Annotated in this window: 39 protein-coding genes, 4 tRNA genes and 2 pseudogenes; 32 read left to right on the top strand and 13 right to left on the bottom strand. The window is 67.2% G+C overall.

All coding sequences use genetic code 11. The annotated features are described in order from the left end of the window. Positions 1 to 114 (bottom strand): annotated as a pseudogene (locus AB0L60_RS40590) (1,4-dihydroxy-2-naphthoyl-CoA synthase); the annotation flags it as partial. A 351-nt stretch (positions 115 to 465) separates the two neighbouring features. On the opposite strand from AB0L60_RS40590, the gene AB0L60_RS40585 reads away from it, so the two are divergent. Next, positions 466 to 912 carry a hypothetical protein gene (locus AB0L60_RS40585; protein ID WP_364625618.1) on the top strand — a complete coding sequence of 149 codons (447 nt, stop codon included), beginning with the start codon at positions 466 to 468 and terminating at the stop codon, positions 910 to 912. Positions 913 to 1,044: 132 nt separating this feature from the next. Here the strand turns inward: AB0L60_RS40585 and AB0L60_RS40580 are convergent, their stop codons facing one another. Next, positions 1,045 to 1,872, bottom strand: coding sequence for a siderophore-interacting protein (locus tag AB0L60_RS40580; protein ID WP_364625616.1), 828 nt, complete (start codon positions 1,870 to 1,872; stop codon positions 1,045 to 1,047). A gap of 88 nt (positions 1,873 to 1,960) precedes the next feature. On the opposite strand from AB0L60_RS40580, the gene menD reads away from it, so the two are divergent. Next, positions 1,961 to 3,595 (top strand): 2-succinyl-5-enolpyruvyl-6-hydroxy-3-cyclohexene-1-carboxylic-acid synthase, encoded by a 1,635-nt coding sequence (gene menD, locus AB0L60_RS40575; protein ID WP_364625613.1) that lies wholly within the window; start codon positions 1,961 to 1,963, stop codon positions 3,593 to 3,595. A gap of 21 nt (positions 3,596 to 3,616) precedes the next feature. On the opposite strand, the gene AB0L60_RS40570 is transcribed toward menD, so the two are convergent. Together AB0L60_RS40570 and AB0L60_RS40565 are read right to left on the bottom strand one after the other, a co-directional pair. After that, the gene (locus AB0L60_RS40570; RefSeq protein WP_364625610.1) at positions 3,617 to 3,844 is read right to left on the bottom strand and encodes a hypothetical protein; all 228 of its coding nucleotides are present in this window, start codon (positions 3,842 to 3,844) and stop codon (positions 3,617 to 3,619) included. Between the two features lie 115 nt (positions 3,845 to 3,959). Beyond that, on the bottom strand, positions 3,960 to 4,193 hold the full coding sequence (locus tag AB0L60_RS40565; RefSeq protein WP_364625607.1) for a hypothetical protein: 234 nt from the start codon (positions 4,191 to 4,193) through the stop codon (positions 3,960 to 3,962). Positions 4,194 to 4,250: 57 nt separating this feature from the next. Between AB0L60_RS40565 and AB0L60_RS40560 the strand changes: the two are divergent. After that, positions 4,251 to 4,739, top strand: a pseudogene (locus AB0L60_RS40560) (hypothetical protein); the annotation flags it as partial. Here the strand turns inward: AB0L60_RS40560 and AB0L60_RS40555 are convergent. Continuing rightward, positions 4,652 to 5,479, bottom strand: a complete 828-nt coding sequence (locus AB0L60_RS40555; protein WP_364625604.1) for a TetR/AcrR family transcriptional regulator — start codon at positions 5,477 to 5,479, stop codon at positions 4,652 to 4,654. The pseudogene AB0L60_RS40560 and the gene AB0L60_RS40555 sit on opposite strands and share 88 nt — an antisense overlap. A gap of 85 nt (positions 5,480 to 5,564) precedes the next feature. On the opposite strand from AB0L60_RS40555, the gene AB0L60_RS40550 reads away from it, so the two are divergent. Then, complete coding sequence (locus AB0L60_RS40550; protein ID WP_364625601.1) at positions 5,565 to 6,599, top strand: aldo/keto reductase; 1,035 nt, start codon at positions 5,565 to 5,567, stop codon at positions 6,597 to 6,599. A 4-nt stretch (positions 6,600 to 6,603) separates the two neighbouring features. Here AB0L60_RS40550 and AB0L60_RS40545 read toward each other — a convergent pair whose 3' ends face one another. The 4 genes from AB0L60_RS40545 to AB0L60_RS40530 all read right to left on the bottom strand — a co-directional run bounded on the left by AB0L60_RS40545 (position 6,604) and on the right by AB0L60_RS40530 (position 13,597). Beyond that, positions 6,604 to 7,665 carry an alpha/beta hydrolase family protein gene (locus AB0L60_RS40545; protein WP_364625598.1) on the bottom strand — a complete coding sequence of 354 codons (1,062 nt, stop codon included), beginning with the start codon at positions 7,663 to 7,665 and terminating at the stop codon, positions 6,604 to 6,606. A gap of 145 nt (positions 7,666 to 7,810) precedes the next feature. Further along, a complete protein-coding gene (locus AB0L60_RS40540) occupies positions 7,811 to 12,274 on the bottom strand; it encodes a molybdopterin-dependent oxidoreductase (protein ID WP_364625595.1) in 4,464 nt (1,487 codons plus the stop codon). Between the two features lie 156 nt (positions 12,275 to 12,430). Beyond that, positions 12,431 to 13,144: a demethylmenaquinone methyltransferase gene (locus AB0L60_RS40535; RefSeq protein WP_354850793.1), complete on the bottom strand. Its 714-nt coding sequence runs from the start codon at positions 13,142 to 13,144 to the stop codon at positions 12,431 to 12,433. 9 nt (positions 13,145 to 13,153) lie between these two features. Further along, on the bottom strand, positions 13,154 to 13,597 hold the full coding sequence (locus AB0L60_RS40530) for a DUF3592 domain-containing protein (RefSeq protein WP_364625591.1): 444 nt from the start codon (positions 13,595 to 13,597) through the stop codon (positions 13,154 to 13,156). A 147-nt stretch (positions 13,598 to 13,744) separates the two neighbouring features. Here AB0L60_RS40530 and AB0L60_RS40525 point away from each other — a divergent pair, with 147 nt between their 5' ends. After that, positions 13,745 to 14,248, top strand: a complete 504-nt coding sequence (locus AB0L60_RS40525) for a DUF2505 domain-containing protein (protein WP_364625588.1) — start codon at positions 13,745 to 13,747, stop codon at positions 14,246 to 14,248. Positions 14,249 to 14,300: 52 nt separating this feature from the next. Here the strand turns inward: AB0L60_RS40525 and AB0L60_RS40520 are convergent, their stop codons facing one another. Continuing rightward, positions 14,301 to 14,744: a VOC family protein gene (locus tag AB0L60_RS40520; protein ID WP_364625630.1), complete on the bottom strand. Its 444-nt coding sequence runs from the start codon at positions 14,742 to 14,744 to the stop codon at positions 14,301 to 14,303. Positions 14,745 to 14,967: 223 nt separating this feature from the next. On the opposite strand from AB0L60_RS40520, the gene AB0L60_RS40515 reads away from it, so the two are divergent. Then, positions 14,968 to 16,611: a hypothetical protein gene (locus AB0L60_RS40515; protein ID WP_364625585.1), complete on the top strand. Its 1,644-nt coding sequence runs from the start codon at positions 14,968 to 14,970 to the stop codon at positions 16,609 to 16,611. Between the two features lie 24 nt (positions 16,612 to 16,635). On the opposite strand, the gene AB0L60_RS40510 is transcribed toward AB0L60_RS40515, so the two are convergent. Both AB0L60_RS40510 and AB0L60_RS40505 read right to left on the bottom strand, forming a co-directional pair. Beyond that, positions 16,636 to 17,055, bottom strand: a complete 420-nt coding sequence (locus AB0L60_RS40510) for an AraC family transcriptional regulator (protein WP_364625582.1) — start codon at positions 17,053 to 17,055, stop codon at positions 16,636 to 16,638. Further along, positions 17,052 to 18,278, bottom strand: a complete 1,227-nt coding sequence (locus tag AB0L60_RS40505; protein WP_364625627.1) for a geranylgeranyl reductase family protein — start codon at positions 18,276 to 18,278, stop codon at positions 17,052 to 17,054. Before AB0L60_RS40505 ends, AB0L60_RS40510 begins: the two co-directional genes overlap by 4 nt. Before the next feature lie 352 nt (positions 18,279 to 18,630). On the opposite strand from AB0L60_RS40505, the gene AB0L60_RS40500 reads away from it, so the two are divergent. After that, positions 18,631 to 19,653 (top strand): polyprenyl synthetase family protein, encoded by a 1,023-nt coding sequence (locus tag AB0L60_RS40500; protein ID WP_354850777.1) that lies wholly within the window; start codon positions 18,631 to 18,633, stop codon positions 19,651 to 19,653. Positions 19,654 to 19,761: 108 nt separating this feature from the next. Next, positions 19,762 to 20,643: a zinc metalloprotease HtpX gene (gene htpX / locus AB0L60_RS40495; protein ID WP_364625579.1), complete on the top strand. Its 882-nt coding sequence runs from the start codon at positions 19,762 to 19,764 to the stop codon at positions 20,641 to 20,643. On the opposite strand, the gene AB0L60_RS40490 is transcribed toward htpX, so the two are convergent. Beyond that, positions 20,640 to 21,131: a YajQ family cyclic di-GMP-binding protein gene (locus AB0L60_RS40490; RefSeq protein ID WP_354850771.1), complete on the bottom strand. Its 492-nt coding sequence runs from the start codon at positions 21,129 to 21,131 to the stop codon at positions 20,640 to 20,642. The two genes, htpX and AB0L60_RS40490, sit on opposite strands and share 4 nt — an antisense overlap. Positions 21,132 to 21,269: 138 nt before the next feature. Here AB0L60_RS40490 and AB0L60_RS40485 point away from each other — a divergent pair. The 24 genes from AB0L60_RS40485 to AB0L60_RS40370 form a co-directional block, all read left to right on the top strand. Continuing rightward, positions 21,270 to 21,354 (top strand) — tRNA-Tyr (locus AB0L60_RS40485). A gap of 296 nt (positions 21,355 to 21,650) precedes the next feature. Next, a tRNA-Thr gene (locus tag AB0L60_RS40480) sits at positions 21,651 to 21,723 on the top strand. A gap of 80 nt (positions 21,724 to 21,803) precedes the next feature. Beyond that, positions 21,804 to 21,876: transfer RNA gene (locus AB0L60_RS40475), tRNA-Met, on the top strand. A gap of 42 nt (positions 21,877 to 21,918) precedes the next feature. Further along, on the top strand, positions 21,919 to 22,089 hold the full coding sequence (rpmG, locus tag AB0L60_RS40470) for a 50S ribosomal protein L33 (RefSeq protein WP_029925945.1): 171 nt from the start codon (positions 21,919 to 21,921) through the stop codon (positions 22,087 to 22,089). Positions 22,090 to 22,288: 199 nt separating this feature from the next. Further along, entirely contained in the window at positions 22,289 to 23,380 is a 1,092-nt protein-coding gene (locus AB0L60_RS40465; protein ID WP_364625624.1) for a fused (3R)-hydroxyacyl-ACP dehydratase subunits HadA/HadB, read from the top strand. A gap of 181 nt (positions 23,381 to 23,561) precedes the next feature. Next, a tRNA-Trp gene (locus AB0L60_RS40460) sits at positions 23,562 to 23,634 on the top strand. Between the two features lie 29 nt (positions 23,635 to 23,663). Then, positions 23,664 to 24,053: a preprotein translocase subunit SecE gene (secE, locus tag AB0L60_RS40455; protein WP_364625575.1), complete on the top strand. Its 390-nt coding sequence runs from the start codon at positions 23,664 to 23,666 to the stop codon at positions 24,051 to 24,053. A gap of 134 nt (positions 24,054 to 24,187) precedes the next feature. Next, on the top strand, positions 24,188 to 25,021 hold the full coding sequence (nusG, locus tag AB0L60_RS40450) for a transcription termination/antitermination protein NusG (RefSeq protein WP_354850765.1): 834 nt from the start codon (positions 24,188 to 24,190) through the stop codon (positions 25,019 to 25,021). Positions 25,022 to 25,181: 160 nt separating this feature from the next. Next, positions 25,182 to 25,616, top strand: coding sequence for a 50S ribosomal protein L11 (gene rplK / locus AB0L60_RS40445; RefSeq protein ID WP_326305986.1), 435 nt, complete (start codon positions 25,182 to 25,184; stop codon positions 25,614 to 25,616). A 71-nt stretch (positions 25,617 to 25,687) separates the two neighbouring features. Beyond that, positions 25,688 to 26,398, top strand: a complete 711-nt coding sequence (gene rplA / locus AB0L60_RS40440) for a 50S ribosomal protein L1 (protein ID WP_040862030.1) — start codon at positions 25,688 to 25,690, stop codon at positions 26,396 to 26,398. Positions 26,399 to 26,815: 417 nt separating this feature from the next. After that, positions 26,816 to 27,370: a 50S ribosomal protein L10 gene (gene rplJ / locus AB0L60_RS40435; RefSeq protein ID WP_354850760.1), complete on the top strand. Its 555-nt coding sequence runs from the start codon at positions 26,816 to 26,818 to the stop codon at positions 27,368 to 27,370. A gap of 64 nt (positions 27,371 to 27,434) precedes the next feature. Then, positions 27,435 to 27,815, top strand: a complete 381-nt coding sequence (rplL, locus tag AB0L60_RS40430) for a 50S ribosomal protein L7/L12 (RefSeq protein WP_354850757.1) — start codon at positions 27,435 to 27,437, stop codon at positions 27,813 to 27,815. A 272-nt stretch (positions 27,816 to 28,087) separates the two neighbouring features. After that, positions 28,088 to 29,149 carry an ATP-binding cassette domain-containing protein gene (locus AB0L60_RS40425; RefSeq protein WP_364625567.1) on the top strand — a complete coding sequence of 354 codons (1,062 nt, stop codon included), beginning with the start codon at positions 28,088 to 28,090 and terminating at the stop codon, positions 29,147 to 29,149. A gap of 10 nt (positions 29,150 to 29,159) precedes the next feature. After that, positions 29,160 to 29,954: an ABC transporter permease gene (locus AB0L60_RS40420; protein WP_354850753.1), complete on the top strand. Its 795-nt coding sequence runs from the start codon at positions 29,160 to 29,162 to the stop codon at positions 29,952 to 29,954. 3 nt (positions 29,955 to 29,957) lie between these two features. Further along, positions 29,958 to 30,824, top strand: coding sequence for an ABC transporter permease (locus tag AB0L60_RS40415; protein WP_364625563.1), 867 nt, complete (start codon positions 29,958 to 29,960; stop codon positions 30,822 to 30,824). Next, entirely contained in the window at positions 30,821 to 32,173 is a 1,353-nt protein-coding gene (locus AB0L60_RS40410) for an MCE family protein (protein ID WP_364625560.1), read from the top strand. Before AB0L60_RS40415 ends, AB0L60_RS40410 begins: the two co-directional genes overlap by 4 nt. A gap of 8 nt (positions 32,174 to 32,181) precedes the next feature. Then, positions 32,182 to 33,258 (top strand): MlaD family protein, encoded by a 1,077-nt coding sequence (locus AB0L60_RS40405; RefSeq protein WP_364625621.1) that lies wholly within the window; start codon positions 32,182 to 32,184, stop codon positions 33,256 to 33,258. Further along, positions 33,258 to 34,265, top strand: coding sequence for an MCE family protein (locus AB0L60_RS40400; protein ID WP_364625557.1), 1,008 nt, complete (start codon positions 33,258 to 33,260; stop codon positions 34,263 to 34,265). Before AB0L60_RS40405 ends, AB0L60_RS40400 begins: the two co-directional genes overlap by 1 nt. A 3-nt stretch (positions 34,266 to 34,268) precedes the next feature. Beyond that, positions 34,269 to 35,546: an MCE family protein gene (locus AB0L60_RS40395; protein ID WP_364625554.1), complete on the top strand. Its 1,278-nt coding sequence runs from the start codon at positions 34,269 to 34,271 to the stop codon at positions 35,544 to 35,546. Further along, a complete protein-coding gene (locus AB0L60_RS40390; RefSeq protein ID WP_364625551.1) occupies positions 35,543 to 36,784 on the top strand; it encodes an MCE family protein in 1,242 nt (413 codons plus the stop codon). Before AB0L60_RS40395 ends, AB0L60_RS40390 begins: the two co-directional genes overlap by 4 nt. Then, positions 36,781 to 38,025, top strand: coding sequence for an MlaD family protein (locus AB0L60_RS40385; protein ID WP_364625548.1), 1,245 nt, complete (start codon positions 36,781 to 36,783; stop codon positions 38,023 to 38,025). The genes AB0L60_RS40390 and AB0L60_RS40385 overlap by 4 nt, the downstream gene beginning before the upstream one ends. Before the next feature lie 81 nt (positions 38,026 to 38,106). Continuing rightward, complete coding sequence (locus AB0L60_RS40380; protein WP_364625545.1) at positions 38,107 to 38,964, top strand: hypothetical protein; 858 nt, start codon at positions 38,107 to 38,109, stop codon at positions 38,962 to 38,964. 12 nt (positions 38,965 to 38,976) lie between these two features. Beyond that, positions 38,977 to 39,729 (top strand): hypothetical protein, encoded by a 753-nt coding sequence (locus AB0L60_RS40375; protein WP_364625542.1) that lies wholly within the window; start codon positions 38,977 to 38,979, stop codon positions 39,727 to 39,729. Positions 39,730 to 40,262: 533 nt separating this feature from the next. Then, positions 40,263 to 42,254: DNA-directed RNA polymerase subunit beta (locus AB0L60_RS40370; protein WP_364625539.1), on the top strand; the 1,992-nt coding region annotated here is incomplete at its 3' end.

The raw sequence follows: 42,254 nt of genomic DNA, 5'->3' as shown, positions 1-42,254 counted from the left end.
GGGGCGATCGAAGGCGATCCGCACCGTGCCCTGCTCGACGTGCCGGTGATACGTGATGTCGGTGAGGTTCTCGAATCCCGGGACGGGCCGCCACAGCGTCGCATTGAAGGTCACGGGAGTGAACATACTGTTCCGGTTCCCGGCGTGGTGCAGACCCACCGCAGTTCGGCGCCGTGTTCTGCGCGTCACCCCGGAATACCGGCGGCGGAATTCGGCCATCCGACAAGCGCGCTGATTGTTAGCGGGCGGGGTTGTCCGGGGCTCGATCGGACGCTTGCCATTGGTGCGGAGAGAACTCCGACCGATCGGTAACCGAAAGTGAAACGCTGCCAATCGATTGCGGAGGGCTTACAGTGCTGTTGCTGCTGAGGCAGTAGCAGCGCATTGGCATCGTGTGTGCGGGGACACCGATGCGTATAGTTGCGTGCGCTCGTTCATCGAAAAACTATCCGGAGGAACCTGAAAGTGGTTGCAGCACTGTCTGAATCCCTGCTCGATGACGCCAAGCGTCCGGCCTTCATCGCCGACGCGGAGAAGGTTCTGGACGAGGAGGTGTCGGACAAGGGCGGCGCGTCGGGCCTGGTCGTCAAGGGCGGCTACGCCGCGATCAAGAAGGTCAGCCCCTCGATCGTGAGTGACGCGCTGGAGTCCTTCGCGCCCAAGTTCGTCGAGCAGCTGGAGCCGTTCTGGGCGGAGTACAAGAACGGTGGCGCCGGGTCGTTCGCCGATCTGCTGGTCGCCAAGCAGGACGAGGTGGCCGACGCGCTGCTGTCGGTGACCGACGCTCGGGCCGAGGCGTCGTCGCGCCCGGCGCTGACCAAGGTCTACAACTCCATGCGTTCGTCGGCGAAGAAGCATGTCGCCGAGGCCCTTCCGCGCCTGGGTGACCTGGTGCAGAAGCACGCTGGTTAATTAGGCCGACCGGTTCGCGGCCCGGCGAGGGGCCGCGAACAGTCACGGTCCGCGGTGCTGCCGCCCGTGGACAGCGAATGCCCGCCGAGGTGGTTCGGGGGCACTCGCCTTTTTCCGGCTCCGTGTGCCGGTTCAGCCCTGGGACTTGCCCATTCGCCAGTAGCCGGTGAAAGTGATGTCCGTCTTGGGGATTTCGCGCTCCTGCGCCAAATGCCGCCGCACGCCCGCGGCCAGCTTCTGCTCACCCGCGACGAAGGCGTAGACGCCCGCGCCGGGCAGCTCCGCCCCGCGCACGGCCTCCGCCGCCAGTGCGCCGATCTCGCCGTGCGGATCCGTGCGGACCAGCCAGTTCACCTGCACGCCTTCGGGTTCGCCCAGTTCCTGCCGGTCCTCGGCGGACGGAAGCTCGAGATACGCCGCGCCCCTGGCGTCCCGCGGCAGCGATCGCAGCACGCCCGCGATGCCGGGCAGCGCGCTCTCGTCACCCACCAGCAGTGTCCAATCACTGTGGCCGGGAGCCTGATAGGTGATGCCCTCGTCCAGTAGTCCGACCTGGCAGCCCGGTGTGGCGCTGTTGGCCCACGCGGAGGCGGGGCTGTCGTCACCGTGTGAGACGAAATCGATGTCGATCTCGGCCGTGCTGCCGAACTCCCCGAAACCGGCCGCTCGGTAATCCCGCACCGTGTAGTTGCGCGCCAGCGGACGGTGTTCCTTGCCCATCATCAGGTACTGCGCGAACCAGCCGAGGTTGCTGGCGGAGGTGGGCAGCCGCAGGTTGCCGTCGCGTCCGGGCATGAACAGCCGGAACCACTGGTCGTAGCCCATGGCGGTGAATCCGGCCAGGCCCGGTCCGCCGAGGGTGACGCGGACGAAATGGGGGCTGATCCGTTTGCCGGCCAGGACCTCCGCGGTGAGGATCTCGCGGTGCTCGGGCTTGACATGCTTGCTGCGCTTCGCCATTGGCTTAGGTTAGCAAACCCTAACTTAATAACGCAGGTGTGAGCGGGCCGACGGAGCGGGACGGGCGGCTGTCTGAGAGGCTGGAGGTGTGAATCCTTCGACAGCCCAGGCGCACGTCGTCGTCGACGAGCTCGCGCGCGGCGGAGTGCGGGATGTCGTCCTGTGCCCCGGGTCGCGAAATGCGCCGCTGGCTTTCGCGTTGCAGGCGGCCGACCAGGCCGGGCGGATCCGGCTGCACATGCGCATCGACGAGCGTTCCGCGGGCTTCCTGGCCGTCGGCCTGGCCGCCGCCAGCGGTCGCCCGGTGCCAGTCGTCATGACCTCCGGCACCGCGGTGGCCAATCTGGGCCCGGCCGTCCTCGAAGCGAACTACGCCCGCATCCCGCTGATCGTGCTGAGTGCCAACCGCCCGTACGAGATGCTCGGCACCGGGGCGAACCAGACCGTCGAGCAGTTCGGTCTGTTCGGCAGCCAGGTGCGCGCCGCCATCAGCCTGGGGCTGGCCGAGTCCGAGCCCGGCGACGATCTGTATTCGAAGCAGAACAGCGTGTGGCGCTCCGCGGTCTGCCGCGTGCTGGCCGCCGCCCGCGGCTCCCGCTCCGGCAATGCCGGGCCGGTGCACTTCGACATTCCGCTGCGTGAACCGCTGGTGCCCGACCTGGCCGCCGGTGACTCGCTACCTCCGGGCCGGCCACACGAAGAGCCATGGACCGCAACGCAATACGCGACCCTCGACGTCCCGCTGGACATCGACCTGACGCCGGACACCCTGGTCATCTCCGGTCACGGCGCGGGCCATCGCCCCGAACTCGCGGCCCTGCCCACGGTCGCCGAACCCACCGCGCCCATGCACGGCCCGGCGCTGCATCCGCTGGCGCTGCCGCTGCTGCAGCCCCGGCAGGCGATCATCACCGGCCGGCCCACCCTGCACCGGCAGGTGTCGCGGGTGCTGTCGGACCCGGAGATCACGGTGTACGCGCTGACCACCGGCCCGCGCTGGCCCGATGTGTCCGGCAATGTGGTGGGCACCGGCACCCGCGCTGTCATCCACGGCGCGCCGCGGCCGGAGTGGCTGGAGCTGTGCCGGGATCTGAACGAGAAGGCCGTCACCGTGGTGCGCGCGGAGCTGGCCGGACACCCGAAGCCGACCGGTTTGCATGTCGCGGCCGTGGTGATGGACGCCCTGCGCGACGGCGACCAGCTGCTGCTCGGCGCCTCGAACCCGGTGCGTGACGCCGCGCTGGTCTCCGCGCCGCGGCCCGGCGTGCGGGTGCTGTCCAACCGCGGCGTGGCCGGCATCGACGGCACCGTCTCGGCGGCGGTCGGCGCGGCCCTCACCCACCCGGGCCGCACCGTCGCGCTCATGGGCGACCTGACCTTCCTGCACGACGCGTCCGGCCTGCTCATCGGCCCGGGCGAGCCGCGGCCGGAGGACCTCACCATCGTGGTCGCCAATGACGACGGCGGCGGCATCTTCGAACTGCTCGAACAGGGCGATCCGCAGTACGCGGGCGTGTTCGAGCGGGTCTTCGGCACCCCCCACGGCATGAACCTGGCCGCGCTGTGCGCCGCCTACCGCATTCCACACCGCCAGGTCGCCCCCGCACAGCTGGCTATCGAACTGACCCGCAACGCACACGGCGTTCGGGTCCTGGAGGTCGCGACCGAGCGGTCGGGCCTGCGGGAGCTGCACGCTACCGTGCGGGCGGGCGTGTCGAATTAGCTTGGGCGCGAAGGGCGCCGGTCAGTACTCGCTGCCGGCGTCCGATTCGTAGTCGTCGTCCATGGGAACGGGGATCGCCTGCTCGACCAGATCCCCCTCGGAGGCGGTCCAGCCACTATCTCCGGCGGGCAGTGATGTGATCTCGGAGTCCGATTCGAGCACCTCGGGGTTCTCCTCGTCCAGCGGATTGGCGGGGGTGCTCTGCTCTACATAGTCGGCCTCGGGCACTGCGTCGATGCGATCGATCATCGCTTGCTCCTCTCTGCCGGGGTGGGCGGGCCGTGCAGTCGGGCACTTCGAGAATGCTCCCGTTTCACCAGCTCGGCAACCCGTCCTCATCTCGTTCGGGCAACCGGTCCGCCCTTCACTCGCCGGGCAGCGCCGCGTCGTCGGCGGGGTACTCGACCAGGGCCAGTACCCGGCCCGCCATGAACCGGGCGGTGCGGACCGGCCCGCCGGTCCGAGTCACCTCGCTGACCTCCACGATTCCCCGCGCAATGCGGGTCTCGATGCGGCGGCCCGCTCTGGTCGCCATGATTTCGTAGTTCCGAGATCCGTCGCCGGTGTCGACGACGATCTCCACGCGATCACCTTTCATCTATCAATTCTCCTCCCTACCAGCGGCTTTCGCCGCTGATACCGCCTAACGAACCGGTTGCGGCGCAGCGCTGCAAGCACATTCCGAAGCCGCCGCGCGCGCGGTGGAGGCGGTCGTCGCCGCTGTCTCCGAGGCCGACTTCGACCGCCGCACGCCGTCCGAGATCACCGTGCGCGACATGCTCGTTCATGTGCTGGGCTTCACCGAGGGCTTCCGGCAGGGCGCGACCAAGGAGATGATCGGCCGCCGGCGCCGGGGACCGGATCGCTCCCCGAGGATTGGCACGACCGCATTCCGGCGCAATTGAAGGCTCTCGTGGCCGCCTGGCGCGAACCGGTGGCCCGGGTAGGCGACACCGAGGTCGGCGATGTGCTCGCGCCTGCCCCGCAGATGGCGTTCTTCGCTCTGGACGAGTTGGTGATCCATGGCTGGGACCTGGCCCGGGCGGTCGGACAGCCTTATGCCCCGGCGGAGTCGGATCTGGCGGTGCTGCTCGGCTTCCTCCGTGATACTCCGCGGGCAGTGGTGCCCAGGCTCTTCGGGCCGGTTGTCGATACCCCGGCCGAGGCGCCGCTCGTCGATCGCGTGGTCGGATTGACCGGCCGCGATCCGGCCTGGACGGCGGACTGACCGCGCGGGGCGAATACGCCCTGCTCCGCGGCCAGTGCGGCGGCCTCGGCGGCGGCGTCGACGGCCCTCTCGTCGACCGGATCCCCGCTGACCAGCAGACGGTAGTAGAGCGGGGCCGAGACGGCGGAAAGCACTGCGCGCGGGTCGGTTCCGGGTGGGACCTCGCCGCGCGCGACGGCCGCCTCGACGCAGGGGGACCATTCGGTCAGCCGGGTGTCGTAGAAGGCGCGCAGGGCCGCGGCGGCAGTGTCGTCGCTGGTGGCGGCGGCGATGACGGCCCGGAAGAGGCGGCCCTGCCGGGCATCGGTGAGCGTCTTCCCGACCAGCCGCGCATTGGCGAGCAGGTCCCCGCGCAGGCTGCCGGTATCGCTGTGGGGGAGTGAGGTTTCGGCCATGTCGGCCAGCAGGTCGGCGACCAGTCCCGCCGGGGTGCGCCAGCGGCGGTAGACGGTGGTCTTGCCGACCTCGGCGAGTGCGGCCACCTCGGCCAGATCAAGGGTGGCGAAGCCGCGTTCGGCGAGCAGGTCGCCGGCGGCGCGCAGCACGGACTCGCGGACGCGGGCGGTGCGCCCGCCCGGGCGGACCGAGCCGGGGGTCGGGTCGGCCTGGTCCGCTGTGTACGTCTCGCTGCCCTCTGCGCGTATGTCGCGGCTCATAACGGTTCTCCAGTTCCATTTGCGGCCAGGCGAGTGTAGCGTCAGGCAAGTTAATGAAACTGTAGTTCCGTTAGGAGTGGTGGTCATGGAATATCGTCGGCTCGGTGCCTCGGGTCTGCTGGTTCCGGCATTGAGCTTCGGCGCGGGCACCTTCGGCGGTCGCGGCGAACTCTTCTCCGCCTGGGGCGATACCGACGCCCGGCAGGCCCGCCGCCTGGTGGACATCAGCCTGGACGCGGGCGTCACCCTGTTCGACACCGCCGATGTCTACTCGGACGGCGCCTCGGAAGAGGTGCTGGGCGAGGCGATCCGGGGTCGCCGCGAGCAGCTGCTGCTCTCCACCAAGGCCTCGCTGCCCATCGGTCCCGGCCCGTTCGACGCCGGATCCGGTCGCGCCCGGCTGATCTCGGCGGTCGAGGGCTCACTGCGGCGGCTCGGTACCGACCACCTCGACCTGTTCCAGCTGCACGCCTTCGACGCGGGCACGCCGGTCGAGGAGGTGCTGGCGGCGCTCGACGAGCTGGTGCGCTCCGGCAAGATCCGCTATGTCGGCGCCTCCAATTTCGCGGGCTGGCAACTCATGAAATCCCTTGCCGCGGCGGACCGGTACGGCTTCCCGCGCTATGTCGCGCACCAGGTCTACTACTCCCTGGTCGGCCGCGATTACGAGTGGGAACTGATGCCGCTCGGCCTGGATCAGGGGGTGGGCGCGGTGGTCTGGAGCCCGCTCGGCTGGGGCCGCCTCACCGGCAGAATCCGTCGCGGACAACCGCTTCCGGCCGGCAGCCGCCTGCACACCACCGCTGAGGCGGGCCCGCCGGTGCGCGACGAACTGCTCTACGACGTCGTGGACGTCCTCGATGAGATCGCCGCCGAAACCGGCCGCACGGTCCCGCAGATCGCCCTGAACTGGCTGCTGCGCCGGCCGAGCGTGGCCACGGTCATCGTGGGCGCGCGCAATGAGGAACAGCTGCGCCAGAATCTCGGCGCGGTCGGCTGGAGTCTCGAGGCTGACCAGCTCGCCCGGCTGGACAAGGCGAGCGCGGTGACCCCGCCCTATCCCTATTACCCGTACTACCGGCTGCCGGACTTCGCCCGGCTCAATCCGCCGGCGGTGTAAGGGTTCACGGGTTCGGGAAGAGTCCCTGCGCGAGCACCGGCCAGGAGGTCTTCAGGTCGTCCTGCCAGTATCCCCAGATGTGGGTGCCGCTGCTGCGGAACTCGAATGTCGCCGGAATGTTCAGGGATTCCAGGCGTTTCTGCAGAATCGCCGAGGACAGTTCGCAATTCGCCTCGATGAGGGAGCCCAGCGCCACGGTCTTGGGAGTGTCCGCGGGCGCTTCCATCCGGCCGCGCGCGCCGGGCATGTCGAAGGCGCCCGGGATGCCGTTGCCGGTGGAGATGAAAAGGTTGGTGCCGCGCAGTTTCTCGGCATTGAGGGTGGGGTCGTTGGCCACCCACAGTGGACCGCCCTCGGGGCCCCACATGTTCTCGACCTTGCCACCGCCGTAGAGCTCGGTGACCATCTTGATGGCCTCCCGGGCCATCGGCGTGATGGTCTGGAAGAAACCGCTGTACACGGCCGCGCTACGGAACAGCCCGGGATTGAAGATGACCGAATTCAGTACGGGCAGACCGGCCATCGAGATACCGGCGATGGCATTGTTGCCACTGCTGGTCAGTGCGGCCGTCATCAACGGCGGCAATTCCTTGCCCAGATAGGTGGACCATTTGTTGACCCCCAGCGCGCGGTCGGGCTGGAGCCAGTCGGTGTACCAGCTGAATCTGCCGCCGATGATCTGCACGACATTGATGTTCTTGTCGCTCAGGAAATCCAGTGCGTCGGTGCGCAATTGCCAAGTCGCGGCGTCCTCGCCGCCGCCGGCGCCATTGAGGAGGTAGAGGGTGGGGCGCGGCTCGGAGGTGTCCGCCGGGCGCAGCACGTCGACCGGGAAGGTCTGGTTCATGGCGGCGGAGTAGACGGTGAAGGTGACGTGGCGGTCGTCGGTGACGCCCACGCTCTGGATGAAGGAGCCGTCGTCGGTCTTCATGTCCGGGACCGAGACGCCGGGTGCGGTGGGATCGTCCGCGGCGGCGGGCACGGCGCTCGACAGGCCCAGTGCGGCGACGGTCGCGAGCACCGCCACCGTCAATCGCGCGGTGACTCGACTGATCCGACGGTTCAAGGCACCTGCCCTCAGCGTTCCTGGCAGCCGCCCCGGTGACGGCCCGCCCATCCGCATGAGCCTGGACAGGCGAGTTACAAATACCACAGTTTCACATTTGCGGAGACCGGAATGGGCGGACCGATGCCGCGGGCGGGCGACCGGATCAGTACACGTCGCGCAGGTAGCGCTTCTCGGCCACCAGTTGTTTCTTGAACGCCAGCGCGCCGTCCTCGCTCAGTTTGCCGTGAATGCGGGCAATCTTCAGCAGGGTGTCGTCCACATCCTTGGCCATGCGCGCGGCGTCACCGCACACATAGAAATGACCGCCCTCGCGCAACCACGCCCACAATTCCGCGCCGTGCTCGATCATCCGGTGCTGCACATAGATCCGCTCGCGCTGATCCCGGGAGAACGCCAGATCCAGCCGGGTCAGGAATCCCGAACGGAACATGTCCTCGAGTTCGGCGCGGTAATAGAAATTGTCCTCGGCGTGCTGATCGCCGAAGAACAGCCAATTGCGGCCCCGGCAGCCGAGGGCGCGGCGCTCCTGGAGGAAACCGCGGAACGGCGCGATGCCCGTACCCGGACCGACCATGATCATCGGCGCGTTCGGATCCAGCGGCGGCCGGAAATGCGGCGCCCGCTGCAGGAAGATCGGCACCTCCGCGTGGGCGCGGTCGGCCAGGAACGTGGAGCTCACCCCGCCGCGCCGGGCCGCCGAACCAGTGGCCGCCGGATCGCCGTAGCGCACCACGCCGACCGTCAGCTGCACCTCGCGCGGACTCACCAGCGGACTCGACGAGATCGAATACTGGCGCGGTTGCAGCTTTTTCAGCGTGCTCAGCCACTCCACCAGATCGGCCCGCACCGGGAAGTCGCGCAGCACGTCCACCGCCTGCCGATCCCACAGATACCTGTCCAGCTCATTGCGATTGTCCCGGCGCAGCAGCTTGGCCAGCCGCGGGCTGGCATTGTGCTCGGCCACGAACGACAGCAGATCGGCGCTCACCCGGGTGATGTCGTAGTGCGTCCGCAGCGCCTCCGCCAGCGCCAGCTCGCCGTCCTCGACGTCGATGAGCCGCCACCCCTCCAGTGCGGTCACCGCCAGCCACTCCGCCACCAGCGCTTCACAATTCGCGGGCCGCACTCCGAGCGAATCCCCGACCTCGTAGGTGGCCTCCGGATCACTGAGATCGAACCCGAACTGCCGCACCTCTTTCCCGGAGCCATCCCGTGAAAGCAACTCATTGCGAACCAGTGTCGCCAGCACAGGCGAATTCCGCGTGAAGGGCACGGCTGTGGTCGTGCGTGTCCGCCGCCCCGGCGCGAGGACGGTACCGCGTCGGCCATCACCGCCCAGGGGAATGGAATTCGGCCCGAAGCCCGGGAAGCCCCACCCCGGCGGCACATCGCTGGGCCCGGCGGCCGGGCCGTCCGAACCCTGGGCGCCCGCTGCGGGCCCGCCGAATCCGGTGCCGCCGCGCGACCGGTCGACCTTGCTGGCTCGGCCCGGTGCGGCACCGGCTCCGCCGGCGGATCGATCATCCGGTCCCGAACCATCCGGTCCGGCAGCGTTGTCGGCGGACGTGGCGAGACCATCGGCCACGGCGGCGAACCAGGCCGCGGACAGGTCCTCGTGATCGGGTTCGCTGTCGACGCGCGGCAGCAGGCGCGTGGCTCCGCGCTTCTCGAACAGTTCGTCCAGCTTGCGGCCGTGGCCACAGAAGTCGTCGTACGAGGAATCGCCCAGCGCGAAGACCGCGTACCGCATGCCGGTCAGCCGGATCGCGCTGTCGTTCAGGCGTTCCCAGAAGTCCGCGCCATTGTCCGGCGGGCCGCCGTCGCCGAAGGTGCTGCTGATGACCAGCACATCACCTGTCAGGTCGGACACGTCGGCGGAATCCATGTCCAGCAGGCGCGGCGCGAATCCCGAATCGGCCAGATAGGTCGCCAGGGCGGCGGCGAGTTCCTCCGCCGTCCCGGTCTGCGACGCCCACAGCACGGTCACGGTGCGTGTCGCCGCGGGCGTGGCCGCACCCGCGGTGTCCGACGGGCCGTGCGACGCGCTGCTGTCCACGGCACTGTCGAGCGCCGGTGAGTGGTGCTGCGCCCCACGCGAATACATCCCGCCCAGCAGTCCGTCGATCCACACCCGGCCGCGCTCCGAGATCGGCGCGGTCGCGGGCAGCACCGGGACGCCACTGACCGGCAGGCTCTGCAGCGCCGCCAGATATCCACCGAGATAGATGCGTTCGGTCTCGGTCAGCGTCGGTGCGACGCCGGTCTCCAACCCGAGCATGAGCGCCAGGGGATGCGGTCCGCCCGCGGCGCCGGGGGCGGCAGCAGCCGACCGGTCGGGTTCCCCGGAGCCCGCGATGAACGGCGCGCCGAAACCCGTCGGCACCGAACCGGTGGGGCCGGAGCCATTACCCGCCCCGGCCGAATAGAGGGCCGCCACCTTCCGCAGCCGGACCGCGCAGGCCTTGAACTCCGGTTGCAGGGAGATCGGGTCGACCGCGTCGTTGGTGACGGCATTGATGGTCAGGTATTCGCCCTGCTCGTCGTTCCAGTGGAACGGGGCGAAGCAGGTGCCGGGGAGGACGCGGTCGCTCACCTGGACGGGCAGCACGGCGCGGCCGCGGCGGGAGGTGATTTCGAGCTCGTCGCCCGCGCGCACCTCGAGGCGGGCGGCGTCCTCGGGGTGGATTTCCAGGAAGGGCTTGCCATTGAGCATGGTCAGTTTCGCCACCTTCCCGGTCTTGGTCATGGTGTGCCACTGGTGTTGCAGGCGGCCGGTATTGAGCACGAAGGGGTGATCCTCGTCCGGCATCTCGTCGGGCAGCAGGTGCGGGCGTGCCCAGAACACGGCCTTGCGGCTGGGTGTGGCGAACGCCAGTCGCGGGGTGTGCCCGTGCTCGTCGGTGTGCCGGGTCTGGCTGACCCCGTCGTTGAGATAGCGAATCGGGTTGCGGCGCTGGGCCGGATCGGCGCACGGCCACTGCGCGGGCCCGGCCCGCAGCGCGTCGTAGTCGATGCCGCGCAGGTCGTAGCCGGTGGCCGGATTGGCGAACCGCCGGATCTCGTCGAAGATCTCGGCGCTGGAGGCGTACTCGAACCCGGGGAAGCCGAGTGCCGTCGCGACCTGCGCGATGAGCTGCCAGTCCGGGCGCGCGTCGCCGATCGGTTCCACCGACTGCTGCAGCAGGGTCAGGTTGCGTTCCGAGTTCACCTGCACCCCATCGGCCTCGGCCCACAGGGTGGCGGGCAGCAGCAGGTCGGCGTAGGCGTTGGTGGCGGTGTCGGTGAACACGTCCTGGGCGATCACCAGCTCGGCGGCCTCCAGCCCGGCGATGACGGTGCGCCGATTCGCCATGGAGGCAACGGGATTGCTGCACATGATCCAGCAGGCTTTGATCTTGCCGTCGGCCAGTCCGCGGAACATCTCGATGGAGCCGGGCCCGGCCTCGGCGCGAATGGTGCCCGGCGCCAGCCCCCATTCGGCCTCCACGAAGGCCCGGTCGGCGTCGGCGAGCACGCTGCGCTGGCCGGGCAATCCCGGTCCCATGTAACCCATTTCGCGCCCGCCCATGGCATTGGGCTGCCCGGTGAGCGAGAACGGCCCGCTGCCGGTGCGGCAGATGGCTCCGGTGGCCAGGTGCAGGTTGATGATGGCGTTACTGGCCCAGGTGCCGTGCGTGGACTGGTTGATGCCCATGGTCCACAGCGACATCCATTCGCCCGCCGCGCCGATCCAGGCGGCGGCGGTGCGGATGTCGGCCTCGGGGATGCCGGTCTCCTCGGACACCATCGACGGGGTGTAGGCGGCCAGGAACTCGGGCATGCCCGCCCAGTTCTCGGTGTGCTCGGCGATGAATTCTGCGTCGATGTCGCCGTTCTCGACCAGCAGGTGCAGCAGCCCGTTCAGCAGCGCCAGATCCGTGCCCGGCTTGATCTGCAGGAACAGGTCGGCGCGCGCCGCGGTGTCGGTGCGCCGTGGATCCACCACGATCAGCTTGGCGCCCGCCTTGAGCCGGTCGGCCATGCGCAGGAACAGGATGGGGTGGCAGTCGGCCATGTTCGCGCCGATGACGAAGAACAGGTCGGCGTGATCGAGGTCGTCGTAGGACCCGGGCGGCCCGTCCGCGCCCAGCGACAACTTGTACCCGCCGGCCGCGCTGGCCATGCACAGCCGCGAATTGGCCTCCATGTGCACGGTGCGCAGGTGGCCCTTGGCGAGCTTGGTGGCCAGGTACTGGGCCTCGATCGACAGCTGGCCGGACACGTAGAGGGCGATGGCGTCCGGTCCGTCTGTGTCGAGAATCACGCGAAGCCGCTGTGCGGCTTCGTGAATCGCCTCGTCGACGGGCATGGGCACCGGCGGCTGGCCGCGTTCGGGCCGGCGGTAGGCGGTCTCCATGCGGCCGGGCGCGGCCATCAGTTCGGCGTGCGTATTGCCCTTGGTGCACAGCCGCCCGGCATTGACCGGGTGGTCCTTGTCGCCCTTCACCTTGGCGATCACGGGCAGTCCGCGTGCGCCGGGCTTGGTTTCGACGGTGATGCCGCAGCCCACCCCGCAGTACGAGCACGCGGTCCGGGTGCTCGTCGAGGGCGTCGGCTGTTCCGGCATGGTTCCGAGTTAAGCCACCCCGGGTTGCGGCGGATTTACCGAACGTTATCGCCAGATGACAATCCACCTCACAGCCGTTTTCCGCGACTGTGAGGCCAGGTCGGGGCGCTGCCGTGAGCAACGCCACAGGTCAGCGTTCCGGACTCGGTTTTCCGCTCAGCCCAGCTTGTACGCCCGGTGCAGGGCCACGGCCCCGCCCGAGAGATTGCGCCACTGCACCGAGGACCATCCGGCGTCGGCGATCCGCAGCGCCAGCTGCGGCTGATTCGGCCACTCCCGAATCGACTCGGCCAGATATACATAGGCGTCCGGATTACTGGAGACCGCGCGCGCCAGCGGCGGCAGCGCCCGCATCAGGTACTCCATGTAGATGGTTCGGAAGGGTTCCCAGGTCGGCGTGGAGAACTCGGCCACCACCAGCCGCCCGCCCGGCTTGGTGACGCGCAGCATCTCGCGCAGCGCCAGATCCGGGTCGGCCACATTGCGCAGGCCGTAGGCGATGGTCACCGCGTCGAAGGAGTCGTCGGCGAAGGGCAGCGCCATGGCGTCGGCGGCGACCATGGGCACATTGCGGTGACGTCCGGCCGACAGCATGCCCTGGGAGAAGTCCGCGGCGAGCACCCACGCGCCCGATTTGGCCAGGTCCACGGTGGAGACACCGGTCCCCGCCGCCAGATCCAGCACCCGCTCGCCGGGTCGCAGGCCCAGTGCCTTGCGCGTCACCCAGCGCCAATACCTGTCCTGGCCAACGGAGATCACCGAATTGGTCAGGTCGTACCGCTTGGCGACACCGTCGAACATGGACGCGACGTCGCGCGGCTGCTTGTCCAGCTGGGCCCGAAACGATTCCCGCTGCCTGATTTTCGCCACCTTCGCACCCTAACCGGCGACGGTGTCCCGCGACGATCGCGCCCGGGCGGCGCGGAGCCGCGTCCGCGCTCCGCGGAACCACCGGGTCGGGGATGCGCCGAGGAACCACACCGCGGGGATGGCGACTGCCCAGGAGACCACGATGACCGACAGTGCCGGGATGATCGCGACACGCGCATCGCGACCCGCCACGCGTACGAGATCGGGATCACTGCGCCGGTATTCGACATTGATGCGTTCGCCGACGGTCAGTCTGGTGGGGTACAGCACCCCGGTCTTCGGATTGTGCGTCTCGCCGTCGGGCGTCACGAAGATGACCGCGGATCGCAGCGTGCCCGCCGAGAGGACTTCGGCGCTGGTCACGCCCTTGTCGGAGTTGATCAGGTGGTCGTCGCGCCAGGCCGCCAGCACCAGCAGCATGGCCAGGAAGCTGACCGTGGCCGCGGCGATCACGACCCCGATCCGAGCCCGCCGCAATCGAACCGCCCGCCGCTGTTCAGCGCGCTGTGTCTGATCGTCGCTCCGCTGCGCTCCGCTATCAGACTGGCTAGTTTCCGACACTTCAGCAGGCTATTCCATCGCTCGGCTACGGTCTTCGCCATGTCCCGAAAATTCAGCTTCACCGTGCAGTACAGCGTTCCGGTCGAAGAGCTTCACCGGGCACTGACCAACGACGAGATGTGGCAGGCCCGCTTCGCCGGGGCGACCACCGCCACGCTCGAGCTCACCCACCCGAACGGCCCCGGCACCATCCAGATCCACATGACCGAGAAGGCGCCCGAGGACCAGATTCCCGGCATCGTCAAGAAGGTCCTCAAGAGCGAGCTCATGCTCGAGCGCACCGACACCTGGGGAGCGCTCACCGACGGCGTCGCCAAGGGCGGCTTCAGCGGCCGCTCCAGCGGCATCACCACCGAGCTGGCGGGCGCGTTCGAATTGCGGCCCACCGCCGAAGGTTCCGAGATCGAGGCCACCGGCACGATCGACGTGAAGGTCCCGCTGGTCGGCGGGGCCATCGAACCGCTGGTCGAGAACCTGCTCAAGCGGGTCATGAACAGCGAGCGCAAATCCGTCGAATCCTGGTTCGCCGCGCAGACCGCCTGATCCCGGTACACCGTGGATGCGGGGGTGGTCCCGCATCCACGGGGCTGGTGTTTCACTCCGGGCCGAACTGGGCCGTGGCCGGATCGAATTCGCGGGGTTCGACGAGGACCAGCCAGTTGCCGGAGTTGTCGCGGATGATGGCCTCGACGCCGTAGGGGCGTTCCGACGGCGGCTGCACGAACTCCACGTCCTTGGCGGTGAGTTCCTCGAAGGCCTTCTGGCAGTTGTCGGTTCGCAGGCCCAGTGCGCCGTGTGTGCCATTGGCCATGGACCGCCGGATGGCCTCGGCCAGATTGTCGTCCAGTGGGGGACCCGGGATCATCAGCGTGACCTCCAGCTCCGGATGGTTCGGGTGCACCACGGTCACCCAGCGGAAGCCGTTGTCGCCCATGGTCACATCGCTGGCCTCCTCGAAACCCAGCTTCTCGATGTACCACTGCTTCGCGGCGGTCTGATCGGTCACGTACACGGTCACGAGCGAGACATTGGTGATGATCGTCATGCCTCGAGCCTATGGACGGCCGGGCCGCGCGGGCTTCTCCGAAATTGCGCGTTTCCGCGCCGGGCGGATTCGCGTCCGGATAGCCGAGTTCACACACTCGGAACCTCGGTGAGCCTGCCGTAACGGCCGCGCAATGGAGCGGAAAGCCGAGATCAACATTCGGTGACCACCCTCGAATCGGGAAAAAGCTCGTGACGAGCCCGAACGAGGAGTGCCGGTGGTTCAGGTCGAAACACCCGCGGCCAATGCGGTCGCCGCGTCCAAGGAGACGCTGGAGGATTACACGCTGCGGTTCGCGCCCCGCAGCTACCGCAAATGGAGTCCGGCGGTGGTCGGTGTCTCGGCGCTGGGCGGCATCGCCTACCTGGCCGACTTCTCGATCGGCGCGAACATCGGCATCGCCAACGGCACCGGCAACGCCCTGCTGGGCATCGGCGTCTTCGCCATCGTGGTCATGCTCACGGGTTTCCCGCTGGCCTACTACGCGGCGCGCTACAACATCGACCTGGACCTGATCACCCGCGGCAGCGGCTTCGGGTACTACGGGTCGGTGGTGACGAACATCGTGTTCGCCTCCTTCACCTTCATCTTCTTCGCCCTCGAGGGCTCGATCATGGCGCAGGGCCTGAAACTCGGCCTGCACGTGCCGCTGCCGATCGGCTACCTGGTGTCCACGGTGATGATCTTCCCGCTGGTCATCTACGGCATGAACACCCTGGCCAAGCTGCAGGTGTGGACCACCCCGCTGTGGCTGATCCTGATGGTGCTGCCGTTCGGCTTCCTGCTGGTCCGCCACCCGGACTCGGTCGGCACCTTCCTGTCCTACGGCGGCCAGGACGGCAAGGGCGTGAGCCTGTCCGGCGCGCTGCTGGCCGCCGGCGTCTGCCTCTCGCTCATCGCCCAGATCGCCGAGCAGATCGACTACCTGCGCTTCATGCCGCCCCGGACCCCGGAGAACGCCCGTAGGTGGTGGGGCTGGATGCTGCTGGCCGGACCGGGCTGGGTGCTCTTCGGCGCCATCAAGCAGGTGGTCGGCCTGTTCCTGGCGGTCTATCTGATCGCGAATCTGCCCGGCGCGCAGGACATCGCCAACCAGCCGGTGCACCAGTTCCTCGAGATCTACCGCGACATGATGCCGTCCTGGCTGGCCATGACCCTGGCCGTGGCGCTGGTCGTCATCAGCCAGATCAAGATCAATGTGACCGATGCGTATTCGGGCTCGCTGGCGTGGACCAACTCCTTCACCCGCGTCACCAAGACCTACCCGGGCCGCATCGTCTTCCTCGGCCTGAACCTGGCCATCGCGCTGATCCTGATGGAAGCCAACATGTTCGACTTCCTCAACAACATCCTCGGCTTCTACGCCAACTGCGGCATCGCCTGGATCGTCACCGTCGCAACGGATATCGCGATCAACAAGTACGTGCTGAAGATCTCGCCCAGGCAGCCGGAGTTCCGGCGCGGCATGCTCTACGACTTCAATCCGATCGGCCTGACCGGCTTCGGCCTGTCGGCGGTGCTGTCGATCATGACCTTCTTCGGCATCTTCGGTGAGACCCTGAAGCCGTATTCGCCCATTGTGGCCGTGGTGGTTTCGTTCCTGGCGACCCCGCTGACCGCGATCCTCACCAAGGGCAGGTACTACCTGCGCCGCGACCACGACGGCATCGAGCTGCCCATGTTCGACGAGCACGGCAACCCCTCGGGGGAGACCCTCACCTGCGCCGTCACCGGCATGGAATTCGAGCGCCCGGACATGATCGCCTCGCCGGTCCCGGGACCCGAGGGCGAGATCCAGTACATCAGCTCGCTGGCGCTCTCGACGGACAAGACCGGCATTCACGTCCTGCCGTCCCGATGAGGCTGTGGCCCGAATGAATTCGCGTCATCGTGTGTGTTTCCGATCCGAGAGACCGTGCATGAAGACGTAGCAACCCGGGATATGGGGTGCGCCCTCGGCCGCGAACTTCGCTTGATACTCCGAGGGCGACATCCCCACCAGCTCGGTGAATTTGCTGCTGAACGACCCGAGACTGCTGTAGCCGACGAGCATGCAGGCCTCGGTCACCGTCACATTGGTGGCGCGCAACAGATCCTGCGCCCGCTCGATCCGGCGCTCGGCCAGATACACCGCGGGCGTCTTGCCGTACGTCGCCGCGAAACATCGCAGGAAGTGATACTTCGACACCCCCGCGGCCGCCGCCAGGCGGTCCAGATACAAGGGCTCCGCGTAGTGCCGGTCGGCCAGATCCCGTGCTCGCCGCAGATGCGGCAGCAGCTCCTCGGGAACCGGCCGGGCGTTCACGAGAACGGCTGGATCTTGTCGAAACGCAGGGAGGCCCGGCCCGCGCCCCGCCACAGCCGGGCGGTCAGGTCCACGTCCTCGTCGGTGACCAGATTGCCCATCACCCGGACCGCGGTGCGCTGCAACAGCTTCGACCGCATCATCGGCGGCCCGCCCAGCGGCACCGTGCGCGGGTGGGTGGCCAGCCCCGCCAGCCGCCGCGCCACCGAATAGGTGCGGCCGTAGCGTTTCCGCAGCAGCTCCGGCCAGATATGGGTCAGATCGGGCTGGTCCAGGATCCCGGCGAGCATGTGCCCGCCCTCCAGGCCGTAGTCGATGCCCTCGCCGTTGAGCGGGTTCACGCACCCGGCCGCGTCGCCCACCAGCGCCCAGTTGCGCCCGGCCAGATTCGACACCGCGCCGCCCATGGGCAGCAGCGCCGACGCCACCGCCCGTGCCTCCCCCTCGAATCCCCACTCCGCGCGGCGCTCCGAAACATAGTGCTGCAGTAGCGGTTTCAAGGCGATATGCGACGGACGCCTTTCGGTGGCCAGCGAGCCGACGCCGATATTCACCTCGCCATTGCCGAGCGGGAAAACCCAGCCGTATCCGGGAATCAATTCCCCGCTCGCATCCCGCAATTCGAGATGCGAGGTGATCCACTCGTCGTCACTGCGCTCGGACTTGATGTAGGCCCGCGCCGCGGTCCCGTACGCGTACTGGCGATGCCAGGTGCGGCCCAGCAGCTTTCCGACGGGGGAGCGCACGCCGTCGGCCACGATCAGGATGTCGCACGACACCGCGCGCAGGCCGGCGTCGGTCTTGACGGTCACCCCGGTGACCCGGTCGCCCTCGCGGGCCACCTCCACCACCTTGGCCCCGTCCACCATCCGCGCGCCCGACTTGATCGCCGTCTCGCGCAGCTTGTCGTCGAGTTCGGTTCGCGGAACAGCGCTTCCGTAGGTGGGGAACGACCCGTCCGGCCAGGGCAGCAGCGCCTCCCGCCCGAACCCGGCCATCCGCAGGCCGCGATTGACCGTGTGCGCCCGCACCCAGTCGCCCAGGCCGAGATGCTCGAGTTCGGCGGTGGCGCGCGGCGTCAGCCCGTCACCGCAGGTCTTGTCGCGCGGGAACACCGCGGAATCGGTCAGCAGCACATCCCGGCCCATGCGCGCGGCCCAGGCGGCCGCCGCGGACCCGGCCGGACCCGCCCCGACTACCAGGACCTCGGCGTGCGCCGGCAGAGCTGTGTCTGATTTGCCCTCCGCTTCGCTCCGGGCGGGGTTCGCGGCCCTGGAGGTCTCGTTCTTCCCTCCCTCCGCTCCGCCGCTTCGCTCCGTCGCTCCGCTCAGTCCAGAACGAGACGGGCCGCGAACCTGCAGGCGCGGCATACTCGGGTCGTCATCCGGCAAGCGCATGGCGTCAATACTTGCAGCACATCACCAGTCGTGCATATTTGCCCTGCGCTCGCCCGCGGGCGTTTCGTTTCGCGTGGCGAGTGTTTCGTGCGTCGCACTACGGTGGTGTCCATAGGGGGTGATCGGTCCACACGCTAGGTTCTTTGGCGTGGGGTCGGACGCGGCACTGGGAGATGAAATGAGCGCATCAGCTGTGAGCGAGGAGAGCACCGTGGTCGCGGGGGTGGATCTGGGCGATCCCGAGCTCGCGGCGACCGTGCGCAAGGGCCTGATCGAGGTCGAGGATCTGCTGATCACCGAGCTGTCCGACGGCGAGGAGTTCCTGCAGGAGGCGGCGCTGCACCTGGCCAAGGCCGGCGGCAAGCGGTTCCGTCCCCTGTTCACCATCCTGACCGGTCAGCTGGGTCCCGACCCGACCAGCCCCGACCTGGTCACCGCCGGCACCGTGGTGGAGCTCGTGCACCTGGCCACCCTGTACCACGACGACGTCATGGACGAGGCCTCCATGCGCCGCGGCGCGCCCAGCGTGAACTCGCGCTGGGGCAACAGCGTCGCCATCCTGGCCGGCGACTACCTGTTCGCCCACGCCTCGCGACTGGTCTCCACCCTCGGCCCGGACGCGGTCCGCATCATCGCCGAGACCTTCGCCGAGCTGGTCACCGGTCAGATGCGCGAGACCATCGGCGCCCGGCAGTCCCAGGACCCGGTCGAGCACTACCTGCGCGTGGTGTGGGAGAAGACCGGTTCGCTGATCGCCGCCGCCGGCCGCTTCGGCGGCACCTTCTCCGGCGCGGATCGCGACCACGTGGAGCGGCTGGCACGCCTCGGCGACGCGGTGGGCACCGCCTTCCAGATCGCCGACGACATTATTGACATCTCGTCGGTGTCCGAGCAGTCCGGCAAGACCCCCGGCACCGACCTGCGCGAGGGCGTCCACACCCTGCCGGTCCTCTACGCCCTGCGCGACGAGGGCGCAGAGGGCGACCGCCTGCGCAAGCTGCTGGCCCGCCCGCTGGAGACCGACACCGAGGTCGACGAGGCCCTGTACCTGCTATCCCGCTCCCGCGGCCTGGTGCTGGCCAAGGAGAAGCTGCACGGCTACGCCGACATCGCCCACGCCGAACTCTCCGCCCTGCCCGCCGGCCCGGCCAACGAGGCCCTGGAGCACCTGGTCCGCTACACCATCGAACGCGTCGGCTGATCCGAAACCGATCAGTCGAACAACTGGGAACTTCAACCCGGCTCGAGTTCGTTGACCTGGTGTAAGGCACCCCAACTGCCGGCAAGAGTCGCGGAGAGGCGGGTAAGCATGCATGGGCACGGGTACGCGAACGGGCTGAAGACGTTCGGGCTGCTGGTAGGGATGTCGGCGCTGATCGTGTTCGCGGGAGCGATGTTCCGCAGTCCCACGATCCTGATCCTGTCGATCGTGCTGGCCGTGGGCATGAACGCCTACGCCTACTTCAACAGCGACAAGCTGGCGTTGCGGGCCATGCACGCGCAGCCGGTGACGGAGCTGGAAGCCCCGGCCATGTACCGCATCGTGCGCGAGTTGGCCACCGCCGCACGGCAACCCATGCCGCGCCTCTACATCAGCCCCACCAATGCGCCGAATGCCTTTGCCACCGGCCGCAATCCGCGCAATGCCGCGGTCTGCTGCACCACCGGCATCCTGCAGATCCTCGACGAGCGGGAACTGCGCGCGGTGCTGGGCCACGAACTCTCGCACGTCTACAACCGCGACATCCTGATCTCCTCGGTGGCCGGCGCGCTCGCGTCGGTCATCTCCGGCCTGGCGAACCTGGCCTTCTTCGCCGGCGCCTTCGGCGGCAGCCGGGACGGCGAGGGCCCGAATATCATTGGCATCCTGCTGGTTTCGCTGCTGGGCCCGATCGCGGCCTCGCTCATCAAACTGGCCGTTTCCCGCTCCCGGGAGTACCAGGCCGACCAGGACGGCGCCGAACTCACCGGCGACCCCCTGGCTCTCGCTTCGGCCCTGCGCAAGCTGGAACGCGGCACCCAGGCGGCCCCGCTGCCCCCCGAGCCGCAGCTGACCGCTCAGTCGCACCTGATGATCGCCAACCCGTTCCGCAACGGCGATCGGATGGCCCGCTGGTTCTCCACCCACCCCCCGATGGCGGACCGTATCGCCCGCCTCGAGGAGATGGCTGGTGGAAACCGCAATTACTAGCGGTAGTTCACGAACTGCAGGGCGATATCGAAGTCGCCGCCCTTCAGCAGCGAGATGACCGCCTGCAGATCGTCGCGGCTCTTGCTGCTGACCCGCAGCTCCTCGCCCTGGATCTGCGCCTTGACGCCCTTGGGACCTTCGTCACGGATCTTCTTGGCGATCTTCTTCGCATTCTCCGTGGTGATGCCCTGCACCAGGGTTCCTGTGATCTTGTACACCTTGCCGGAGGCCTGCGGATCACCCGCGTCGAACGCCTTGAGCGAGATGTCGCGGCGAATCAGCTTCTCCTTGAACACATCCAGGGCGGCCTTGACGCGATCCTCGGACTCGGCGCTGAGGATGATCTTCTCCTCGCCCGACCATTCGATGCTCGCCCCGGTGCCCCGGAAGTCGTAGCGCTGGCTCAGCTCCTTGGCGGCCTGGTTCAGGGCGTTGTCCACCTCCTGGCGATCGATCTTGCTGACGACATCGAACGACGAATCCGCCACACTCTTCTCCTGTCCGAGACTCGGATATTCGGGATGTTCCACGCCGACGCTAGCCCCTTCGGCACGGCTGTATCCAGCCGGTTTGCATTCCGGGCGTGTGTTCGTTGTATTCTGCTGGAGCGCTGCAAGGCGTACCCCGGCGGATTGCCCGAGCGGCCAAAGGGAGCTGACTGTAAATCAGCCGCGTAATGCTTCGGAGGTTCAAATCCTTCATCCGCCACCAGAGAGCCCCGTGGACCAGTGTCCACGGGGCTCTGTGCTTTTGGCCTCCGCTCCGCTCCGGCGGGTCCGCGGCCAAGGCGCGGGTCTATGGAGCCGGAAGCTCGATTCTTCCCTCCTCTGCTTCGCTCCCCCGCTCCAAGCGCGGGGAGGCGGAGCGCAGTCCGGAAGCGAGCCGGGCCGCGGACCTACGAGTCTTCAAAATGCCCTCTGACCACACGGTTTGGATAGTCGGCGAGGATGTGTGTAATCTCGTTCAAGTCGTCAGCGCCCCGGCCGAGACCGGAGCAAGACAGACACGCCCCCTTAGCTCAGTCGGCAGAGCGTTTCCATGGTAAGGAAAAGGTCAACGGTTCGATTCCGTTAGGGGGCTCGCCGGATTGCCGGTGGTGACCGACTCGGCTTCTCGTTGCAGGACCCGGGACCTTCCCGCCGTCAGTACCGACAACAGATGGCGGTGTAGCTCAGTCGGTAGAGCAAACGACTCATAATCGTTGTGTCGCCGGTTCAAGTCCGGCCATCGCTACATACTGATATCCCAATCAGGCTGACCGGAAAGAAGGCAATCGTGGCCGCGAAGTCCACTGATATCCGGCCAAAGATCACCTTGGCCTGCGAGCAGTGCAAGCACCGCAACTACATCACCAAGAAGAACCGGCGCAATGACCCGGATCGCCTCGAGCTGAAGAAATTCTGCCCGAACTGCGGTACCCACCGGGCGCACCGCGAGTCTCGCTAACTTAAACCCGCGCGATCTACCGCGTGGATGACAGTGCCGGATCGGCAAGTCACTCCGTCTCTTAGAAAGAGATAGTGGCGCCGGTCCGGCATTTGGCGTATATAGCGGTGGTTCAGCGCTCTCGCCCGATCCCGCTCCGGGGATCAGATAGGGACTTCCTGCCGTGACGATCAACATCGACATTGACACCGAGGCCGACATGGTCGATTCCAGCGAGGTCTTCGACCCCGCCGCACACGCCGCCGCCATGGTCGGCCACCACTACCGCGTCGACGACTACTACGAGGTCGGCCGCGAGAAGGTGCGCGAGTACGCCCGCGCGGTGCAGGACTATCACCCGGTCCACTGGGACGAGGACATCGCCCAGAGCTACGGCCACAACGGGCTGGTCGCCCCCCTCACCTTCATCTCCCTGGTCGGAATCCTGGCCCAGCGCAAGCTCTTCGAGCAGATCGTCACCGGCTACGACCTGAGCCAGATCATGCAGACCGATCAGATCCTGGAGTTCCACCGGCCCATCCGGGCCGGCGACCAGCTGTCCTGCATCGTCTACCTGCACTCCTTCCGGCAGGCCTTCGGCGGTGACATCATCGTCACCCGCAACGACGTGGTCGACCAGAACGACGAGCTGGTCCTCACCACCTACACCACCCTCATCGGCCGCAGTGGCGGTGACATCGATCCCAACATCGGTGAGGCCGTGCGCAACGTGCTCATGCACGGCGTCGGCCCGGAGGAGCGCCCGGAGCACCACCCGCGCAGCGCCGACGTGCCGCCGCCCCCGGAGCACCACCCGCGCAGCGCCGACGTGCCGCCGCCCCCGGCGCCGGTCGAGATCGCGGCCACCGGCACGATCGTCGCGAGCAACCACGTCCGCCGCTTCGAGGATGTGATCGCCGGCGCCGAACTGCCCCCGCGCGTGGTTCGTCTCACCCGCGGTGATCTGGTGAACTACGCCGGCGTCTCCGGCGACGCCAACCCGATCCACTGGAGCGACGATGTCGTGAAGCTGGTCGGCCTGGAAAACGTTGTGGCGCACGGCATGCTGACCATGGGCCTGGGTGGCGGCTTCGTCACCTCCTGGCTCGGCGACCCGGGTGCGGTCAAGGAGTACAACGTCCGCTTCACCAGCCCCGTCTACGTTCCGGTCGACCGTCCCGCGGAGATCGAGTACACCGGCAAGGTCAAGTCCGTGGATCCGGAGACCCGCACCGCCGTCGTCGCCATCGTGGCGAAGTCCGAGGGGCGCAAGATCTTCGGCCGCGCCACCGCAACGGTGCAGCTCTCCTGACCTTCGACCCGACGTACGCTGCGACACCCCGATTGGCGGTCGCCACGCGGGGTAACGTACACTCGGGAATCTGGGGTTACCAGCCGATGCGCGCTGCTCCGAGGAGCGGCGCGCGTGTTGTGTGAAAACCCGTGTACAACTGAATAGAACAGTGGCTGGACTCGTTACCCCGTCCAGCCGAAGGGGCGTAGCTCAACTGGCAGAGCAGCGGTCTCCAAAACCGCAGGTTGCAGGTTCAAGTCCTGTCGCCCCTGCCCTGGATGCCGACGTAGAGAGGATCGACGTGAGCGACGAGCGGGACACTCGCCACGAAGATGGCGATGACACCGCCGCGGTGGCTCGGCCGAGCGGCAAGCGGTCCGCCCGGCGCACACGCGCCGCGTCGTCCAGCGCCGTCGCGACGATCGATCGACCGTCGGACTCGGCCAAGGCAACCACCAAGCAGTCCGGCAAGGACAAGAAGGCCGGGCGAGGCGGAACGGGAAATCCGTTCAAGCGCCTGGTGAAGTTCCTCAAGGAAGTCATCGCGGAACTTCGCAAGGTCATCTGGCCCAACCGCAAGCAGATGGTCACCTATACGAGCGTTGTCCTGGTGTTCGTGATTTTCATTGTCGCGTTCATCAGCGGGTTGGATCTGGCGTTCATCAAGGGTGTCAGCTGGCTCTTCGGCTAGGCGGCACGATGACCGCGTCTGACCGTCGCGGCCGGTGACCGGCCCCCGGGCAGAGGCGGGGAGCGGGACCATCCGCCGGGCGTTTTGTCCGGCGCGCAGAGGATTACGTGACGACTAAGGAAGCGAGTGCCCCAGTGAGCACCCCGGAGAACGGCACAACCGAGGAATTCCCGGTGGATGACGCGGTGATCGAAGAGACCACCGCGGACGTCGAAGACGACGCTGAGGGCTTCGCCGACGAGGCCGAGACTTTTGCCGCCGACGCGGAGGCGGGCGAGTTCGCCGCCGACGCCGAGGAGGACGAGCCCGCCCGCCCCGCCGCCGAGCTCTCCGATGAGCCGGCCGACCCGGTCGCCGAGATGACCGCCGCGCTCCGGCGTGCGCCCGGTGACTGGTACGTCGTCCACTCCTACGCCGGCTACGAGAACAAGGTGAAGACCAATCTCGAGACCCGCGTGCAGAACCTCGGTCTCGAGGACTACATCTTCCAGGTCGAGGTGCCGACCGAAGAGGTCACCGAGATCAAGAACGGCCAGAAGAAGAACGTCAACCGCAAGGTGCTGCCGGGCTACATCCTGGTCCGCATGGAGCTGAACGACGAGTCCTGGGGCGCGGTGCGCAACACCCCCGGTGTCACCGGTTTCGTCGGCGCCACCTCGCGGCCCTCGCCGCTCACCATTCCCGAAGTGGTGAAGTTCCTGGTCCCGGCCGCGCAGCAGAAGAAGGCCGCCCCGGCCGCCGCCGCTGCCGCCGCCGCGGCCCCCGGCGAGACCCCGATCGTGAAGCCGGTCATCGAGGTCGACTTCGAGGTCGGCGAGTCGGTGACCGTCATGGACGGCCCCTTCGCCACCCTCCCGGCCAGCATCTCCGAGGTCAATGCCGAGCAGCAGAAGCTCAAGGTGCTGGTCTCGATCTTCGGCCGCGAGACTCCGGTCGAGCTGGCCTTCACGCAGGTCGCCAAGATTTAAGTGCGTCAGGGCGGTGGCCCGGTCCGCTCCCGGGCCGGTGTCACCGCCTTTTTCGCGTTCGCATAGACTTGACGGGTTGTGCCGCGGGCGTCCGCGCCCGGGCGCACGGTCCGGAGAAGGCTTACGGGAATCCGTAAGGAACCTAACCCAAGGAAGAAAGATGCCCCCGAAGAAGAAGAAGGTCGCTGGGCTCATCAAGCTCCAGATCCAGGCCGGCCAGGCCAACCCGGCTCCGCCGGTCGGTCCGGCGCTGGGTCAGCACGGCGTCAACATCATGGAGTTCTGCAAGGCGTACAACGCGGCGACCGAGTCGCAGCGTGGCAACGTCATCCCGGTCGAGATCACGGTCTACGAAGACCGCTCGTTCGACTTCAAGCTGAAGACGCCGCCCGCCGCGCGTCTGCTGCTGAAGGCCGCCGGGATCCAGAAGGGCTCCGCCGAGCCGCACCGCAACAAGGTCGCGCAGATCACCATGGACCAGGTCCGTGAGATCGCCAAGACCAAGCAGGAAGACCTGAACGCCAACGACATCGACGCCGCGGCGAAGATCATCGCTGGTACCGCCCGCTCGATGGGTATCACCATCGCGGAGTAAGGGCTTTCGAGCTCTTGTGGAAGGGACCGCCTGTCCCGCACCACTTCTGACTTAGACAAGGACAGAGAATCATGGCAAAACGAAGCAAGGCTTATCTCGAGGCGGCCGCCAAGGTCGACCGCGCCGCGCTCTACGCTCCGCTGGCCGCCGCGCGCCTGGCGAAGGAGACCGCGACCACCAAGACCGACGCGACCGTCGAGGTCGCCGTCCGTCTGGGCGTCGACCCCCGCAAGGCCGACCAGATGGTCCGTGGCACCGTCAACCTGCCGCACGGCACCGGTAAGACCGCCCGCGTCATCGTGTTCGCGGTCGGCGACAAGGCCGCCGAGGCCGAGGCCGCCGGTGCGGACGCCGTGGGCGCCGAGGACCTGATCGAGCGCATCCAGGGCGGCTGGCTGGACTTCGACGCCGCGATCGCCACCCCGGACCAGATGGCCAAGGTCGGTCGTATCGCTCGCGTGCTGGGCCCGCGTGGCCTGATGCCGAACCCGAAGACCGGCACCGTCACCCCCGATGTGACCAAGGCCGTCAACGACATCAAGGGCGGCAAGATCAACTTCCGCGTCGACAAGCAGGCCAACCTGCACTTCGTGATCGGCAAGGCTTCCTTCGACGAGAAGAAGCTGGCCGAGAACTACGGCGCCGCGCTCGACGAGATCCTGCGTGTCAAGCCCTCCACCGCGAAGGGCCGCTACGTCAAGAAGGTGACGTTCTCGACCAACACCGGACCGGGCATCCCGGTGGATCCGAACCGCACCCGTAACTTCGCCGAGGAAGACTGATTCCTCGACGCGGTAACGCGTAGCAACGCATGAAGCCCGAAGGGCCGGTACGAATCTCGTACCGGCCCTTCGCTTTTGCGAAGAAGAACAACAGCGGACGGGCAGGATGTCACCCCCGTTTTGGCGTAACGATGCTGGTCCGCTATATTGGACGACGGTCACCGGCCCGTTCGGTGATCACCCCCAAATCGTTCTACCGAAGACCGTTGGTTGCTGCCGTCAGGCGGCTGAAGGTCCGGCGATATTGCCGGCGGCCCACGCAGGGAGAGCCGAGGTCGGGAAACCCGCGAGACATCGCGATTGTTTCTTGTGCGCCCCGGGACCACCTTGCGTCCGGGGCGTTTGCTTTGTCGCCGGCCCCTGTGGCGGAACTCGGTAGTTCATACGAGATCCGACCATCCAGAGAGGAGGCGAAGTATGGCAAAGGCTGAGAAGGTCACCGCGGTTGCGGAGATCACCGAGCAGTTCAAGTCGTCCACCGCGACTGTCGTCACGGAATACCGTGGCCTGTCCGTCGGCAAGATCACTGAGCTGCGTCGTGCCCTCGGCGCGAACGCTACCTACTCCGTCGCCAAGAACACCCTGGTCAAGCGCGCTGCCGCCGAGGCGGGCGTGGAAGGCCTGGATGACTTGTTCGTCGGTCCGACCGCCATCACCTTCATTACGGGTGAGCCGGTCGACGCCGCGAAGGCGCTGAAGGCGTTCGCCAAGGACAACAAGGCGCTCATCATCAAGGGCGGCTACATGGACGGCGCCGCGCTGTCCGTGTCCGAGGTCGAGCGCATTGCCGACCTGGAGTCGCGCGAGGTGCTGCTGGCCAAGCTGGCCGGCGCGATGAAGGGCAACCTGTCGAAGGCTGCCGGGCTGTTCGCCGCCCCGGCCTCGCAGATCGCCCGCCTGGCCGCGGCCCTGGAGGAGAAGAAGCGCGCCGAGGGTGGCGCCGCCGAAGCTCCGGCCGCAGACGCCGAATAAGTCACTACCCCAAACCTCTTCGTCGCCGTTCGCACGGTGACGGAACTACCGAAAGGAAATATCAATGGCCAACGTTGATGAGCTGCTCGAGACCTTCGCCGGCATGACCCTGCTGGAGCTGTCCGAGTTCGTGAAGGCGTTCGAGGACAAGTTCGAGGTCACCGCCGCTGCTCCGGTCGCCGTCGCCGCGGTCGCCGGTGGCGCTGCCCCGGCCGAGGCTGCCGAGGAGCAGGACGAGTTCGACGTCATCCTCGAGGGTGCCGGCGACAAGAAGATCCAGGTCATCAAGGTCGTGCGCGAGATCGTCTCCGGCCTGGGCCTGAAGGAAGCCAAGGACCTGGTCGAGGGTGCCCCGAAGCCGATCCTGGAGAAGGTCGCCAAGGACGCCGCCGAGGCCGCCAAGGCGAAGCTGGAAGAGGCCGGCGCCAAGGTTTCCGTCAAGTAAGACGGACCTGTGGCGGGGCACAGCCCCGTGCCGCGTTGATTGTGAAAAGGGTGGTTCCCATTGGGGGACCGCCCTTTTCGCGTATTGTGCCGTCGTGATTGGGGCGTAATCGACAATTCGATAAGAATGTAGCTACCGACCAGTCAGGTCCCGGTGTCCGAGACGGTGTATATGCGATACAGTGACCGGACCTACTGTGATGCGCCACACCGCGCGAATTTTGTGGCCCGTAGTCACACGTAGTGCGCTCGTCGGAGAAAGTGGAGGTTGGCGTGGGCGTCGAGGTCAGAACCGAAGGCATCACGAAGTCGTTCGGTTCGCAGCGTATTTGGCAGGACGTCACGCTGACGCTGCCGCCGGGGGAAGTCAGCGCATTGCTCGGCCCGTCGGGTACCGGTAAGTCGGTCTTCCTGAAGTCGTTGATCGGTCTGCTGCGCCCGGAGAAGGGCTCGATCTACATCGACGGCACTGACATCACGACCTGTTCGAACAAGGATCTGTACGAGATCCGCAAACTGTTCGGTGTGCTGTTCCAGGACGGCGCGTTGTTCGGGTCGATGAACCTGTTCGACAACACGGCCTTCCCGTTGCGCGAGCACACCAAGAAGAGCGAATCCGAGATCAAGAAGATCGTCATGGAGAAGCTCGAGCTGACCGGTCTGCTCGGTGCCGAGGGCAAGCTGCCCGGTGAGATCTCCGGTGGTATGCGCAAGCGTGCCGGCCTGGCTCGCGCGCTGGTGCTGGACCCGCAGATCATCCTGGTCGACGAGCCCGACTCCGGTCTGGATCCGGTTCGCACCACCTATCTGTCGCAGCTGCTGATCGATATCAACGCGCAGATCGACGCGACGATCCTGATCGTCACGCACAATATCAACCTGGCCCGTACGGTGCCGGACAACATCGGCATGCTGTTCCGCCGCAACCTGGTCATGTTCGGTCCCCGTGAGGTGCTGCTGACCTCGGAGGAGCCGGTGGTCAAGCAGTTCCTCAACGGCCGTATGCAGGGCCCGATCGGTATGTCCGAGGAGAAGGACGAAGCCCAGATGGCCCGCGAGCAGGCCATGTTCGACTCGGGTCACCACGCCGGTGGCGCGGAGGAGATCGAGGGCATCATCCCGCAGATGCGGGCGCAGCCGGGCATGCCGGTGCGTGGCGCTGTCGCGCGGCGTCGCGAGCGGGTCCGCCAGATCATGCATACGCTGCCGCCGGCGGCCCAGGAAGCCATTCGCGAGTCGATGTCGCAGAACGGCGACGAGGCCGACACGCAGGTGATGCCCGCCTATCAGGGTGGCTACGACGCCACGGTTCGACAGAACCTGACTAACGGGTAACATACGCGGCGTGAATCCCACCCTGACGCGACTGCGCACCCCGGTCGAGTCGGGACTTGCCCAGGCCGGCAACATATTCGCACTCTTCCTGGATGTGTTCCGGAAGACATTCCGCCGGCCCTTCCAGTGGCGGGAGTTCATCGAACAGTCGTGGTTCATCGCGAGTGTCTCGATCCTTCCCGCCGCTCTGGTGGCAATCCCGTTCGGCGCCGTGGTGGCCCTGCAGACCGGCTCGCTCATCAAGCAGCTGGGGGCGGAGAACTTCACCGGCGCGACCAGTGTTCTGGCCACCGTGCAGCAAGCTGCACCGGTCGTCACCGCGCTGATCATCGCCGGCGCCGCCGGCTCGGCCGTGGCCGCCGATCTCGGCTCGCGCACCATTCGCGAGGAGATCGACGCCATGGAGGTACTCGGCATCGATCCCATCCAGCGCCTCGTGGTTCCGCGCGTGCTGGGCATGATGCTGGTGGCCTTCCTGCTCAACGGCCTGGTCTCGGTTGTCGGCATCTGTGGCGGCTACTTCTTCAACGTCGGGCTGCAGGGCGGCACCCCGGGCGCGTACCTCGCGTCCTTCTCCGCCCTCGCGCAGATCCCCGACCTGGTCATCGGCGAGATCAAGGCCCTGATCTTCGGCGTGGTGGCGGGCGTGATCGCCGCCTACAAGGGCCTGCATCCGAAGGGGGGACCGAAAGGAGTGGGTGACGCGGTGAACCAATCCGTAGTGATCACGTTCCTCGTTCTGTTCTTCCTGAATCTGATCCTCACCCTGATCTACCTTCAGGTCGTCCCCGCAAAGGGCGCGTGATCCATGGTTGTTTCGCAGCGCACCACCGTCTTCTCCCGGTCGGCGCGCCGGGTCAGACCGGCGCTCATGGCGCCGGTCGACCTGGTCGACAAGGCCGGCGATCAGATGTCGTTCTACTCCCGGGCGATCGGTGCGATCCCGAAGACGATCGTGCACTTCCGCAAGGAGGTCATGCGGCTGCTGGCCGAGGTGACCTTCGGATCGGGCGCCCTCGCGGTCATCGGCGGCACCATCGGCGTCATCGTGTTCATGTCGGCCTCGGTCGGTGTGGTCGTCGGCCTCCAGGGCTTCAAGGCCCTCGACGCCCTGGGCTCCGGTGTCCTCACCGGCTTCCTGACCGGGTACATCAATACCCGAGAGCTCGCGCCACTGGTCGCGGCACTGGCACTGTCGGCGACGGTCGGCTGTGGTTTCACCGCGCAGCTGGGCGCCATGCGGATCTCCGAGGAGATCGACGCGCTCGAGGTGATGGCGGTGCCGTCGGTGCCCTTCCTGGTCACCACGCGCGCCATCGCAGGCTTCCTCGCCGTGATTCCGCTGTACGTGGTCGGCCTGCTGGGCACCTACCTGGCCTCGCGGATGATCAGCATCTACTTCAACGGGCAGTCCAGTGGTTCCTATGACCACTACTTCAGTCTGTTCCTGCCACCGGAGGACGTGCTCTATTCCTTCGTGAAGGTGCTCGTCTTCGCGTTCGTGATCATCCTGGTGCACTGCTACTACGGCTACAACGCCAGCGGTGGTCCCGCGGGCGTGGGTGTGGCCGTGGGCCGCGCGGTGCGCGCCGCCATCGTGCTGATCAACGTGCTCGATTTCTTCCTGTCCCTGGCGATCTGGGGTACGACCACGACGGTGCGGGTGGCCGGATGAGCAACCCGCAGCGTGTGCAGTTCTGGCGTTCCACCGAGAAACTGCGCAGCCGTACCCTCGGCGTGCTCTTCTTCGTGCTGGTGGCGCTGTTCCTGTGGACCACCATCGCCATCTACAACAAGCAGTTCGTGGACACCGTCCGGGTCAACCTGATCACCGACACCGTCGGAAACGCGCTGACCCGCAACGCGGATGTGAAGGTCCGCGGCGTCACCGTCGGCGAGCTGCGGTCGAGCTCCTACGACGGCAAGAACGTCACGCTGGATCTGGCCATCGACCCGGGCAAGGCCGACAAGATTCCGTCCAATGTGACCGCCCGCCTGCTGCCCAAGACGCTGTTCGGTGAGCGCTACATCGATCTGGTGTGGCCGGAGAGCCCGCAGGGCCATCTCACCGCGGGCGTGACCCTGCGCCAGGACACCAGCGGCAACGCCGTCGAGGTGAGCCAGCTGCTGGACCACATCCTGCCGCTGCTGCAGGCGATTCCGCCGCAGTACCTGTCCTCCACGCTGGGCGCGCTGTCCAACGCGCTGCAGGGGCAGGGCGAGGAGCTGGGCAAGACCATCGACCGGCTCGACGACATCGTCACCCAGGTCAACGGTGAAATGCCGACGCTGCAACAGGATCTGAAGAGCCTGGCCGACGTGGCGACCACCTACGCCGATGCCGCGCCCGAGCTGGTGTCCGCGCTGGACAACCTGCGCACCACCAATGCCACCATCGTGCAGAAGCGCTCGCAGGTCGACACCCTGCTGGCGACGCTGACCCCGAGCGCCTCGACCACCGCCGACTTCCTGGTGGCCAACCGCGACAACATCATCGACGTGGCGGCGGACTCGCGGCCCGCGCTGGAGGCGCTGGCCAAGTACTCGCCCAGCTACAGCTGCGCGCTGGCCGGTTTCGCGGAGCTGAAGCCGCGCATCGACCAGATCTTCGGCAAGGGCACCAACCTGCCGGGCTCGCGCGTGACCGTGCAGATCGTGAATCCGCGCGGTCGCTACGTGCCCAATCAGGACGAGCCGCGCTGGTTCGACCCGCGTGGACCGCTGTGCATTCCGATGTACCCGCCGTTCACCGACCCGGGCCAGTACACCGACGGTTCCGCCAATGACGGTTCCTACCAGCCGCCGAGCCGTAATCCGGGTGACCAGAACATCGGCCGCATGCCGGAGCCGCAGTACAAGGTGTACGGCCCGCAGGCGCCGACCACCGCCTACTCGCCGCAGGAGGCCCAGGCACTGGGTGCGATCTACGGTGCGGCACACGGAGTTTCGCCCGAACAGGTGCCCACCTGGGTGACCAAGATCGCCGCCCCGGCCTTCCGCGGCAGTGAGGTGAGCGTCAAGTGAAGGATCTGCTGCGCGGCCTCGGGCCGACGCTGACCAAACTGATCGCCTTCATTCTCGTCACGGTCTTCCTGACGGGTGTGCTGGCGCTGACCATCGCCAACTACGGTGGCGGCGGTACCAAGTTCTATGCCCGGTTCACCGATGTGACCTCCCTGAACAAGGGCGACGAGGTACGCGTGGCCGGTGTCCGGGTGGGCAAGGTGACCAATGTGTCCATCGTGGACAAGCGCCTGGCCAATGTGGAATTCGAACTGACCGACCGGGATTGGCTGCCCGCCTCCACCACCGCGACCATCAAGTACCGGAACCTGGTGGGCCAGCGCTACATCGCGCTGGAGCAGGGCACCGGCCAGCAGGGCCGCAAGATGAACAAGGGCTCGACCATCCCGCTGGAGCGCACCAAGCCGGCGGTCAATCTCACCGAGCTGTTCAACGGCTTCCGGCCGCTGTTCCAGACGCTCACCCCCGAGGACGTCAACAAGCTGTCGTCCGAGATCATCCAGGTCTTCCAGGGCGAATCCGGCACCATCGCGGACCTGGTGGCCAATACCGCCTCGCTCACCAACAAGGTGGCCGACAAGGACGCGGTGATCGGTGAGCTGATCAAGAACCTGAATGCTGTGCTGGACAGCATCAATTCGCGTGGCGACCAGCTCGACCAGCTGATCGTCAATACCGAGGCGCTGGTCACCGGGCTGAACGCCGATCGCGGCACCATCGGCTCGGCGGTCACCTCGCTCGGCAACCTGGCCTCGGCCACCGCCGACCTGCTGGTCCCGGTGCGGCCGAACCTGCAGGGCGCCATCGCCGGTCTGAACCAGCTCACCGGCACCCTCAACGACCGCAAGGACGAGGTCGACGAGGGCCTGACCAACCTGCCGATCAAGATGGAGAAGCTCGGTCGCGCGGCGTCCTACGGCTCCTGGTTCCAGTTCTATCTGTGCGGCATCGACATCGTCGCCGGACCGGGCATCAAGGACGCGCCGCAGCTGAACTTCCCGCCCGCACTGCAGAACATGCCGACTGTGAACCAGCCGATCTACACGAATCCGGCCCCGCGCTGCCATGGGAAGGGAGGCCGCTGATGGACGACCGCGCTGTATTGGGCAAGCGCAGTCCGGCGTTCATGGGTGGGCTGGGCCTGATCCTGGTGCTGCTGGTGACCCTGTCCGCGTTCAATCTGGACAAACTGCCGATCATCGGGGCCGGCATCAAGTACACCGCCGAGTTCTCCGAGGCCGCGGGCCTGAAGAAGGGCAACGAGGTGCGCATCGCCGGCGTCAAGGTCGGCGCGGTATCCGATGTCCGCCTCGACGGCGACAAGGTGCTGGTGGACTTCCGCACCCAGGACGCCTGGATCGGGGACGAGTCCACCGCCTCGATCCAGATCAAGACCCTGCTCGGGCAGAAGTACCTGGCGCTGGATCCCAAGGGCACCAAGGTCCTGAACCCCTCGGACCGGATTCCGCTCTCGCGCACCGTGTCTCCCTACGACGTGGTGGACGCGTTCAGCGACGCCGCCAAGAACATCGAGCAGACCGACACTGCGCAGCTGGCGAAGAGCTTCACCGTGCTGTCGGACGCCTTCTCGGCCACCCCGCCGGAACTGCGCAGCTCCATCGACGGCGTCGCCCGGCTCTCGGAGACCCTGGCCAAGCGTGACGATCAGCTCAAGAAGCTGTTCGCGGCCACCAAGACCACCACCAAGGTGCTGGCCGACCGCAACCAGGAGTTCGAGCGGCTCATCTCCAACGGCGGCGAGCTGCTGGCCGAGCTGAACGTGCGCCAGCAGGCCATCCACCAGCTGCTCACCGGCGCGAAAACCGTTGCGGCGGAACTGACCGCACTGGTCAAGGACAACGAGGCGCAGATCGGCCCGGCGCTGACCAACCTCAACAAGACCATCGACCTGCTCAACGACCACCAGGCCGACCTGTCCAAGACCCTCACGCTGGCCGCGCCCTTCTACGGGCTCTACTCCAACGTGCTGGGCAACGGCCGCTGGTTCGACGCGGTCATCACGAACCTGATTCCGCCCGCGCTGCCGGACATCCCGGGTGACCGCCAGCCGATCCGAAAGATGGGAGGTTAACTCGTGGCGAGCAATCCGCTGTCCGCCCTGCGTGGCGCCAGCACCAAGAGCAAGATCATCGCCGGAGTGACCGTCCTGGCGGTGGTGCTCGCGGGCGTCGCGTGGTGGAGCTTCGATCGGCTCAACACCACCACCATCACCGCGTACTTCGACAAGTCCATCGGCATCTACAAGGGTTCCGACGTGCGCGTCCTGGGCGTGCCGGTGGGCCGGGTGGATTCGGTGGACCCGCAGGGCGACGTGGTCAAGGTCGTCATGAAGGTCGACCGCAGCTACGACATCCCCGCCGACGCCAAGGCCGCCCAGATCACCCCCTCGGTGGTGTCGGACCGGTACATCCAGCTCGCGCCCGCCTACAAGGGCGGACCGAAAATGGCCCGCAACGCCACCATTCCGAAGGATCGCACCGCGACCCCGGTCGAGGTGGACCGGCTCTACAACAGCATCACCGAACTGTCGAAGGCACTCGGCCCGGAGGGCGCCAACAAGCCCGAAGGCGCCACCGGTGAAGGCGCGCTGAACCAGCTGGTGCGCACCGGCGCGGCGAACCTCGCCGGCAACGGCGACGCGCTGGGCAACAGCTTCACCCAGCTGTCCAAGGCCGCGCACGCGCTCTCCGATTCGCGCACGGACATTTTCGACACGGTCAAGAACCTGCAGACCTTCGTGCAGACCCTGGCCGACAACGACGCGCAGGTACGGACCTTCAACACCCAGCTGGCCTCGCTGGCCGGGTTCCTGTCCGACGAGCGCCAGACCCTCGGCCAGGCGCTGAACCTGCTGTCGGTCGCGCTCGGCGACGTGGCCCGGTTCATCGACAACAACCGGGATCTGGTGCAGTCCAACGCCGATGCGCTGACCAAGCTCACCCAGACCCTCGCCGACCAGCGCGACGATCTGGCCAAGGCGCTGCCGCTCATCCCGACCGCGCTGAGCAACCTGATCAACGTGCACAACGGTGAGTCCGGCACGCTCGACATGCGTCCCAACTTCACCGACCTGCAGGATCCGTTCGGCGTCATCTGCAAGATGCTGGACCTGGGCAAGCTGCGGCCCGGCGACCCCAAGTTCGACGCCATCTCGCGTCAGCTGCAGCCGATCCTGAACAACTGCAAGGTGATCACCGATCAGCTCACCGCGGGCGTGAAGACACCCTCGCTGGTGCTGCCCTTCGGCATCCTCAGCGGCGAGAACGAGCAGCACAACACGGTCCCCGGCACCGTCCCCGGCACTCCGTCCGACCAGCTGCCGCCGTCGCAGCAGGAAGGTGGGCAGCGATGAGCGCCAACCGGATTCGCGACGGCCGGGTCCGGCGCACCGCCCTCCTGGCCACCTCGCTGGGCGCGGTGACGCTGATGGCGGCCGGCTGCGGCGCGGACAGCATTCCGTTGCCCGGCGGCCCGAACATCGGCAAGCACCCGCTGCACCTCGACATCCGCTTCTCCGACGTGCTGGACCTGGTCCCGCAGTCGTCGGTGAAGGTCGACGGCATAGCCGTGGGCCGGGTCGACAAGATCCGCATCGCCCCCGACAACGCCTGGGAAGCCAGCGTGCAGGTGCTCGTCGACGACAGCGTGAACCTGCCCGCCAATGCCCACGCCGAGGTCAAGCAGACCAACCTGCTGGGTGAGAAGTACATCGAACTGTCCGCTCCCGCAAAGGACGCCGATTCCGCGCGGCTGAAGGACGGCGCCAAGATCCCGGTCGAGAACACCCGCACCGCCACCGAGGTGGAGCAGGTGCTGGGCGCGCTGTCACTGCTGCTCAACGGCGGTGGCGTGGCGCAGCTGCAGCCGATCGTGGTGGAGCTCAACAAGACTCTGGGCGGCCGCGAAGGCAAGGTCCGGGACCTGCTGAGCCAGGCCAACACCCTGATCAAGGGCCTCGACGACCAGGTCGACAACATCACCCGCGCGCTGGACAGCCTCGACACGCTGACCAGCCGGGTGGCGCAGCAGACCACCCAGATCTCCAAGATCCTCGACGAGCTGCCGGGCGGCATCAAGATCCTCAACGAGCAACGGCCGCAGCTGATTCAGCTGCTGGGCCAGCTGGATCGGGTGGGGCAGGCCGGATTCGACGTGCTGAACAAGTCCAAGGACAACCTGATCACCGACCTGTCCTCGCTGCGGCCCACGCTGCAGGCGCTGGGCGCGTCGGCGGGTGACCTGGTGACCGCGTTCCCGCTCATCCCGACCTACCCGTTCCCGGACGAGGCCATCAAGTCCGCGTTCGGCGGTCAGGTCAACACCTGGCTCTCGGTGGACCTGCAGATCGGCACCCTGCTGTCGAATCTCGGTGTGGGCAAACAGGATCCGCAGTACCTGCCGCCCGCGGGCCGCCAGGTCAACGTGGATCCGACCAACCCGTACTACAACGGCAACGGGCCGCGCGGCGGCTGGCCGACCGTCTCGCTGCTGCCGCTGCCGCCCACCGTGGTGCGGCCGATCGGGCAGCCGGGACCGACCGATCCGCTGGGATCGATTCTCGAGCAGCTGGGAGTGGGTGGTCCGCGATGACTCGTCTGGTGCGTAATCAGCTGATCGCCTTCGCGGTCATCGCGGTGCTCGGCGTCGTGTTCGTCGGCGCCAAGTACGTGCGGCTGGACAATATGCTCGGCTTCGGGCTGTACAAGGTGAAGGTGGAGGCCGCCGAAACCGGCAACCTGTCCAAGGGCGCGGAGGTCACCTACCGCGGTGTTCCCGTGGGCCGGGTCGGCGACCTCGACGTCACCCCCGACGGCGTGCTCATCACCCTCGAGATGAACTCCGGCAAGCCCAAGGTCCCCGCCAATGCCAAGGCGGTGGTGGCCGACCGCTCCGCCATCGGTGAGCAGTACGTGGACCTGCAGCCCACCAGCGCCGGCGGGCCGTACCTGAAGGACGGCTCGGTCATCGTCGGCGCGCAGCTGCCCGTCCACGTCGAGGAACTGCTCACCAGCGTGGACCACTTCGCCAGCACCACCGACCTGAAGGCGCTGTCCACCACCATCACCGAGCTGGGCAAGGCGTTCGACGGCAAGGGTGACGACCTCAAGATCCTGATCGACTCGCTCAACAAGTTCAGCGCCACCGCCAGCGGTGACAACCTGCAGCAGACCCTGGCGCTGATCCGCTCGGCCCGCACCGTGCTGGGTACCCAGGCCGAGCAGTCCCCGGCGATCCTGCAGTTCAGTGACGGCCTCGACAAGCTCACCGCGCAGCTGAAGTCCAACGACCCGGATATCCGCCGCCTCATCGGCACCGGCACCGACGCGGGCTCCGCGATCCAGCACCTGCTGCAGGAGAGCGGCCCGGCGCTGACCAAGGACCTCACCAACCTGCGCACCCTGCTGCTGGCCATCTCGCCGAAGTTCTACGCCCTCGGCCCGGTACTGCAGATGCTGCCGCTGCTGCCGCTGGGCGGCTCGTCCACCGCACCCGGTGACGGCACCACCCACTTCGGCCTGGTGCTGGAGACCAATAACCCGCCCGCCTGCACGGTGGGATACGAAGGCACACAACGGATTCTGGACCAGATGAAGGCCCAGAACCCCAACTTCGACGACACCCGCGACGACTTCCCGCTCAATACCCAGGCCGGGTGCGCGGTGCCGCAGGGCAGCGAGACCGATGTCCGCGGCGCCAGTCGCGCGGAGCTTGCCGACCCCAGCGTCGGGCAGCCCTGGGACGACAAGCCGAAGTACGACCCGGACAAGCTCAACCTGAACCCGGTGGCCACCCAGCTGGCCACGCTCATGGGCGTCACGCCCAAGCACTGACCGAGCTGCCCGGCACGCTCCGGCAGCGAGATGGCACACGGTCCCGACCAGGGCGCGAAGAGAGGAAAGTATGGTGGCGGCGTGAGTCAGCACAAGGACAGCGAATCGGGGGCGAACCTCGAGAAGCCGGCAACCCCGCCGGTTCCCGAAACAACCCCGGACGCGTCCTCGGCGGACGTCGCGCCGGAGCCGGCCGCATCCGAGACGGAGTCGGCCGAGCCGGCCGCCGTGCCGGAGTCGGCCGAATCCACCGCTGAGCCGGCCACCGTGCCGCACGAGCCCACCGAGCCGGCCGCTGTGCCGGACGAGCCCGCTGAGCAGGTCGCCGAGCTGCCACCGACATCCGGCGCGGCCGGCTCGGACCCGCGGAAGCTCGTCACCGTCGGCGCGGCCGCGCTGCTGGTGGTGTCCGTGATCGCCGCCGCCGTGGTCGGATTCATCTGGTTCGGTGACGCCAAGGACAGCTCCCGGGCCGATGCCCGCGACGCCGTCCTGACCGACGCCCGCCAGGCCGCCGTCAACCTCATGTCCATCAACCCGGACAACATCGACGGGTCGCTGGCGAACATCCGGTCATCCATGACCGGCGAGCTGCTCAAGCAGCAGGAGGACGGGCAGGACCAGCTCAAGCAGACCGCCCAGGACTCCAAGACCCGCATCGAGGCCGCCGTCGAGGGCATCACGGTCACCGCACTCAACAGTGAGCTCGACCACGCCTCCGCCTTCGCTGTCCTGAAGATCACCCGCAGCTGGCCCGGTGGCCAGCCCGCGTCCTTCCGCCAGCTGTGGACCCTCGACCTGGTCAAGGTCGGCAGCACCTGGAAGGCCGAGAAGGCGCAGAACCTCGGCGAGCCGGTGCCCCTGGGCTCGGCCGCGCCGCAGCAGGGCGCGCCACAGCAGCCGACTTCGACCCAGCCCACCCCCAAGCCGGGCAACTAGGAGGGAGTGACCATGGCCAACCGGAAACGACCCGTCAACCGCGTCACCCCGCGCCGCCCGGCCGCCCAGCGCGGCACCGCGTCGCGCACCACCGCCGCCGACGTCCAGGCCGGGAGCACCGAGCGGAAGACCACGAGCGCCCGGTCCACCTCCGAGCGTTCGGATCGGACCGCGCCGCGCACCACCCCGCCACGCGGTCCGAGTCTGTCCAAAGACAGTGCCCCGCAACAGTATTCCAAGCCGACCGGCCAGGGCGGATTTTGGCGCGACTGGGGTGTCGCCGCGGTGTGCGCAGCGCTCTCCGCGCTACTGCTGGCCTTCGCGATCGCCGGTGCCGTGCATCACTGGGTGAGCAAGCCCGATTCGGACTCGGGCAATCTGGCCTACGTCGACAACAAGGCCACCGACGAGGTGAAGGCCGCTGGCGACCACGCGCTGACCACGCTCTACGGCTACAAGGCCGCCGAGATCGACAAGTGGAAGGCCTCGGTCAACTCGGTGCTCACCGACAAGATGCAGAAGGACTTCGCCAAGTACGTCGACACCACGGTCGAGACCATCAAGCAGACCCAGACCGACACCGACGTCAAAACCGATCCGATCGGCGTGACCCTTCTCACCGGCGACCGCGCCGAGCTTCTGGTGAACCTGAACATCTCCGCGGTCAAGGATGGCAAGCCCGAACCGCTCGCCTCGGGTCCGATCGTGCTGCGCATGCAGAAGGTCGGCGGTCACTGGCTGGCCGCCGACATCACCGACAAGTAAGCGCCTCCCGCCGTCGGATGCCGGTGTCTTTCCGGCATCGCACGACGTCGGAAGGTGATCTTGTAGGGGGACAGGCGATCTCGCGATTTGTCAACTCGGGCCGCCACTTGACGAGTTTCGTCCGACCCGTCACGCTATTCACAACAGCGGCGGCTGTCACAGGGGACAGAACGCCGGCGAGGGCCTTGCGAACGCAGCCAGCGGACTTGCGGCCCGGCCGGAAAACCGTGTGGAGACCGTCACTCGGCTGTGGTGATATCGGCGTTCTGATCGCCGGGATATCGACACGGACACACCGGGGCGAAGATGCCGCCCACGGATCGCCACGGGTGGTACTTTGACACCCCCGTAGGTTTGGGTGTAGTTTTGGACGTTGCGCTGGCTGCCTCCTGTCCATACCTCGATCACATCACGAAAGTTCCACCTTCCGGTGTTACTTCCGCTGTTTGCTGTTCGGGTTTCGTTCGGGTCGTAACCAGCGGAATTCGTAGCAGACAAGCGACGGTCGCGGACCACCACGCGACGCGCGTGAGGTGCTGGAAGGACGCATCTTGGCAGTCTCCACCCAGACCAAGGCCGGTATCCCCGGAGCCCCGAAGCGGGTGTCTTTCGCGAAGATTCGTGAGCCCCTGGAGGTTCCCGGACTTCTCGATCTACAAACCGAATCGTTCGCCTGGCTGGTCGGTTCAGCAGACTGGCGTGAGCGTGCCACCGCGCGCGGCGACGTCACCGATCCCGTCGGGGGCCTCGAGGAGGTGCTCGAGGAGCTGTCTCCGATCGAGGACTTCTCCGGCTCCATGTCGCTGTCCTTCTCCGACCCACGCTTCGAAGAGGTCAAGGCCTCCATCGAGGAGTGCAAGGACAAGGACATGACCTACGCGGCGCCGCTGTTCGTGACCGCGGAGTTCATCAACAACAACACCGGTGAGATCAAGTCTCAGACGGTCTTCATGGGTGACTTCCCGATGATGACCGACAAGGGCACGTTCATCATCAACGGCACCGAGCGCGTCGTCGTGTCGCAGCTGGTCCGTTCCCCGGGCGTGTACTTCGATGAGTCGATCGACAAGTCCACCGAGAAGACGCTGCACTCCGTGCGTGTCATCCCGTCGCGCGGCGCGTGGCTGGAGTTCGACGTGGACAAGCGCGACACCGTCGGCGTCCGCATCGACCGCAAGCGCCGGCAGCCGGTCACCGTGCTGCTCAAGGCGCTGGGTATGACGACCGAGGAGATCACCGAGCGCTTCGGCTTCTCCGAGATCATGATGTCCACCCTCGAGAAGGACTCCACCCCGGGTCAGGACGAGGCGCTGCTCGACATCTACCGCAAGCTGCGTCCGGGCGAGCCGCCGACCAAGGAGTCCGCGCAGACCCTGCTGGAGAACCTGTTCTTCAAGGAGAAGCGCTACGACCTGGCTCGCGTCGGTCGCTACAAGATCAACAAGAAGCTCGGCCTGAATCTGGACAAGCCGGTCACCGGTTCGACGCTGACCAAGGAAGACATCGTCGCGACGATCGAGTACCTGGTCCGCCTGCACCAGGGCGATCGCCTGATGACCGCCCCCGGCGGCTCCGAGGTCCCGGTCGACGTCGACGACATCGACCACTTCGGCAACCGTCGTCTGCGGACGGTTGGCGAGCTGATCCAGAACCAGATCCGCGTCGGTCTGTCCCGCATGGAGCGCGTCGTGCGTGAGCGCATGACCACCCAGGACGTCGAGGCGATCACCCCGCAGACCCTGATCAACATCCGCCCGGTCGTGGCGGCGATCAAGGAGTTCTTCGGCACCTCGCAGCTGTCGCAGTTCATGGACCAGAACAACCCGCTGTCGGGTCTGACCCACAAGCGTCGTCTGTCGGCGCTGGGCCCGGGTGGTCTGTCCCGTGAGCGCGCCGGCCTGGAAGTTCGTGACGTCCACCCGTCGCACTACGGCCGCATGTGCCCGATCGAGACCCCGGAAGGCCCGAACATCGGCCTGATCGGCTCGCTGTCGGTGTACGCGCGGGTCAACCCGTTCGGTTTCATCGAGACTCCGTACCGCAAGGTCGTGAACGGCCGCGTCACCGATGAGGTCAAGTACCTGACCGCCGACGAGGAGGACCGCCACGTTCGTGCGCAGGCCAACTCTCCGGTGGACGCCGACGGCAACTTCCTCGAGGACAAGGTGCTCGCGCGCCGCGGCAACGAGGAGATGGAGTTCGTCGCGCCGACCGAGGTGTCCTTCATGGACGTCTCGCCGCGCCAGATGGTGTCGGTCGCGACCGCCATGATTCCGTTCCTCGAGCACGACGACGCCAACCGTGCCCTCATGGGCGCGAACATGCAGCGTCAGGCCGTGCCGCTGATCCGTTCCGAGTCGCCGCTGGTCGGCACCGGCATGGAGCTGCGCGCCGCCGTCGACGCCGGTGACGTGGTCGTGAACCAGAAGGCCGGTGTGGTGGAAGAGGTTTCGGCCGACTTCATCACCGTGATGCACGACGATGGCACTCGCCGCAGCTACCGGCTGCGTAAGTTCGAGCGTTCG

Source organism: Nocardia sp. NPDC051981 (assembly GCF_040680715.1).
GTDB lineage: Bacteria > Actinomycetota > Actinomycetes > Mycobacteriales > Mycobacteriaceae > Nocardia.
The sequence above is the reverse complement of the archived record's forward strand: the minus strand, read 5'-3'. Positions and strand labels throughout refer to the sequence as shown.

Bases quoted from the DNA above. Each gene is read 5' to 3' on its own strand.
- AB0L60_RS40550 (WP_364625601.1), top strand. From the start codon at position 5,565: ATGGAATATCGTCGGCTCGGTGCCTCGGGTCTGCTGGTTCCGGCATTG.
- AB0L60_RS40540 (WP_364625595.1), bottom strand. From the start codon at position 12,274: ATGCCGGAACAGCCGACGCCCTCGACGAGCACCCGGACCGCGTGCTCG.
- AB0L60_RS40390 (WP_364625551.1), top strand. From the start codon at position 35,543: ATGAGCGCCAACCGGATTCGCGACGGCCGGGTCCGGCGCACCGCCCTC.
- htpX (WP_364625579.1), top strand. From the start codon at position 19,762: ATGCATGGGCACGGGTACGCGAACGGGCTGAAGACGTTCGGGCTGCTG.
- AB0L60_RS40580 (WP_364625616.1), bottom strand. From the start codon at position 1,872: ATGGCGAAGCGCAGCAAGCATGTCAAGCCCGAGCACCGCGAGATCCTC.
- AB0L60_RS40410 (WP_364625560.1), top strand. From the start codon at position 30,821: ATGAGCAACCCGCAGCGTGTGCAGTTCTGGCGTTCCACCGAGAAACTG.
- rplL (WP_354850757.1), top strand. From the start codon at position 27,435: ATGGCCAACGTTGATGAGCTGCTCGAGACCTTCGCCGGCATGACCCTG.
- AB0L60_RS40415 (WP_364625563.1), top strand. From the start codon at position 29,958: ATGGTTGTTTCGCAGCGCACCACCGTCTTCTCCCGGTCGGCGCGCCGG.
- AB0L60_RS40565 (WP_364625607.1), bottom strand. From the start codon at position 4,193: ATGAAAGGTGATCGCGTGGAGATCGTCGTCGACACCGGCGACGGATCT.
- AB0L60_RS40465 (WP_364625624.1), top strand. From the start codon at position 22,289: ATGGTCGATTCCAGCGAGGTCTTCGACCCCGCCGCACACGCCGCCGCC.
- AB0L60_RS40375 (WP_364625542.1), top strand. From the start codon at position 38,977: ATGGCCAACCGGAAACGACCCGTCAACCGCGTCACCCCGCGCCGCCCG.
- AB0L60_RS40500 (WP_354850777.1), top strand. From the start codon at position 18,631: ATGAGCGCATCAGCTGTGAGCGAGGAGAGCACCGTGGTCGCGGGGGTG.
- AB0L60_RS40570 (WP_364625610.1), bottom strand. From the start codon at position 3,844: ATGATCGATCGCATCGACGCAGTGCCCGAGGCCGACTATGTAGAGCAG.
- rplJ (WP_354850760.1), top strand. From the start codon at position 26,816: ATGGCAAAGGCTGAGAAGGTCACCGCGGTTGCGGAGATCACCGAGCAG.
- rplK (WP_326305986.1), top strand. From the start codon at position 25,182: ATGCCCCCGAAGAAGAAGAAGGTCGCTGGGCTCATCAAGCTCCAGATC.
- AB0L60_RS40525 (WP_364625588.1), top strand. From the start codon at position 13,745: ATGTCCCGAAAATTCAGCTTCACCGTGCAGTACAGCGTTCCGGTCGAA.
- AB0L60_RS40400 (WP_364625557.1), top strand. From the start codon at position 33,258: ATGGACGACCGCGCTGTATTGGGCAAGCGCAGTCCGGCGTTCATGGGT.
- AB0L60_RS40385 (WP_364625548.1), top strand. From the start codon at position 36,781: ATGACTCGTCTGGTGCGTAATCAGCTGATCGCCTTCGCGGTCATCGCG.
- AB0L60_RS40555 (WP_364625604.1), bottom strand. From the start codon at position 5,479: ATGAGCCGCGACATACGCGCAGAGGGCAGCGAGACGTACACAGCGGAC.
- rplA (WP_040862030.1), top strand. From the start codon at position 25,688: ATGGCAAAACGAAGCAAGGCTTATCTCGAGGCGGCCGCCAAGGTCGAC.